Consider the following 57,671-nt stretch of genomic DNA (forward strand, 5'->3'; position numbering starts at 1 on the left):
GGCATCCGTGCGATGGCGCGCACAATCTGGAGAATAATGTATCCTTCATCCCACTGTCGGACCCGGATATTACCGTCGCTGAGCTCTCTGCAGTGGAAACCCTGCTGTGTTCGTCGCAGATCTCCAGTGGACGGATCACTGAGGCGTTCGAGCAGGGTTTCGCGGCTTATCTGGGCCGCAAACATGCCGTTGCGGTTTCGAGTGGTACCATTGGGCTCCTGCTTGCACTGAAGGCGCTCGGGATCGGAGCAGGGCACGAGGTCATCGCCTTACGCCTTTCGCGAAACAGCGCATGCCATCAGTCTTGCAGGCGCACGGGTGGTATTTGCCGACGTCGACTATTGGGCGGGAACATTGGTTCCCGCGAAGGTCGAGGAGAGCATTACGGCCAGCGCGCGGGCGACTGTCCCGGCCAATCCGAACGGTCATCCTGCGCCATGGGTAGAACTGCGGACGGTCGCACAGCGCCACCGGCTGCTGCTCTTGGAGGACTCTACCGAGGCGATCGGGTCGAGCTACAAGGGGGAGCTCGTCGGCCGATTTGGCGACCTGGCCGTGTTCGACTTTGCCCAGCCGGTAGCCCTAAGCTGCGGTGAAGGCGCAATGGTGGTGACGGATGACATCGATATTGCGGTTCGGTTGCGCCGCCATCGCGCCCACCGCCTGGACGAGCGATTCTCAGTTGTCGTCACGAGCACAGCACCTTACCAGGCTGGCATGAGCGATCTCACGGCTGCCTTGGGGCTTGCGCAGCTGAAGCGTCTCGATGAAATCTTGGAGCGGCGTCGGCTCATCGAGCAGCTCTATAACGCACATGTCCAGTCATTTGAGGGCATCAAGCCGCCTTATGTCGGTCCCGATGTGACGGATGTGAACTGGATGCTTTATCTCGTTCAATTAGGGACACGCTTCCCGCGATCCGGTCGGGACGCCATTATCGATGATCTGCGCGCCGCCAAGGTTCAATCCGCTGCTTACAGCCAACCGTTGCATTTGCAACGCCACTATTATGACCTCGGTTGTCGCCGTGGCGATTTCGCGGTTACGGAAAAGGTCGCCGATCGCGCTTTAGCGCTGCCGTTTCACACCCATCTCGCGAACAAGCAGATCGCGTTTATGTGGAGACCATGAAAGATGCCTCGATCAACGTGGGCGCAGGTGCGGCGATCTACTGAGATGATCGTTATGCACCACATGAAAGGAGGAGGACTGATTGAGCGCAATCGGAGCTTTGGGCGGGCGCGAGATGAGAAATCAACCGAGCGCATGTCATGCGATGCTCCGCGGGCAGATCGCGATCCGCGTAAATGCGGAGCACGCCGCATGCCGCTGTATCCTGTACTGTTCGGGATGCTGTGGGAGAAATGTTCCAGCCTCGCGCTCGCAGAAAACCTGCTCGATCGTCGCAAAGTGCCGTGCCCACGCCGTGGCTTAAGGCCTACGCGCCAAGATGCGCGAATCTGAGCACGCCATCCTCGGTTTCGGCTGGGCTGTCTCGAGTTAGTCAAACAGAGATTACTATGAACGTACAAGAAGTCATCATTCACGTCCGCTTCGCTCCGAACGGAAGAGTGGTCCAGATCAGCGAGCGCTCGGCAAAGCTCACGCCGAACCAATGGTTTGAAGTCCTCAATGCCCGCGCTAGCTCGGCATATCGCCCGCTCGCTCGTGGCCGTGGCATTTTCCGACTGAGCCGCACTACGATCGAAGCCTTCAAGCAGGAGACCGCGAGGCCGGGATGACCAAGCGATGATCGGGAACCCAACGCGCGATCAGATTGAGGTTTTTGCCGTCTGTCCGGCCGATGCCATCGAGCGGAGTGGCGCCAGGGGCTTTAGCCTGTCGCGTATCGATGACAGCGGCGAGAGCCGGCTGTTTTCCATTATTGTGGTGCGTACCTTCGGCAACGACTATTTTGGCTATGTCAACCGTTGTCCGCATGACGGCGTCTGGCTCAACATCGGCTCCGGCGAGTTTTTCTCGGCAGACCGCTCCTTTCTTAGATGCGGCCGGCACGGTGCAAGGTTCGAGATCGAGACCGGAGTGTGCATCGATGGTCCTTGCAATGGACAAGCGCTTGAGCCGGTAGCGCTCGCCGTGATCGAAGGTGACGTTTGCCTGTGCGGCGCCAAGCTGCTGGAGCAGGATCGGGTTTCCGAGTGCTTCGAGGACAGCGAGGAAACAATGGACATCACGATCCATCCCGATTAGCGGCGGATCATTTGGCTGTCGTTCAAGTTGTCTGAGGGATTCTATCAGAGAACAAAATCGTCGCTCCTGAGCGCTGGTGCAGATGGGTATTACGCTATCTTAGCTTGTCAGAGCATACGGCAATCCAGCGCATTGCTGCCAGACGCCCGGCGAGCTCCGCCGCAACAACAAAAGCTGCTCTTACGTCAACTCGCCAAATGGCCCTGGCAGGCGGGACACGGTTTTTGCTGCCGGCCGATAGAATATGTTCAAGAAAATGTCCTCGGCGGCTGGAAGTCCGCCGAGGACACCGTCTGGGCTGCGAGAATGGGGAGACCCAGACTGACAGGATCGTTTGGGAGGAACAATGACGATCCTGTGTCAGAAGCTTTTGACCGTCCGCTACGGCTGGCTTATTGCCTGGCCGCAAGTGCGATGCCAAACGCCTCAATGCGACCTCTCAACGTATAGTGCTCGGCTCCTCAGCAAGCGCCGCCGGTTTACGGACCCATGTATGAATCAACACGTGTTCGCTATTCGACATTAAGGCGGCAAGTGCGCCTTGACGGTATCGTGCACGGCCGTGGGCGCGACCCGGGACCGCTGTGTTGCCGCGGCCGATCAAGTCCATGCAAGGCTAAACAATAGCCTTGAACGCAGGTCGGCAATCACTCCTGACTGGTCTTTTGCGACAGGCGCTGTCTTGTTGAGGTAAACAGTAGCTCGGCAACGCTGGAGCGCATCATGCAGTGTTGGGCGAACGGATACGGTGGCTCGCGCCGATGATGCGGCTAGCCGATCACGCCAAGGCTGAGCAGGGCGTTGGATTTCACGAGCCGATCGCCCACCGCTGGAAAAGCGGCATAGGGCTGTCGAAGCTTGTTACGACATGATCATGAAACAGCCGGAACAGAGCGATCGCAACTGCGGCTTATCTGCGTGCGAACGGCTGAGGAAGATTGGAGAGCGTCAAACGCGAAGCTAACGATTGTTCTGTCCAAAACAGAAGAGAAACGACATTGTCGGAACTCCAGCATCAACGATGGGGAGCGCTTGGAAGAAGAAGAGAAAGTCGTAAAAACGCGGGGATTGTCATCTGGTGTGGAACTTGCTTTGGAGCAACCGGTCGATCGAGCAATGAAGGAGCGAAGAGATTGCGATGATAGGAGAAGATGTTGAAGCGAATCAGGAAGGTTGTGCCGGACATGAGTCGTCATCCGTCGCTGATCGTCAGCAATTAAAATTAGTGTCGCGTTAGCTCATTTCGCCTGCGTTCCCGGGCGCGCGTCGAAATCAGTAAAATCAATCAATCGATGCGGCGTTCAACAGCAAGAGACACTATGAGAGCGATGCGAGCCCGGGGCCATGTCTCTTTCGGATCACTCGCACTGATCACAGGATAATCACATGGATTCAGAAACCGAATTCGAGCTCCCCCAAATTTATAGGCATCATGTCTTTGCCTGCAACACGCAGCGTCCACCTACCCATCCGCACGGCAGTTGCGGCGCCTCTGGCGCGCAAGCACTGTGGGATCGAATGGGCAAGGCGATCGAAGCGCAAGGCCTTAACGATATCGGTTTCACGATGGCTGGCTGCCTCGGCTATTGTAACTCCGGTCCCTTGATGGTCGTATATCCTGACGGAATCTGGTACCGCGCGACTACGCCGGAGGACGTTGACGAAATCCTGGAATTCCATCTCAAGCAGGGCAAACGTGTCGACCGCCTCGTAATGGTGCTAAAGCGCGGCTAAACGCCTTGCTTCGCGCCGCTTGGCCGGGCAATCGAGCATGGACAGCTTCTCCGTCGATGAGCTGTCCCCTCGGCACGTCGGTCTGCTCAAGATGACCGGGCGGCCTTCAGGCGTCAGGGGCGTGCGAACAGCACGTCATGGAGCTTATCGTTAAGGCGCTCTTTGAGACGTTCGGTGAGATGGGGCCCAGATTAGAGCGCTGCTCGTGCCCGGGCCCTGAACCTTGAGCGTCAACTCCCTTGTCGATGGTCATTGTCCCGGCGCAACGCACCGCCTTGTATTTTCGGACCCGATCGGCAACTGGCGCAGTCGCAACGCCTGACAAAGCAAGAACGTGTTTCTTTGATAGCTGTCGGATCAATCTGTACGCGACACGGGGCAAGCCAAGGTGCGGATGGCGCTCACTTCTTCGCGAGACGACGCGTCTTTGACACGCCATCTCGCTCGCGGACGCACTGCGGTGCGGCTGAAGGACGCGCTCGACGGCTCGCCGCGTCCGCATTGATCAACCTGGTCTTCTTCTCTGGACCCTGTTCTGACGTCAGAACTTGTAAGCGATGCCGCCGCTGATGAGCCACGGGTCGATATTGGCGCGCCCGGAGACGGGAATCGCATTGTTTACGGTCGCAGAATAATCCGGTCGCAACCACAGCTTCTTCACGTCGAAGTTGAGGCCCCAATGACGGTCAAGCATGTAATCGAAGCCGAATTGGACTGCCGCGCCGAACCGGTTGTTGATGCGCAGATCGGTCACGGTAAGGCCGGCAAACGACGTATTGGCCGCCGACTGATTGAAGAATGCGGTGTAGTTGATGCCTGCGCCGATATAAGGCTTAAGTGGGCCGAAATCAGTAAAGTGATATTGCAGGGTCAGCGTCGGCGGCAATAGCCAGGCTTTGCCGATATCGAGTCCATTAAGCGGGCCAGTGCCGCCGATCTGATGGCGGGTCACGCCGAGAATGAGTTCGGCCGCGATGTTCTTTGTGAAGAAATAAGTGATGTCGAGCTCCGGTATGGCTTGATCGCTGATCGACAGCCCGGAGTTGGGAGAAGACAGCGAGGGCACCCCGCCGACGTGGACTGAACTGCCTGAGGTATCCGGCAGAACGCCGAGCACCCGCAGGCGGATCATCCATGGATTGAACGGTTCGATCGGAGGCGCCTTGTAGTAAACCGGCGCCGGACCGAGATCCGCAGCCTGTGCCGAGATGCTGGCCAACGAGATCGCGAGCGTGAGCAGCGAGGTCGTCGTCAGGATTGCTTTCTTTCTCATCGAATTCTCCATTCCAACAGTTGCGCGATAAGGCGCGCGAGAACTCTGTCACACGGGACGAGCGGCGGATGATTTGATGCGGATCAAAAAGGTGAGTGGCTCGCCGCAATTATACGGCTGAGTTGCATAAGAGGCACGGCCATCGAAGCGTCGTTGTCTTTGCTCTGATCGCTTGTTGGATTCATAGCCTGTGCTGAGGTTCAGTCTCTTCAGCAAATTGTTTGTTGGCTTGAGTCCCCGATCCAATCCAGTCCCGCTGGGCCATCCACGATCAAGGTGGCGATGCAGCGACCTCTCGCATTGGGGGACGCACACCCAAGGCGCAATATGGGTAGATCCGTGTACGGAGCAACCATGCCGGCCTTCTCAGCGAGGGCCAAATCGGCGACCGCGAAGCAAGCCGGAAGCAGGAAATGTGGTTCTTCGCATGGTGCGTCACATCAAAGCATTCTGTCCCAGCCTCACAATTGCGGGCAGCGTGTCTCGTTTGCGTCATGCGCACATCCCTCGAGATCAACTGGGGTCTTGCGGTCAAGCAGCGTCAGCACGAGCTCATGATCGAATCCAGCGCATCGTGATCCGTCGACGTCAATCAGAGGTCTGCGTATCAGGAGCGGATCACCTAACATCAACGCTAGTGCGCGTGGGGCGTCGGTCATGTTGGGATTGACTTCGCCTGATTTGATACGGGAAGCGGCTTGGTTGAACCAGGAAACAACCGGCGCATTGCCGAAGAAGCGGCGCAATTCTTCCGAAGTCCACGGCTCCGTCAAAATATCTTTGGCTATAATGTTGTGACCGGCAGCGTTGAGCGCTTGAATCTGGCGCGCATTGGTCGCGCAGCCGGGCTTTTGAAAAAAGATGACTGTCGCCATGTCACACCTATGTCGGAAGGCCGAACTGAACGATTGCCATGTGGCTGCTACGTTCTACGCCCATTCGATGGTCTTACCGATCATCTTCAATGTCGGTTGTCTGAGCGCTGCTGATATCCGCTGTCCAGTTAGTCTGGAGCGCAACCGACATTGTCGCACTGCTCAAGTCCCAGAGAGCCGGTTCACGAGAGGAACAGCAAGTTCCATTCCAAGTCCCATTCGAAGTCCCATTCCATGGCTGAAGAATTGGATAGCCCATGCAAACGGGCTTCTCGCGCCGGCGGTTGCCGCTCTTGTTCGTTTTCTGACAGCCGCGCTGACCGATAGGTTCCTAAACAGCTAGGGCGCACTCACGGCACCTGGCTTTTCAAATGTAATCAAAGACTTGGGGAGCGCTTATGAACGTTGGCACGGCGGTTGCTAATATCGGGCAGCAACACTGAGTGAGGGCTGAGTGCACGCCGACGCGTAAGACGAGCGATGTGCTCCTTCCCTTGAACCCGTGTGCCCCGTTTCTGAGAGAGAGACAAACTCGCGCATCAGAAGCGCGCAACGTTTGGCAAATCGGTTGATGGAGAGCAACATGTCTTCACTAAGGCAAATCGCGTTCTACGGCAAAGGTGGCATCGGCAAGTCGACCACTTCCCAGAACACGTTGGCGGCGCTGGCCGAGATGGGTCAGAAAATCCTGATTGTCGGGTGCGATCCTAAAGCGGACTCAACTCGCTTGATCCTGCACGCCAAGGCGCAGGACACGATTCTGAGCCTGGCGGCGAGCGCCGGCAGCGTGGAGGATCTTGAACTAGAGGACGTGATGAAGGTCGGCTACAAAGATATCCGCTGCGTGGAGTCCGGTGGTCCTGAGCCGGGCGTCGGCTGCGCCGGTCGTGGCGTCATTACTTCAATCAACTTCCTCGAGGAGAACGGAGCCTACGAGAACATTGACTACGTATCCTATGACGTGCTCGGTGACGTCGTTTGCGGTGGCTTTGCGATGCCAATCCGTGAAAACAAGGCGCAGGAGATCTACATCGTGATGTCCGGTGAAATGATGGCCATGTATGCCGCCAACAACATTTCCAAGGGTATCTTGAAATACGCCAACTCGGGCGGTGTGCGGCTGGGTGGCCTGGTCTGCAATGAACGGCAGACGGACAAGGAGCTGGAACTGGCGGAGGCGCTGGCCAAGAAGCTAGGCACTCAGCTGATCTACTTCGTGCCGCGCGACAATGTGGTGCAGCATGCCGAACTCCGCCGCATGACAGTGCTTGAGTATGCGCCGGATTCGAAACAGGCCGATCACTATCGCAATCTCGCTACCAAGGTTCACAACAATGGCGGCAAGGGCATCATTCCGACTCCGATCTCCATGGACGAGCTCGAGGACATGCTCATGGAGCATGGCATTATGAAGCCGGTCGACGAAACGATCATCGGCAAAACTGCTGCCGAACTCGCGGCCTCGTAAGGGTCGTGAGTCGCGGCCTTGTCAAGGCCTGCGACGGATGCCGGCCTCCCCCACCCCCCATCCGGGGAGGCCGGCATTCTGATCAGCGCCGCCGGCCGGACCAGGATGCGCCGGGGTAAACCTGGCCGCTATAGAGACCCATAAGATCATGTCCGAAGTACACCTCCTTCCGTTTATGGTTGCTCGTGAGCCTGATGCGAGCAGTCGCAACGGAATTGTAGTCTACCGCCTCCTCACCGGCGTACCTCCTGCGGATGCCGACATTGCCAGTGACAGTCATTTTGACCGCCACGCTTTGGCATCTATTCTGGCAGCTGCCACGATGGATGGTGGCGCTCTTCCGGAGAAGGCTGGCTTATCGGGCGATGAACTCGCGGCTTTGCTCGCGCAGCACTTTTCCTCACTTGAGATCGGACTCCCCGATGAGCTCCTGAGGTACAAATGTGACGAGAACGAAGAAATCGCAATGGTGCGCGATCTTCTGCTAAAGCACCGCTCGACGGAAGGAAATCTCGGCCGCTGGCTCGCTGCCATGGTCGCACGACGAGCGATCGAACCAGACCATCTATGGGAAGATCTCGGATTGCGCAATCGTGGCGAGCTCTCTCGGTTGCTCAGCCGTCATTACGCGCCGCTCGCCGCGCGCAATGTCAACAATATGCGTTGGAAGCGTTTCTTCTATCGTATGCTTTGCGAGGATGAAGGCCTCGCGATGTGTACAACACCAGTGTGCACGCAATGTAACGACTTCAACCTGTGTTTCGGCGAAGAAAGCGGTGAGAGCCGGATGGCGGAGCGCCGGCGCGACCTTCTGCTGCTGGCGGCCCGCCAGGAGGTCGCCGCTGACTGGCCCATCTGACTTGCCACAAATGTTCTCGTACGTTGCGGCACGAGAGCGCTCCCAGATTTGGCGAACTCCGGCAGGTTGGTTGTGCGGCCAAACGCCGTATCGATGCCAGCAACTGACGATGGATCCAAGACAGCCGGCTAGAATTGCTCCGTGATCAAGTCGCCACATCTCGGCGCGCTGCAATCGCGTTGGCTTTCGAGCGAGACTTGGGACGAGACTTGGGAATAGCAAAGTGTCCATCTCATGAGCCCGTCGCCTTCGATAATCCGATGGGGGACGAAGGTTAAGGACGGAGCGTAGATTTTCAATCGGTTGCCGAGGATAGCGCAGTGGCATGCGGGTTGCTGAAGGAGACGTGGTCAAAAGATGAGGAGCCAGCCTGCGTGATCGCCTCTACCAACGAACCCTCATGGTCCGATCAAGAACGCGCAAAGCCGACCGTGCTTAACGATACGACTCTAAGGGACGGGGAGCAGGCGCCCGGTGTTGCGTTCACCACAAAGGAAAAGCTGTCGATCGCGCAGGCGCTTGCGCGGGCCGGGGTCACGGAGATCGAGGCGGGAACGCCCGCGATGGGCAGTGAGGAAATCACAGCAATTCGCGCCATTGTCGAAGCAGATCTTCCGCTGACTACGATAGGCTGGTGCCGGATGAGGGAAGCGGACGTCGACGCGGCGATTGAATCCCAGGTGTCCATGATCAACATGTCGATCCCGACTTCCGATGTACAGATCGCGGCCAAGCTTGGCGGTCATAGCGGCCTGGCGCTGGAACGGGTGGGGCGATTGGTCGGCTATGCTCGTCGGAAGGGGCTTCAGGTTTCTGTTGGCGGCGAGGACGCTTCGCGCGCCAACGTCGAGTTTCTGATCCGGCTGATTGCAGTCGCAAAAGCCGCGGGCGCGCGTCGCTTTCGTATTGCAGATACGCTCGGTGTGCTCGATCCCGACGCAACCTACGCGCTGGTCAGGAAACTGCGTGTGACCACAGATTTGGAACTCGAATTTCACGGCCACGACGATCTCGGACTCGCAACCGCCAATACACTCTCCGCCATCAAAGCTGGCGCGAGCCACGCTTCGGTGACCGTCATCGGGCTAGGCGAGCGGGCCGGAAATGCGCCGCTTGAGGAAGTCGCGGTCGCACTCAAGCAGCTCTACGGGCGCGAGACCGGCATCATACTTCCAGAGCTCGAGAACGTTGCCGCACTGGTGGCAGCCGCGGCCGCGCGTGCCATTCCTCTGAATAAGGCCATCGTTGGAGAGCACGTATTTACGCACGAATCCGGTATTCATGTCGATGGCCTTTTGAAGGATCAGCGTACCTATCAGTCGCTTGATCCGGCTTTGCTTGGCCGCCGCAACCGCTTTGTGATCGGCAAGCATTCCGGACTTGCGGCGATTACGGCGTTGCTCGATGAACTCAAGCTTGCCGCCAGCGCCGATCAAGCAAGACAGATCCTGTCGCAAGTTCGCAAGCATGCGATCGATCACAAGCTGCCGGTCGAGCGCCAAACGGTGGCGGCGATCTGGCGCGACGTGTGCGGATGCCAAGCCATCCAAACCGGGTGAAGAGCCGTGCTTAGCATCGTTCGCGCCGACTGTTCGAGAGACCAGGTGTGTCGCAAGGAGGTTATCCGATGCCACTGATTGGCGCGAAAATGCCTCACTTCCGCGTGCCAGCTCGCCGGTCGCAAATCTGCGCTCCAGTTGTTGCGGGCTATTCCAGCATACGTGCTGTGATCTGCAATCCAGAAGCGAGCCGTCTGCGGACTGCCAAGCGACGTCTTGTCTTGAGGCTGCCGTCCGGCCCGACCACCGGTCGGACGAGCATCAGCACCGATTGCGGTTTGGCCGTTCATGCCCCTTCGTCATCCGGGCTGACGTCGCCGCCCGACCTGCAGATCTGGATAGCGAAGTTGAGCGCGTCGGTGTTCCAGGGGCGGGCATTGGCGATGCGCACCCGCTGTGCGAGGTAGAACCGCGGCAATAACATCAGGGGCTAAGCGTATCTTATTTGGCGCCCGAGAGCCGATCCAAAGGAGACTTTTCGATGATCAACTCATCCCCGGCAGCCCCTATCCTGAACCGGCTTAGCAACGCCTCGTCGGCAGAGGAGTTCTTTTCGCTGCTTGGCGTCGATTATGATCCGAAGATTGTAAATGTCGCGCGCCTTCACATCCTAAAGCGCATGGGACAATATTTCGCCAAAGAGCAATTTTCTGGCGCCACAGAGCCGGAAATCAGAGCTCGGTGCAAAGCGATGCTGGAGCAGGCTTATGCTGATTTCGTGGCATCGCCGCCGATTGATCAGCGCGTATTCAAGGTCTTGAAGGATGCCGTTGCAGGCCCTGGCAAGCCGACAGGCTTTGTTCCATTGAGCGAACTGAAGTGACCTCGCGTTCCACCGCAATGAGGTGTTCTCCAACGATTGCCGTGCTGTCTGAAGGCTCCTTCATCCAGATCATCTCTCTGCCAGCATGACCCGAGCGGCGCTGTCGCATTCCCGACCCATGTCCGGACCGGTCTCGTCCAAGGCCCTGAGCAAGCATTTAAGTGTCTGTCAAATCACTGCGTCCGCCTGATTTTTAGTGGTTTTTGCAAGTGGTACGACACTTGCTGTTGTCGTGCCTATCCCGTCATCGATGCTGACAGATGGCGGCCGTCCGAGATGAAAAAGGAAGGACTATGACGCTGCTTCTACCGCCTACCAAGCGATGCGGCATGATCTCGCGGCTCACGCTCGCGCCAGGTCCGTTCGATATAGCCTTTGATGCGAACGCAGCCAACGCGGACCGTGAGAGGGTGATCAATGGCTAAGTCGTCCGATGCGAAACAGCTGGAGAGGGCATGTACATAGTCGTCAGCGTCGAGCAGGTCCGCGGATGCGCGCAAAGGAGCATTCGACGCAACGCGGATAGCAACATGCGTCCGGCGGGGGCGCCAAGCTCGGCCGATGCAAGGTGCCGGGGCTGGAGGCTGGCCACGCAGTGGATGGTAGCTGCGCTGCTCGGATCGCGTTGGTGCTCGCAGCCGGTGCAGAGCGCTGGGCCGAAAGCGAGGCGCCGATACTGCAGAGCAGGCGGACGCAACAACTCTTCCGGGCACAGATGCCGCAGCGGCGTCGCCGGCACAATGGCGCTTGTCGAACCGAGCGCGCGAGGCACTACCGTCGAGGACATCTCTGGCTCTGGCCCGCCCGGAGCGTCTACGTCGATGACGAGTTTACTGCCTGGTCGGTTTGCACTGAGCGGGCCGGGCAGCCGAGCAGCCAGGCCACTTGCTGATCAGAACCGTTCCTCAGTCAACTGAATCTAGATACAAAGCTGTGGCGCGGGCGCGCGTATTCTTGAGGGGACTTTAAAGCATGAGCAATGTCACCAAAACAGCTGTGCCTGCGGCGGCCGGCCGGGCAGCAGCCAAGAAGGAACTGCCGGAGCACTTTAAGGCCTACAAGCATGTCTGGGTTTTCGTCGAGCTGGAGCGCGGCCAGGTGCATCCGGTTTCCTGGGAGCTCATGGGAGCGGGGCGCAGGCTTGCCGACAAGCTGAAGGTGAATCTCGCCGCGGTCGTTGTCGGCCCGGAAGGGCAGTCCACCCGTAACGCCGCACTTGAATCCTTTTGCTATGGGGCCGATCTGACCTATCTCGTGAGCGACAACGTTTTGGCGGATTACCGCAATGAATCCTATACCAAGGCGCTCACCGAACTCGTCAATACCTACAAGCCCGAGATCCTGCTGTTGGGCGCGACCACGCTGGGGCGCGATCTCGCGGGTTCGGTGGCGACCACTTTGTCAACGGGGCTCACTGCCGACTGCACCGCGCTCGATGTCGACGCCGATGGTTCTCTTGCGGCGACGCGTCCGACCTTTGGAGGCTCGTTGCTCTGCACGATCTATACCTTGAATTATCGTCCGCAGATGGCAACAGTGCGGCCGCGGGTCATGCCGATGCCTGAGCGCGTCGAACGTGATGCTGCCCGTATCATCGTCCATCCGCTCGGCCTTGTCGAAGACGATATTGTCACGAAAGTTCTGTCGTTTCTCCCAGATCGTGATTCCGAGACATCAAATCTGGCCTATGCCGACGTCGTGGTTGCGGGTGGCTTGGGACTGGGATCGCCTGAGAACTTCCGGCTGGTGCGCGAGCTTGCAACTCTTCTTGGCGCTGAATATGGCTGCTCGCGTCCTCTGGTGCAGAAGGGATGGGTTACGTCTGATCGGCAGATCGGTCAGACCGGCAAGACGATCCGGCCAAAGCTCTATATTGCGGCCGGTATTTCCGGCGCGATCCAGCACCGGGTGGGTGTCGAGGGAGCGGATCTGATCGTCGCCATCAATACTGACAAATGTGCTCCAATCTTCGACTTCGCCCATGTTGCGATCGTCAGTGATGCCATGCAATTGCTGCCGGCGCTGACGGCGGCATTTCGCGCTCGGCTCTTGCCGAATTCGCGCGCCCGAATCGCGGTCTAGAGGAGATGATGATGATTGAAGAGAGGTTCGATGCCATCGTGGTAGGAGCCGGTATGGCTGGTAACGCGGCGGCACTGTCCATGGCCAGGCAAGGCATGAAGGTGCTGCAGCTCGAGCGCGGCGAATATCCTGGATCGAAAAATGTGCAGGGCGCAATCCTCTACGCGGACATGATGGAAAAGCTAGTCCCCGAGTTTCGCGAAGAGGCGCCGCTCGAGCGTCATCTGGTTGAACAACGGTTCTGGATGATGGACGACCGCTCGCATGTCGGGATGCATTACCGCTCGGACGACTTCAACGAGGAGCGGCCGAATCGCTACACGATCATACGCGCGCAGTTTGACAAATGGTTCTCGTCAAAGGTGCGCGAAGCCGGCGCGACCGTGCTCTGCGAGACGACCGTGACGGAGCTCGTACGGGACGAGCGGGAAAGGATTGTCGGCGTTCGTACGGATCGCCGCGACGGCGAAATACATGCCGATGTCGTCGTGCTCGCTGAAGGGGTCAATGGTCTGCTTGGGACGCGCGCGGGCCTGCGCGCGCGGCCGACACCCGATAATGTTGCGCTCGCCGTCAAGGAAATGCACTTCTTGCCTCGTGAGACCATCGAAGCGCGTTTCAATCTTAGGGGCGATGAAGGCGTCGTGATCGAGGCGGCGGGCACCATTTCCCGCGGTATGACCGGAATGGGTTTCATCTATGCCAACAAAGAGTGTATTTCGCTGGGCATCGGTTGTCTTGTCGCCGATTTCCAGCGCACCGGCCAGACGCCCTACGGCTTGCTCGATCAATTCAAAAGGCATCCCTCTGTGTTGCCTCTGCTAGCAGGTTCCGAAGTCAAGGAATATTCGGCGCATCTCATCCCTGAAGGAGGCTACAAATCGATCCCACAGCTCTACGGGGAAGGCTGGGTGGTCGTTGGCGATGCGGCGCAACTTAACAATGCCGTTCATCGCGAGGGCTCCAATCTCGCGATGACCTCAGGTCGCATAGCGGCTGAAGCTATCGGCCTGGTGAAATCGCGCGGCGAGCCGATGACAGCGACAAATCTGTCGCTCTACAAGAGGATGTTGGATGAGTCCTTCGTCATCAAGGACCTCAAGAAGTACAAGGATTTGCCGCCGCTGATGCATACTCACTCACAAAACTTCTTTCTCACCTATCCGCAGCTCATCTCTAAGGCAATGCAAAACTTTGTGCGGGTCGATGGTACGCCCAAGGTTGAGAAGGAGAAGGCGACCTTGAAATCGTTTGTCAACGCGCGCTCATGGATGGGGCTGTTCGGTGATGCATGTCGTTTTGCGCGAGCCTGGCGCTAATTATCAACAGTGTGAGTTCCAAGTATGGAAGGACAAAGCATGGATGCCGAACCCTCGGTGCGCGTGGAAGACAAGCTGTATTACAACCGCTACCTTGTCGACATTGGTCGTCCTCACGTAAAGGTTCGCGCACACACGTCCCCATCGCCGCAGCTAGTTGCGCTTTTGAAAGCGTGCCCCGCGCGATGCTATGAGCTGAACGATGAGGGGCGGGTCGAGGTGACTGTCGACGGCTGTATCGAGTGCGGTACCTGCCGGGTGATCGCCGAGCCCACCGGCGATATCCAGTGGAGTTATCCGCGCGGCGGATATGGGGTGCTGTTCAAGTTTGGCTGAGGGTGGCTGAGGATGGAACGAAGCCGTGGTACGAACCGCCCCCAAGCGTCGGAATATTAGCATCTTTCGCACGCTCCGTCTCTGGCACGGTGCGAGCAATTTGAGCTAGACACGTATCAAGGTAAGAGGACCGGTGTGGCGATACGGAACGGCGCCACACCCTGTCGATCGGATGGCAGAGGAGGCATCAGCCCGTTGCCTGGGATGGGCTCCGCCGAACGGCTTCGATAGCAATCGCCACTGACTGGACGATAGCAGCAGAACGCACGGCAGTAAGGATCACTTCGGAGCTGACGCCCGCTGCTCGCAGTGTCTTCTCGTGGGCATCGATACAAGCACCGCATCCGCTTATGGCGGAGACAGCAAGTGACACCATAGCTCGAAATCAGACTTATCAACACCCGGACTGCCAATCACGTTCATACGCAGCCGTGGCGGCATTGTCTTGTATTCCGGATTAGAGGCGAGGTGAACGAAGCGGTAGTAGACATTGTTCATCGCCATCACAGCGGCCGCAGATTTCGCTGCCTCGATCGCCACAGGCGTCATCACCGCGACCGCGGCGGATTCCATTGCGGCAATTACGTCTGCATTGCGGGTGGCAATCGCGCTCGCCAGCAGCAGCCCGTATTGCCGCTGCGGCGAGAGTGTCTCATCGGCCATCAAGGACGTCAGATTGAGCCTGACGTCCTTGGCGAAATCGGGGATCTTTTCATTCAACTGTTCGATCGACAACATGCTGCCTCAAGCGACCTTCAGGACTTCGCCGCCGATTTCGCGGTTGCAGGGACAGAGCTCGTCGGTTTGGAGGGCGTCCAGCACGCGCAGTGTGTCCTTGGGGCTGCGCCCGACGTTGAGATTGGTCGCATAGACGTGCTGGATCGTGTTGGCGGGGTCAACAATATAGGTGTAGCGATACGCGACCCCTTCGGGGGAACGCACACCAAGGCCATCGACCAGGGTCCCCTTTGTGTCGGCAAACTGCCAGATTGGTAAATTTTGCAAATCGACATGTGAGCGTCGCCACGCAAGCTTGCAGAACTCGTTGTCAGTCGAGCCCCCCAGTACCACTGCATCGCGGTCGACGAATTCCTTGGAAAGCCGGGCAAACTCGGCGATTTCGGTCGGGCAGACGAAGGTGAAGTCCTTGGGATAGAAGAAGATGATCTTCCATTTTTCCGGGAAGCTGGCTTCGGTCAACGTCTCGAATGCACTCTGCCCATCTTCTTCCTGCGCCTGAAAGCCAGGCTTCACGCCTGTAATCTCGAACGGCGGCAATTGACTTCCAATTCCAAGCATACGATCCTCACACGTTTGTTTTCCGGGCATGGTGACCACGCTGGTGAAGCAAACGACATGCCATCAGTTCTCAAGAGCCGACTGTCCTGGTTGTTCCGCGCAGCGGCTTGGCTGCAGGGTTCGCCTCGCGCATTAAGGCCGCTCGAAACGGCAGGTTGATCACCAAGCTGCGAGGATTTGCCGCATCTGAAACAGGAATGAAAGCCAAACAGGCTCGCTGCGGTGGCAATGAAGATTTGAAATCTACGTAGCGTCAGGTTGGACGGCAGTCAGACCTCAGTCTCACCAATCTCGTCATTGATCGGCAGGTACTGCAAACCCGGCTGAGGGCCTGATATCGGCCTCGACTGAGTGGCGCCAAGTTGATTGCACTGCGACTTCGCGCCGGTTGAACGTCCACAATAGGAGCCTTGCATCAAAGCATCATGGTGTCTCGTAACGAGGGGCGGAGCCCGGAGCTAAGGCTATTTTCAGAGACGGCGAAGGAGCCCGACGGGCGATTTCGGAGCCGACGTATCCGGTGGTCGTACAGTCGTCATCAAGCGCTCCGGTAACACAGTGCCTAAATAGTCGCAGCTGGGATTGAAAGCCAAGCTGCGCGCTAGGCGCGTGGAGATATCGCGCCACCATCGCTGAACGATTTGGCGATCGCAAAATAGCAACTTGCCAATACCAGCCGAGAGAGTTCGCCAAGCGGCAAGACATCCAACTAGAACGGCTGTCAGAAGTGGTACGTCACGGGCGACTGGGTCGACGAATTCGGCGCGGGGGCGGCCGCCAGTTGTTTGCTGCCGGCAAAATGTGCTCATCGCGCGGAGAGCGACCAGGTCGCGAAGCGCGCGGAAAGCAATAGCTGCGGCCTTCGCAAGTCCATTTGTATTGAGCTTATAGAAAAAGCTGCGCTGCCGACTTGCTCGGAAATCGAGATTTCTTGCCCTGACGTAATGTTCCTTGCGACCAGGCTGGGTAGCGTGTGCGCCCGTCAGGTGTCGCCGGATGATGCCGCCGACACGTACGGCTCGCCGCGCGAGATCCTGGGCTAAATCGCCCTGTGGCACATCTACATCGTCTGACCGGTCGAAGACGGCCGGAATATGCTTCGGATTTATCTCATCAAGATCGTCGCTCATCGTCGTACTCCGATTGCTGTTCGTTTCCCGTATCGGCGCTTATCTGTCGAATACCTCCTGCTGAAGTGGAAGGCCCTACGAGCAACCGCTCGGGGAATGCGACCGGCACGGCGCGCGCGACCTCGGCGAATACGTCAATGCCATTGCCCAGCCGTAGCGCATCAAAGGAGCGACGCGGGATGCGGGCCAGAAGCGGTACGCCCGAACGGCCAGTTTCGAGAGCCAGGACCAAGGTAACCTCAGCATCGTCGAACGGCAGACAGTCTTTGATGCGTGCCGGAAAGACATTGAGGATGGAGCTGGCGCGCGGCGGCTCGCACGCGATGCTGACATCGCCGGCTGCGACGCGCAGCCGTAGCTGCGCGCCCGGCCTAAGCGGCGCTCCAGGGATCAGCAGGCGCGCGCCTTTGAGGCGGAGGATGATCAGCCCATAGCGCCCGTCATAGCCGCCGACCACGGTATCAAGGCAGACTGCCGCATCGCCGCGCGCGGCAAGAGCCGGGGCGCTCTGAACGACATTGAGTGGTCCGGCCGCAGTTACAACGCCATCTCTCATCATGACGAGATGATCGGAAAAGCGCTCTATATCAGCCATGTCATGGCTGACATAGATCATGGGTAATGGGAGCTCTTCCCGCATCCGCTCGAGAAACGGCAATATCTCGCATTTAGCGGAGCGGTCGAGCAAAATGAGCGGGTCGTCAAGCAAAAGTAGCCGAGGTTGTGCTAGCAGCGCGCTACCCAGGGCAAGGCGCTGTCGCTCGGCGTCAGAAAGATGCGATGGCGAACGCTCGAGCAGCGGGGTAAGGGCGAGCAATTCGACCACGCCATCAAAATCGATCAGTGTCGGTTTCGATTTCGATGCGTTGAACAGAAGAGTGCGCTTGACGGACAAATGAGAAAAAAGAATTGGTCGTTGGAATACATAAGCAACGGGACGCAGATGAGGCGGCCGAAACGTCGTCTGATCTTGCCAAATCTCACCATCGATTGCGCAAAATCCAGCCGGCAGACGTTGCACGCCAGCGATGCAGCGTGCGAGCGCGGTCTTACCGCAGCCAGGCGGGCCGAAAATAGCCGTAACGCCTTTGGCGGGTGCGCTGAATTGGGCCACAAGCGGGATGTTTGCGAGAGAGCCGTTGAAGGCGAATTCGATATAGCCAGGTTTTGCTTCTCTCACGTGCCCGCGCCTGTGATGCATCTTTCTACCAAGATCACGAGCAGAATCGTCGCGATCACCATGCCTCCGAGAATCCAGTCTGCTCTGCTCCAGCGCGGTGTCTCCGCCCCCAAGAGGCCATAACGCATGGCTGCGGCATTACAGATTGATGGTGTTAGGACAAGCGGCTTGTTGAGCATCTCCGAGCCATCGATGATCGTGGCAATCGGACGCTGCCCTGCGCGCTTGCCGATCACACAGGGAGAGCCGAATTCCAGCATCGTCGAATGCTCAGCTGACTTGGCCGGACCAAGGGTGTTGATTGCAAGCTGAAATGGCCCCGCTTGTGTCGTTGGGCGCAAAGGCTGTCGGCTCGCGCCAGAGCTCAAGATTGGCTCTGGGGCCGAAATCCGCTCCAATGACGCCACAGTTTTGGTAGCAGATGTGAAGGCTGCGCCGGTGGCCCCAATCGTGGCTTCTGCGTTCCCGGGTGCAAGCAGCATCAAAGTCAGATCGATCAAGATCAATCGGATAAGCCTCATTTTGGACTACGGGTCCGCTGCGACCGCTTTCTTCGCGGCAGCTCGTTGAACCTTGCCGAGCAATCCGCGTGCCGTTCCAAGGAAGTGGTGCGCGGCTGGCGTGACAAAGAGGCTTCGCATCGCTCTCCGCCCGGCGCCTTAGATGGTCGTATTCTTATGGTAGGGTTTTCGACGCTCGCGTCATCAACCGCACATGGAGGGCGGTGAGATGAAAGCTGCGCGAGATGCTATCGTCGCTGCGCTGGAGATGGTTCGTTGGCGAACATGCGACCGTCACTCGCTAATAACGCATAAGGCGACACGATCTAGCTAGTTTGTCAGACCTTACCGATCTGCCGGAGGAGAGAAGGTTGGTTCATTGGCAACCTGAGGAACTTGACTGGCTATCTAGAAGCTTTCGTGATCGTCTGGACGGACATCTCACGGATACGAGTCGTCGCTGGCAAGATCATTCAAATCCAGCCCGGTTCGTAGCCTCGCGCGATCGTCCCAATAACCCGAGGGCGAGGCGTCACGCGCGAACTCATGATCGATCTCCTGGTCACATCAGTACACAGGTGGACTCGGTGCGAACGATCAACGATGCCGCTGCGTGGAGCATTCTCTCATCAGGAGCAGCACGCCGCAACACCATCGCTCCATTGCGCATCAGCCCTGCATCAAGGTGTCGAGAGTACGACGTTGCATTCTCGGAGTAGACGGATTCGACCGGCAGGATCGTCTGCCATGATGCCGACGGAGGTTCGATCTTTGGTAACCCATCGATCGCACAACACGGAGAGTCAAAGAGCTGTCGACCAAATTGATGGACGTCCAACCAGCGGCACTTAGCGTCCGCTGTGGCGAAGCGAAGAGGAGATCGCCGCGTCATTGCATGTGGTGGCGGTAGGAGCCAATCGGTTGACTTTCGATGGCATCTTCGTGCTGCGCTGGCAGTTGTTTAGAGCCGGAGTTCAAGTCTTTCCGCATGCTGCGACCGTTTCCGACCAGCTGTGCGTTGAACAGTCACAGACCTTGGCGCGAAAACGACGTCAAGATCGAAAAGAGCCGGCACGCGCATCGCGTCAGCTGGCATGGCCCCTGCATATGACAGGCGGCCGAGCAGGGAACGGACATTGATCAGGTCGCCGCGGTTGGCGCAAGCTTTGTCATTTTCGTGGGATGAAATGGCTATCTGGAGCTCTTGTAGTTTTGCGATGCTGGTCTAGCCGGAATCTGCTGCCGGGCAGATCCTGGCCGACGAGATCGCGCGTCCGTTGCTGGTTCAGTCCGATTATGAGCGAGCGCTGACGAATCGGCGATCGCTATGACCAACTCACCGTCAGTGTACCCGAAGTACCTGCGAAAGGGTAGCGGCTTAGAGGTTTGGGCTGCAGCTCTAACTCGACCACACGATCCTGACTTCGTCGCGGCCGTCACCGCGCTGTATTCTCGATAATCACAGGTAGTTTCGCGATCGTGACGCCCTATTTGTCTAAAGAGGGCCTTGGGGTGACGTCGGTGCGTGCGGGTAGTATCGGATAATCGATCTTCGGCAACTGCCCGGTAAGCGAATTTAGAAAGGCGACAATTTCGTCAGTTTCTTTGTCACTCAGCTTTATGCCGAGTTGAACCTCACTCATTACGTCAACCGCCTGTTTGAGGCTCCAGACCTGACCGGAATGGAAGTAGGGAGACCGCAATGCGACGTTGCGCAGTGGCGCGGAGCGGAAAACATACTCATCACTAGGATTCTTAGTGACGGAAAACCGTCCCTTATCGTCTCTCGGAAGCACGTTTGCGTCGGGCCGTTCAATCACGCCAAACGGGAAGTAATCCTGTCCACCGACGTTAATTCCGTTGTGGCAGGAGGAGCATCCCTTTTCGATAAATAGCTTTAGGCCGGCTTTCTGCTTGTCACTGAGAGCATATCCATCGCCCTCAAGGTACTGATCGAAGGGGGCGGTGGGTGTGATCAAGGTCGCCTCGAAAGCCTCGATGGCCTTGGCAGAATTTTCAAAGGTAACGGGCGCCGCGTCGTTGGGGAACGCCTTACTGAACATAACGACATATTCCGTCATTGAATTTAACGTGCTGAGCACGCGATCGGGCGTCGCATTCATTTCGACGCCAGCCTGGATAGGGCCCGCGGCCTGCGCCTTGAGGTCTGCCGCGCGCCCGTCCCAGAACTGCGCCACGTTGAAGACCGCGTTGTAGACAGTTGGCGCGCGGCGTGAACCCTGCTGCCAGCGATGACCGATCGAAGTCGGACCGGCATCTACCCCGCCCATCCCAACGTTATGACACGTGTTGCAGCTAATGACCCCGCTCGCCGAGAGCCTCGGATCGAAGAACAGGGACTTGCCAAGGGTGACCTTTTCGTGGGTGATCGGGTTGTCCTTCACCGCTGGAACCATTGAAGGGATCGGCTTGAAAAGTCGCCTGGCGGCGCTCATTAGATCATCATTGGCATCTGCTGTTGACGAAGCCAGAATGGCAATGGCCACGACAAACAGCTTGCCTACCATATAAAGCTCGCCTGCCGCTGGTTTCCTCATATTAAGCCTCGTTCGTCGTAGATCACGCAATCGCGAGCATAGGGCGGTGCGGGCGCTTCAGTCCGTCCGCAGAAAGATCCGCAGCAATCGACGACGAATGATATCTTCCGCGTTGCGGCTAGGCTCACCCAAACCCAGCTCACGCGCCGAGTAGCAACTGCCGTGCCAGCGGGGCTCAAGGTCGAAGCCGCTGAGCTGGCGCCGAGCAATTGCACACCAGCAATAGGCAGCAGGCAGCTTGAGCCTACGGAATCCGCCGTCAGTCAGAGCCGCGGCCGTCACAATCCAGAACAAGCTATTCTGACCACCGGTCCAAAGTCTTGTGCAACTCGGAACACTATCGTGCCAAACTCTCTGCAGGCTCTGAGATCGTTAGCGCGGACGGCGAACAAGCGAGCAGCATTGGCGGCAACTTCTCCCCGATCACCCCAGGGCGCCTGCAACCCGACACTAGGCCGATCGACCAACACCGGCGACGTTTCATACGCCCGGGGCAGTCAGCAAAGCGTGCAGCTGGCGCGAGTTCGTCCACAATGCGGATGGGCCCGTCTCAGGGCGTATTCACACTTGCTGGACTCAAAATGCTTGAATCGATCGTAGCGTCAGGTTGTAGGCCTTGCGAAGCAGAACTTTCGCATCAGGGAACGCCACATTGGGAGCTAGCATCGCGAATGTCACAGGGCCGGAACGTGTTGCGCGCGGCAAGACGATGATTCCGGAGACCGCTATGATTACGGCGCCCCCGCAACGGCCGCTGCCGAGCTGTCGCCTAGCTCCCGGTAAACAGATGATGCTCGTTGAGCAAAGAACCATAGTGAACGATAAGCGGCTTAAGAGAGGTTTGGTGAATCAAAAACGACGAATTGGGTGGACTTACAATGCGCACCGCTGGGCAACCGCCCTTGCTGCAATCGCGGCCATGTGGTGTACAGGACACGCTCGCGCGCGAGATCAGCGGGCCGAAGAGGTCCTCACGTCGTGCAGACCAGACGTAATGCGCTTCTGTGAGCGCTTCACAGGACGTAGGGATGTAGACGCAGCCATGTTTTGTCTTAGGGACAATTTCAAAAGCTTGGGCGTCGAATGTCGCCGCGCGATACCAACCGCGGCAGATAGAAGCGGCGGACGAAAACGACGTCTCAATAGAGTTCCGATCGTCCTCCATCGAGAATGATCCGTCCGGGCAGAAGTCACCGAAATTGACGCACGGTGACTAGGCTGATTAGCGCTAGACTGTGACCCGTCTGCTGTTTCGAAGTTCTATCGGGCTGGAATCGTCATCCAGTCGAGCCGGACGCATCCACCAGCGGCAATGAGCGTCGCGAACCGATTGACCTCGTTCGGCGATCGACCTGCCCACCGCGCGCGCTACGAGGTTATGGTTCGCTTTGAGGTTCGATGTGCTACTGCGGCGGTTGCGCGCTATCTGCGCTGCAGCCCGTTCGGCGGACAAGACAACCGTGAAGTTGCCATCGGCTGGCTGCAAATGATCCGACGGACGAATCTGCTTCAGCGTCGGAGGTCGTTAGGCTGCACATCGTTCAGGAGTCCGTATTCCTCCATCAAGCTATGGCGTTGTTGTCGCAGCCTAGCAGTTCCCACAGGTGACTAGATCGACTATGACTGGCAAAAGATCGCGAATGCTCGCGTTGGGGCAGGCATTCGATCGCGGTCTTCCAGATATTCTCACATTGGGATGCGGTTGGGCTCGAGGGGGCGAATCGAGGAGAGTGCTGAGGTTAACCCCCAATTTGGTTCGCGAATGAACTGCTCGATGCCATTGCGGCGTTTTCGATGGACGCTTCAGAGGAGCCGTTGGGCCGGGGCGTGGTGCTGGTGGTCGAATTCACATTAGGGTTCAAAACCAAAGGAAACGTCGTCGACAAGAGCCGCTCAAAGGCAGACAGCTGTTCAAGCAGGCGCTTCTCAACAGCCTCGCGTTCCGCGCCAGATACGTCCCTTTTAAGTAACCGCCGGCAGCGCCAGATCTCGTTCCGCAGCCACCTGATCTTACTTAACCTATCATCGATCGAAGTCATTGCAGATGTGGTTCACTTTGGCATTCGAGCTTAAGCACGCGGATCTTCATGAGTAGCGGTGGCTCCGCATTCATGCCGAATGATTCCGTCTGAGGACTTGCGACTGCTCACCCGTTTCTGCGCAGATGTGGCGAGCGGTTCGATTTGTGCAAGGCCCCTGTTAATCGATATCACCTTACACCGCACGTCTGACGAGAAATCGCGGCAGATCCACGAGTGTTCTCCGCGCCCTGATAGCGTATCTTGCATAATTCCTGCGCTCTACAGTTTCGTGCCCATCAGATACGAAAGATGGAGAGATGCTAAGTCACGTCCGGCATTAGGTAGCTTGAGCATGAGCTGGCAAACTTGGGCGCATCTCGCCATGCTCTATGGCACCAAAACTTACAGGCGTCCGGCGGCTTTTGATTGCCCAGGCTGGGTGCGGCTAAACTGTAGGCCAGTAGCGCGAGACCCGAATTTAAGCACGTCGTTCTCTGGCCGTGCGAGCGGTATAAAGAGTGGCGCCTTCATTGCAGTGACCTCCTCTCTAATGGTTGGACAGTCCCGCGCTGCCACCGGGCATTGGCTATCGTCTTTCCCAATGGATGAATTTATGAGTGAGGCGCCCTCATCCTCAGCATGAGAAATAGTATGACGGAAATGTCTTCCTCTATTGGGAGGGCGGGTGGGCCTGACCGCGGTTCCGGCGCTCGCGAATCGATCAAACAAAGCGCATGAGCCAAGGGTGGGGTCTCAGCTATCGACGGCAAATGTCGGCTAGACGCGGTATCTCGCTAAATAAGCACTCCACCGGGAATCATTGTCATCGACATCCGCCGTATACAATCCGCCTCCGCTCCAGGAGGCCGATTTATAGCTTGAATCTAACGTTGCGAGAGGTTGTAGACTTGCGCCGATGGGTCAAGACAAAGCGCAGGATAGGGCAGGCGTCGACGGCTCATTGGCAAATCGGGATCGAGGGAGACGGCTTGCTGATTGCCATCTTGGTGCTTGCAGGCAATAGCCAGGAAGGGCAGTCGCACCATCGCCACGGGAACTCTGGGCGGGCAGTTGGCAAGTGCTGGCAAGTGGAGTCGCCATATGGCTGGACCGATGGAATGATGCGGGCAGCAAAATGTGGTTTGCCATAACTGCGATCATTTAATCGCGCAAACGAGGCGCCCTGAATGAAGAATCCGGCGCCCACAGGCAGATGCTCCAAGACCGTAGATGATAAATGTCTAGCCAGAGGCGATGACCGGTCGCATATAGCCGAAGGGCGCTGCGATGAAAGCTCGGAAGGTCCTATGTCCGTTCAAACTAGTCTCACGACGGCGCTAAACGAAATCGATCGTGCTGGCGGCATTGTTGAATTCTCAACTGCAGTGGTCAGGCGCGACAAGCAACTGTGCAAGGCGGACCTGCCGGTGTTTCTGCAACAAGCAGCCGTTGAGTTTCAATCCAGATTTCTACCGAGTTTCGAGGAAAGCATCTGTGCAGAGAAATCGTGGGGCTATGCCACGACATGCAATGCGGTGAGCCGAAGGGCTGGAGGTCAGGCGGGGCGGGATACTTGCGAGAGAATAGCTTCTCGCGTGTCGCAGCTGGACCATGCTCTGATGAGAAAGATCGGTATAGGGCGCTTTCCGTATTTGTGGCATCATTTGGCAGGCACGCCAGGAGAGCGGACTGTCGCCATGGGGCGGTCCGAATAGCCAAATTTTGTTGCGAGGAAAGCATATCGCTTCAAGAATTGAACAATCTCAGCCTGGCAGGGCTGATAAACGGCTTTAGCAAGTGGCCGGAAGGGAGTGACTTTCGACAGGCCGCGGTTGCAATCGCGGGTGAGGTCATCCGCCGAGCGGGCCGCCCCCATCAGCTCTCGGAATTTAGACAGCAAGGGTTGGTGAGCCTGGTAAACGGATTTAGCAAATGGCCAGAAGAGGCGACCTTGCGCCAAGCCGCGGCCACGCTTGCACTGGAAATCTTGCGGCGCCCCCGGCGGCTCGCCGATTTCGCTCAGCAGGGGTTGGCCATCCTTGTAAACGGTTTTAGCAAGTGGCCTGAGGAGTTGCCCTGTGGTCAAGTCACCGTCGCGGTTGCAACCGAAGTGCTTGGACGTGCGATGCGGTTCCACGAGTTTGGCGAGCAGGATCTGGCGAATTTGGTGAATGGCTTCAGCAAATGGCCAGGGGAGAATGCGTCTCGTCAGGCAACAGTCGCGATCGCAAGTGAGCTCCTGCGCCGCGCCGTCCAGCTTCCGCATTTTACCCAGCAAGGATTGGCGAACCTGGTGAACGGGTTGTGCAAATGGCCTGAAGATGGGACTTGCCGTAAGGCTGCGGTTGCGATCGCCGGTGAAGTATTTTGCCGTGCTGCACAGCTCCCCGATCTGACTCAGCAGGGGCTGTCAAACCTCGTGAACGGTTTTAGTAAGTGGCCGGAAGAGGTCGTGTCTCGCCGAGCCGCGGTTGCACTCGCTCGCGAGGTCCTGCGCCGCGCCGCTCAGCTCTGCGAGTTCTCACAGCAGGGACTTGCGAACCTAGTGAGCGGCTTCACTAACTGGCCGGACGAGCTCCGTGTGGTCAAGTGACCATCGTGCTCGCAGACGAGGTCCTTCGCCGCGCCGATCGGAGGACGGGGCTCTCGGATTTCACTACCCAGGATCTCAGGGGCCTGCTGATTGGCTTCCACAGATCGCCACCAGAAAGTGCCGCTCGCCGGGCCACGATCACGATCGTCAATGAGGTCCTTGGGCGGGGTATCAGGCTCTTTAATTTTACCAAGCTGGAAGCGGAGAGTTTGCTGAGTGGGTTTAGCAAGTGGCCGCAACACGCCGTCGGGCAAGGGAGGGTAACTGAGATCATCAGGGAGCTGCAACTCGTGTCGGAGACCGGGTAGGCGCGCGAGAGGATAAGCGATGTTAGCAGATGAGGCGATCGAGCAAAGAAAGCGCCAGGCTAGTGGTGTTCGATACGCATGGGGCGATGTCACGACATGACAACCCGGAACAATGAGAGGGGTCATAGGTCTATCGGCGACGCCCAGATTGTACAGAATTGAGCGACTAATCAGAAGGACGTAGATTCGTGAGTCACGCTGAAAACGACGTCGTCGAGCATATGCTCTCATCATTGACGATCAGCTTGTTTCAGAATCGTATCGCGCCATCCGACGAACAGGTGATGTATCATTTCGGGCTGGCCTGCGAAAGAGCGGGGTTGATCGCGACGGAAGAGGTCGCAATACGGATATTGAAACGCGTGTCGCGCGAGATCAACCAAGCGCAGTCGGTGCTTGAGTTCGTTGGTCGCGGCGAGGGTTGGCTACACTGAGCGCAACGTAAGGAAATTCGATCCCGATAGTGATGTGCGGTGTCTGTTTGACTCGGAAGGGATCCGCGAGCGGAATTACCGCTTGCCTGCCGCAAGCCGCGAACGCGCCAGTCGAGCTTGAGGATCATGGCCGCGATCATTAGTAGCTGGAGGCTAATCATTCAGGTCAGCTTTGCTGATTGGGTACGCGCCTTGGCTTCGGTGAGCAGCTAGCACGTTAAGCGCAACATCAGTTAGCTTCGGCTCAGCGATTAAAACCAACGTTTCGCAGGCATGGTGACGTAGCGCGCCGGTCACGTCGTCGTTCCGTCAGCATCACGCAGCCGGCGTGCGCTGCTCGGACACCAATTTTGCCGAGCAGGAAACCTATTTGGTCCGTCGGACTTTTTGCGGAGTGCTGCGCCTGAGCGTCGAGAGACATCGAAGGAATGTTGGGCGCCGCATTGATCATCGCTTCGGGGCCGTCAGCTTGTCGACAGCTAGATCTCGTAGGCTAAATGTCCCCAATCGCTGGCAAGGCCGGCTCGATGTGCTTAGGCATGGCAGGAGAGGGAAATGAATTCCAGTATCAACCCGATCCGCGCGCGAGGCCCGTTGAGATTGGTCCTCGGTCGCCATCGGGCGCAGAGTAATCGCACCAAGCCGTGCGTGGCTACCGCTTCGTGATGTGCGTCAGCCGATGAAGCGCATCCATAGCGGCGCTCTACCGGCTTCATGATATGCTGCCCCGGTGCATTCGCTTCCTTTAGCTCCGACGAGACAACATTTATGAATGCAGAACAGCTTGGCGCTGGGACTGCTTCCGATTGGGAGAGCTCCGAACTAGGGTCTCCGGTCTCATCGCAATGGGACGAAGTGTTGACGGATGCGCAGGCGTCTGCGGACTTGCCGGACCAGGTCTTGACGGATTGGGCTGCCGAAGACGCGCACGGGCATCATGAGGATCCGCAGCAGGCGGTAAGTCGAATGAGGGCCTGGAGGGACACGGGCGATCTCAATGAGCCACTGGATCTGTCGTCCCTGTCCCTGATCAACTTGGCGGCCCCGATCCCGGCCGGCTTGCGCCGCCTGAATGTCGACAACAATGAGCTGAACAGCCTTCCCGAAGTTCTTCCGGCCAGTTTGCAGCGGCTCTATGCGAACAATAATCGGCTGACCGGCCTGCCCGCGCTTCCGCCTAGTCTGCGGCGGCTCTATGCCGTTAGCAACGGGCTGTCCAGCCTGCCCGCAGAGCTGCCGCCTGGATTGCGGCGCCTGAATGTCGACAACAATCAGTTAACCAGCTTGCCCGATCGCCTTCCAGCGACGCTTCAGGAGTTGGACGTCGCGGGCAATCGGCTGACTCGTCTGCCCGAGCTTCCAGCCGGGCTCGAGCGCCTGAATGTCGACTATAACCAGCTGACCGATCTGCCCGAGCCTCTTCCGGCCGGGCTTGAATGGCTTAGCGCCAGCCATAATCGGCTGACCAGTCTGCCCGAGACGTTTCCGGCCGGCCTGCTATGGCTTGCCGCCAGCAACAACCAGCTAACCAACGTGCCCGCGACTGTGCTGACACAGCTCAGCCGGGACGCGAGTGTTGATCTGGAGAACAATCCCCTGTCCGACGCGGTGCAGACCGGCCTGGCGACCGCCATGCATGCCGGAGACTACGCCGGCCCGCAGGTGTTCTTCTCGATCACCGCAGGCGCGGTGCAAGTTGAGCCGCGGTCGCTGCAGGAGGTGGTCGCGCACTGGCTCGAGGGCGAGTCGACAGCAATAACCGCTTGGCAGGCCTTCGCCGAAGAGCCGGGTGCCCTAGATTATACACGCTTTCTCGACAGACTCCGCGGCACCGTGAACTATGGTAGCGACGCGTTCCGGCACGCGGTCGCCGAAGATCTGCGGCAGGCAGCCATCAGGCCGAATCTACGCGAGCAGTATTTCGAACTGGCCTCCGGAGCGAGCGCGAGCTGCGAAGATCGCATCACTTTGACCTGGAACGGCATGCAGAGCGCACGCCTGAACGCGGATGTCGAGGACGGCGCCTATGACGGACGTCTTGGCGAACTGGTCCAGCACGGCCGCGTTATGTTTCGCTTGGAGGCCCTGGACCGAGTCGCGCGCGAGACCGTCAACTCGCTTCGTCGTGCCGACCCGGACGCGGACGTCGATGAGATCGAGGTCTACCTTGCCTACCAGACCCAACTGCGTGATGCGCTGGAGCTGCGGCACATCGCTCCTGACATGCGCTTCATGAACGTCTCTCACGTTACTGGGGATGATGTCGCCAGGGCCGAGACGGCAGTGCGGAACCAGGAAGCGACGGAATTTCCGCAGTTCCTGGCGACCCGATGGCAGCCTTGGGAAAGTGTGTTAAGGCGCATCGCGCCCGAAGACTATGCCGAGATGCAGGAACGGCTCGTCGACGCCATGGGCGAGCCGTTTCAAGCCCGCTTGGATCGGCGGCTGGCGGAGGGTGGGCTGACAGGAGACGCCGATGCCGAGCGGGTGCTCGGCGCCCAGATACGCAACGAGATCGCGCGCGAGATCAAAGGCGCCGTCATGAACCAGGTCCTCGGGAAGCTCGGCTTCGAGCTATGAGGTCCTCCGCTGGAAAGATCATCCGCGCATCTCGGCCCCCCGGCAAAGCCCAAGGGGGTAGTTGCCGGTCGCGCGATTGGGTGCGGATGAGCTCAAGGAAAAGTACGCTTGATTTGCACCCAATCCAGGCGGAAATTCGCACAGTGCGTTTCATTATCGCCAAAGCCCTTGGGCGGTCGTACAAACGACTGCTCATAAGCTGGACGAATGGATGGCGAGTAGTTCCAGCCTCAATTTGCCTTTGTGCAACGCAGGCTCTCGATGTTCGTCCCGCGGGATCGATAGGATCTTCGCAGCATCAAACTCGATTCTAGATCGCGGAACATCGTGTAGTTCCGTCGTATCCACTGATGCAACTCGGTGGACCAGTCCTTCTCGTCCCGCAGATATCCGGTGAAAGAAAAGCCAAGTCGGTCTATATATCGCTTGAGAAACAGCGGCAGCGCAGAAATCTGGAGCACCCGCTCGCCATCCATGACTTCAGGTAATCCGCCGCGCAGCGCAAATTCATTGTGGACGGTGACCAGCGACGCTGACGGAATCTGCCGCCGCAGTATGTCATAACCGCGAAAGGAAATGCGGTCAGCGCCGGCGATGAATAGAATGATAGGAGCGACACAACGGCGCGCCGTCTCCTTCATGAAGCCGATCTCCTCGCACATCTTGAAGAATTCGTCGAAGGCATGGAAGCCGAGATCGATCACCTTGGGTACCCGATCAGGGACGATAAGCGGGTCCATCAGCTGCATCTTGCCGTAAGTGTCCGTCACATCCGCGGTCTCGGTGATCGTCGGCAGGTAATCGAGCAGTGATGGCTCTTTTAGATTGACATCGAACGACAGGGCGGTGCCGTCTTTGAGCAGCAAGAACTCACTCAGGACGCGCGCGACGAGGGTTTTTCCGACCTGCGGGCTAGGAGAGCAGACGATGTAGATAGGGGTCGCTAACATAGCCAGCAGATCAATCTCGTTTCGTATGTGGGCCTGCTCTTGGCCCGCAAGAATATGTGACTACTTCTCGCCACTCCGCGTCGCGGACTTAGCGCCGGCCAATTCCGTCAAGTTGATGCGATCAAATTCGCTCCAGACATTTGCCAGCCAGTGTCGGACATAGCCGCGTAGCACGAAGGAGTTGTTCGCGGGTTCATCGTTGCGGCCCTTGTTTGCCACGAAATCTACGAACGGGACGGATGCGACTTCGACCTGCTCATAGGCCATCTCGTTAAGTTTCGGGATGGTCAACTCGGTCGCCTGTTTGATGCGGTGAAAGTAGGAATTATAGGTCGACTGGTCCCACTGGAAGAACTGAGTGTCATTGATGAAATTCTTGACCAGATAGTACTTTGCGCCGCTCATGAAGGTGGCGGTCTCCGCGATCTCGTCGAGTGAAGCGATAGACGATCCTAGGATGTGGAACACGGCAAAGGTAATCTGGCCGGACCGCGCCGAATCCAGAAATCCGATGTCGCGCAAGGAGGCCAGTGCTGAGGACAGCAATCCGGCGCGAGCGTCGATGACGGTGACGGATAGCCCGGAGTTCAGGGTATCGAAAATCTTCATCTGGTCCGCGGTCGTCGTCATGTCGACGATCTCGGTAATCGCAGGATAAAAGCGCTTCAACGTCCCCCGCGGAGATTCCGTATCGAAGGCGCGTGTTTGCACGTTGTTGACGCTGAAGTAGTCCAGCAGCGTTCGTGATACGGTCGTCTTGCCGACTCCTCCCTTGTCTGCGCCCACCACAATCACAACTGGCTTCACCATAAAATTCTCCTGAGACACTCGCTCTTGCCGCGCGCGAAGTGCGCAATCGGCGCGTCTCTGCTTTGGGTGAGAACATGGCAGAAAGAAGGGTAATTGAATTTTCGATGACAGAGCTCCTCAGGTTGACGAACGTTTTCAACATCGAGCGAGGTTGCGTCGTCTGATTGACGCGGCGACGCACGTTGAGAGCAGCAAGTAATCGCTCCTGCTCGTGATCTGCGTCAGGGTTGTGAGTAGCCGAAAGGTCGATCACCGAAGACTCGCACAGCGAGTTCGTACCAACCTATTTTCGAAACTGACGAGCCGCATTCTAAAACGTCATCACGCGTCTGGAGACATTGAATCGGGCCAACCCTGTCGAACGAGCTAGATCCGCGACTTTTCTCCAGGCCAATGTAGCACCATCCTGTTCACATCGAGGTTGAAAGCTGACGCAGCGTAAGATTCACGTCCTTCATGCCAATCCAACGATCGGTAGGTAGATCGCTATCGCGACGATCACTAGATTCACCGTTGAGTCGCTTGAATCCGCGACGGCGCAAATCGCAATCCTGCATCTGTTCGCGTCGAAGCGGGATTATCTTGTCGCGGACAAGGTAGGCAGGGAAGCCGGGCGCCGGCCCGACAGCGCGGTCCGACAACATCGCGCGCGGCGGCAACCGCATCTATCCAGCCAAGGCGGACTTGCAGAAGATCGGGCGTCGAATTGCGGCTTCCAGACGCGATCGTCGAAATTCGGCACGTTCGAACGCAAACGAGAAGCTGGAGCCAGCTGGCACAATGGATATTTACGGCGATGTGGCGCCGACTGAAGTTTCGACAGGATTGCTGTCAACATTCCATTCTACACCGTGAATGGCCTGGTGATATTTCTCATAGTCACGAGGCGAGAGTCGGCGAGCAGCTCTTTGGAGTACACCGCGCCGAAGTAGTCGAGGACGAAAGTTCCGGAATAGCGTAGACTTTCGGTTGCGCGGATTAGGTTATCGAGAATTGAGGCCACTTGGCCAATGCGGTCGCGGTGGCGCGCACGGATAACGTTCACGGCGTTCATCGAGTGAACCGCCTCGTCGGCAATCACTTCCCTCAGCCAGTGATGAAACGTGGTGTTGCCAAGGGCGTCATAGAAGGGCTTCTCTGCTGCATAGGCACGGCAGGTGCACATCTCATCAAATGCAATCATAACCATTAGGGAGAATTCGTCCTTCAGGTGTTCACCGATTGGACCAAAATCGTGCGACCGAGCGTCTAATCTCTCCCGAATATCCTTTTCGGATCCATTCGCGACGAGTTCAATGATGCGGATGAAGCCATCGGTGTGGCGCTCCTCGTCGATCGCCCAGGCGTTGAAGAATGCCGCAGCTTCATCGCTAACGATGAGGTTTCGGTCGGCTAACTCTTGTTTCAAGTGCCGGGCGTCATATTCCGTGTACAGGTCAGGCCACAATTTATCCCAACGGGCACGCATAACCGACGGCTTATCGTTGAACATCGCTGGCGTAAGAGAATTCAATAGTTCCTTTGGATTCCAGTTCCGCCGAACCGGCGTGATCATCTGAATGCCCCTAATCGCGGTGCGAGCGCTCTAGCGTGCCATTGGTAACAGAGCGCTTGTAAAGCAGTCTGCTGCAAACAACACGTGCCGTCACCCATCTGTTTTGGCGAGTTGATTCTAGGTCGGAGACGTCAGCCTTGGCCGAAGCGTCACCCGAGAGGGCCAGCAACTGCTCGGGGCCAGGGCCGCAAATCGAAAGCCCGACTCTCGTTCGGAGGCGAAAGATGATGCACTTGACGCTGAGAGTGCCGCCTCGGCGGGGCTGTCATGCTGATAGGTACTATTAGTGTCTCCAGATCCAGCGACGCCGCTGGTTCGAGCTAGGGATCGGTCAGTCTGGACCGCGCAGAGTGAGCCCTGTCGTGTGGCATGGGACCGAGGTTCGGACTGGCACCAAGGGACGTCGATCTGCGTCGGCGTCGATTCCAAACCTTGGCCTCGTCGCGGGGATTGATAACGTTGGCCTCCGCTTGCGACGTCACATTGGAAGCCAACCAGTAACAAAGGTTGCTTGATTGATGTGCAAGCCGAGACGTGCCCTCTCTCCTGTTCTTCATCTATACTCTTGCCTGGCTGAAACTGTATGCCGAGCAAACGCGGAGCGGCGGCACCCTTGGCCGGCAATGCGGAGGCGCGTTCGATGGAGGATCATCTCCTGCGAAAGTTCATCGGCTGTCAGGCCGGCAAGAATCTGCCAACCATTCACGCCTTTCGCCCTTGCCGCTAACGGATCGAAAACTGTTATGCAGCAAGTTCTCGCCGAGGACCGCAGGGGAAATAACCGCACATGACCGGACTTGCCGTTATGGAGAACGTGCGACGCTATCGCGCGATAGCGTCTCTGTGCCGGCAGGCCGCCGCATTTCGGCCAATACAAGGCGGCTCATTGCTGGCGCAAGCTGTAGAGTGGGAGGAGCGCGCGGTTGCGGAGCTCGAGAGATATTTTAACTGCTCGCCTGCATGTCTTCGTTGAAGTGACCGGACGATCCAAAGATCCGCTACCCAAGAATAGGTAAACTCAAGATACAGAATGTTGGCCAGGTGACCTGGTTACGAAGTCGTGTGAAAGATCGGCTGCCTACTGGCGTCTAATTGAGGGTAGAGGCCTGCTCCGTCCAAGCGAGAGCGTGTCGGGCTCACGCCATTTAGCCAAGAGACAGCGCTCGGCTCCCCCGATTATACACGATAAAGTTGTGCTCCTCGCGACAACATGGTTCGAAACCAAATGCGACTTGTAATCTCTGCACGTGATCATTATCCGGCTGTCTGTCGGCCAGCCGACTGACAAGGATAGGCATCCGCGATTTACGGTTGTCGGCTGTGAGATATCGATCTGTCTAATGCGTACTGGTCGCCAGGTTGCAACTCCTGATTGGAGTTTCCGATGCCCGTCTTGCCTTCAAGTTCAGCCGACAACTCGAGATTGTTGCGCAACATCGTATTTGTGGGCTCGATCGCGAGGCCTTGACGATATAGCACTTGCGCCTCCTCGTGGCGCCCCTGTTGATCGAGCACTACGCCTTTGGCATTCAATGCGCGCAGGTCGCCGGGTGTTGCCAATAGTACCGCATTGAGCACCTGAAGTGCCTCATCTGAGGAATTGTGCGCCAATAAGGCCCGTGCAAGAGAAATTGCCGCATTGACGTTTTCCGGTTGTTGGTCCAACGTTGCGCGTAGACTCTGCTCATCAGCATCAACGAGAGCGCGCGAGATGCGCTCACGCATGGCGGGGTCAAACTCTTTGGCGCCTGCTCGGTCTGAGGTGGACCGCTGCTGGCGTGAAAGATCGGACAGGCTCGCGCAACCGGTGAGCATCCCAATAGTGAGCATCGCAGGCAGAGCCGACCATTGGCCTGGACTGACGAAGCACAAGCGCCGCCGACGTTTGGTTCCATTTGAATTCATAGCCTGCTCACGATGATCTGCCGTGCAGTCTCAACTCGCAGCGCTCAGGAGACTGCCCGGGGAAGGGCTCTTGTCCTTGGCAGCTGCCAGCTTCACGGATCCGATCGGTTGGACCGTGAAATCCGCGGCGAGGTCTTGATAAGAAAGGACAGGCAGGTCGATTCCGTTACGCGTGAGAAACCCGCGAACGAAACGCCGGATGTCCATCGAACCTAGAATAACTGGCTGGCTTTGGCTGCGCGCGATGCTCGAATGGATCTGGCGAAATTGGGAGAGCAGCATCTCGCTTTGCCGGTCCTCCAAGACAAGATATGGGCCGACGGCGGTCTCGCGCACGGCACCCCGCACGATGTCCTCAGTCTCACGCTCGACGATAAAGGCAGCTACAACGCGATGTGCGTTGGCATAGCGGTGACAGATCTGCCGCTTCAGAACAGAGCGCACATATTCGGTGAGCAGTGTAGGATTTTGCTCCCGTTCGCTCCATTCCGCAAGCGCCTCCAGAACCAAACGGGTGTTCCGGATCGGGATACCCTCGTCCAGCAAACGACGCAGGACATCTGCGATTCGAGGGATCGGTGTCGTGCGCAGCACCTCCTTCACCAGATCGGCATATTCCTGCTCCATCCGGCCAAGCAACTGGCGCGTTTCCTGAATGCCAACCAGGCGCTGCGCATAGCGCGTCAACGTGGACCGGATGCGCAAGGCGATGATTTCGCTCGGTCCGTGATGCCCTATGCCGGCCGCTTTGAGAGCAGCCGCATGGCCCTGTTCGATCCAGATCCGATTCGTGTCTGGATCCTGCCAGAAGGGTATGCCGCTCAATTCGATGTTCGCTACGTCGTCATCAAGCAAGAGCTTTGTCGGGTCAATAGCGCCCTCTTCTACGGGCACGCCCTCGACGGCCACACTGAATTGCGATCGGGCAAGGTGATTTGCGCTTTGGGCGGGAATGCGTGGAATTGTGATGCCCAGATCAGCTGAGACCAGTGCCGAAACCCGTGCGACGCACCGCTCGAGTTCCGCCACGTCCATTGCCTTCATCAGGTTCGGCGCTAGCAACAGGGTAATCGGAAGTGCCTCGGCAGGCAGGCTTTGCTTCTGACCCTGCGTGGAAGCGGGAGCTGAACCGGAGGGATTGACGCCGGCCTTGGGAGCGGTCTTGTTCTCTGGCTCGCCAACCTTGACAAAGCTGGCGGCGGAAAAGAGCGCGGCCAGTATGACAAAGGGGGGCAAAGGGAAGCCAGGAACAAGCCCCATCACAAGCAGGACGCAGGCGGCCAGCCGGAGCGCTTGTGTGCTGGCCGTAAGCTGGTTGACGATATCGGCGCCCAGATTAAGTCTTGAAGGACCGTTGACACGAGTGACAATGGTTGCGGCTGTAATTGACAGAAGCAGGGCTGGGATCTGCGAAATGAGCGCATCACCGATCGTCAGGATAGTGTATTGATGCATCGCCTCTTCAAGGGACATGCCCCTGGAGAGCGAGCCGATCGTGATGCCACCTAGCATATTGATACAGATGACTATGAGTCCGGCGATGGCGTCGCCCTTCACGAATTTCATGGCGCCGTCCATCGCGCCGTGAAGCTGGCTTTCCCGCTCCAGCACGCCGCGCCGGCTGCGGGCTTCGTGCTGGTCGATATGGCCGTTGCGCAGCTCGGCGTCGATCGCCATCTGCTTGCCCGGCAGCGCATCAAGCGTGAAGCGCGCCGACACCTCTGCCACTCGTTCGGCGCCCTTGGCCAGAACCATGAATTGCACCATGGTTACGATCAGGAATATGACAATGCCGACGGCGATGTTGCCAGATATGACGAAATCGCCGAACGTATGGATGATGCTGCCGGCGTCGCCCTCGGCCAGGATCAGCCGCGTCGTTGCAACGGTAAGAGCGAGACGAAAAACAGTGGAGATCAGGATGACGCCCGGCAGGGATGAAAAGTCGAGCGGCGTGTTGAGATACAGGGCGACCATCAGCAACAGTATGGCAAAGCCAAGATTGAAGCCGATCAGCATATCGATCACGACGATCGGGATCGGCATGATCATCATTCCGATCGCCAGAAGAAGCATCAGCGCGACCATCAAATCCGGGTGGGCGGGCGCGCGCGTGATGAGATTTCGTAGAACGTTGGCCATGAGAAGCCTTATTGTTGTTTGGCTGGAGCTGTGTTGCCGCGCAACGAAACATAGCGCTTGAAGACGGCCTGCGCTTCGGCCATGCGGCCGGCGTGACGCAGGGCGTGGCTGCGCATCAGCATCAATGGCAGAGACGAAGAGGGTTGGCCATCTAGGTTGTCAAGCCGATCCAATACCGACAGTGCTTCGTCACCGCGACGCTCCGAGATGAGAGCATAGGCCAGGATCCGCAGCAGGCCAATGTCTCGAGAGTGTTCGTGAGCAACAAGCCGCAACAGAGCCAGGCTCTTTGCGCTCTGCCCGCACGAAAGATAGATATAAGAAAGCACGCAGAGCAAATCTCGCTCCGGCCCAGAGACCAGCTCGAGAGCATCGGCTTTGGAAACGTTTGGCCGCTGTGTAGATGCGACGTGTTGCAATTTGTCTGGCTCGGCCATTGCTAGCCTTTGATCAAGCCGTTGTGGCTCTGCCGGAGCAAGATTAACCGCTGCAGCTCCAGCTGCAGAAGGGCCGCTCCTTCGCGTGCCACCAAATCCTCTGGCGCGGCAGATAGCGTATTGGCTAAACGCTCCAAAAGAGGGCCGTGTTGCTCGGGACGCAGAACGTGCGAATGACGTAGCCGCGGCGTCACGAAAGAGAGCAGGCTATGCGCGAGATTAGGCCCGTTAAGCCAAGCGAGTTCCGAGCCTGGCTCGATCTGACCTGGTTGGGCGCGGGCCTCGTCGAGATTGACGCGTGAAATCGCGTTGATCGAACCGAGCTCGAGCGCGCTGTCGATCGTGCCCTCAACCAAGCGATCGGGCGCGTCGTTATGCTGGGAAATTGCGCCGTGGTTCTTGTCATCATTGCCACGCGTCCGATCGATCCCGATGGACTTGGCTCGAGAATTGCCCGGCGTGATGCTAGATGCATGATGATCAACGTTTGGTCCCTGAAAAGAGGCGCCAGGCTCGACGGAATTCGGGGGCAGCCTAGTCATGGCACTTTGCTTCCTTACCTGCGGCCTGAAACGCTAATAGGACAGAGCGGAGAGCCGGCCATTCCGGCTCAGCAGAACACGCCCTTCCTCAATTCCGTTGACGGTCCATCCATTGCTCAACAGCGCGCCAACAAAATACTTTTGGCCAGCAACGACGATGTAAGGATCGCTGCCGCGCCACACAGCCTGGATCCCGATTGCGGAAGGTGTCTTCTCATCCTTGATGGCGACTGCATTGACGAGCGTATAAGCGCCGTTGCTATTGCGATCAAAGCGTTGCTGGATGTCTTGCCAAGTGGTGAGTGCAGCGGGCGTAATGCTGCCGTCGGCCGTGACAACGCCGGCCCCAGAACCGATTTTGATGCCGACAAGGCCCGCTCTGTCAACTTCCTCTTGCAGCAGCCCCGCAGCTGCATCGGTGGCCAGAGCATCAGGAGCGCTGAGCGCCAGCTTGGGTGCAACATCGGCGGCAGGAGGCGACGAACTTGGCACCGCAGCGGTGTCGGTCTGGACAAAACTGGTCGACAATGTGCCAGCCGCGGCAAAGCTGATCACGACCAGGGCGAGTCCGGCGAGCGATACACGCCGGCGATCGATAGAGCCAGCTTTTTCGAGACCCTCGATAGACCACCGGATCGACATTTCGCCGGCATGAAGGACAGCAGGAAGAGGGACAACGATGGGCGCGTTTGGCAAAACAGTCTCGTGTCCCTGGACACGAACGTCGCCCGCCAGTGCCTCGATCTCGATCGAGTTGGAATGCGGGGTGACACGAAGATGGTGTGGTTCGAGGCCCTGTTCGACAAAGATTAAATCAGCATCGAGGCTGCTTCCGATCAGACACGATCCGCCCCCTACTTTTCCCGTCAGCCCAGAATAGCATCCCAGCAGCACTTCGAAACGCGGGCAGTGTGGTTCATTCACGGTCGCTCTCCTGAACTGCGAACGGGACCGTACGGCAAAACCGTACGGCCCGTTGCGACTTCACGGACTAAGCAGCCCGGGAAAGTGAGCGACGCACGTCGCCCCACCTCATCCCTTACTGCACCCGCTCATCGGCTGCTTTCTTGACGGTCGAAAGCTCGGTCGAGACGACGCGAAGCTCCACATCCCTCTCGGCAGCCTTGGTGCTCGTGGCGGTCAGAGCGGCGATTTGCCGTTGGAATGCAGCCTCTCCAGCAACTTCAGCACCGGCGGAAGCGGCTCCAGTTGCAGCGGTGCCAGCTGCACCACCTGCAATCGAGGTACCAGACGCACCAACGCCCTTAGTCATAGTAATTCTCCTGTGTGCTCGAATTTCGCCGCAACGTGCGGCTCCTATTTTCCTGACGCCGCAACATGCGACGTCAGGAATCCTCTTCTGTTTCGGCCATAACGTCGTCGAAATGACCCATTGCACTATTTGCAAGCTGTAGAGCAGCGGCTCCCAGAGCGACGTTGAAGGCTTGCTGCATGGCGGCTTCTCGCGAGGTGCCGCCCGCAGTGGACGCGCCGCCGTTTACGGGACTGTTCGCATCTGGCGATCGGCCGTGATCATCGCGCTCGTCAGGTTTGTGAGATCCTTTTTTGCCGCTGCTTTTGCCGCCAGCCGCATGGAGGTCGGCATCAACGTGCCCAGTCGCGCTGGAGCTTGTAACGCGCATCGGGTTCTCCTATCTCAATTCAATCGTGCCAATGGACCAGTCTCCGCCCACCAATGTGCAAACGTTAGCTTTCGAGAAGCTGACGAGTTCTACAAAATGTAATGGGCCGATGCTGGATCTGCGAAAGCTGCAGATCAGATGGTATGTACCGGGACAAACGTTCGTTTGTGGAACTCGATCGGGTCGGATCGCTGCTCATCAAGTCGAAAGCTTCAGCAGGCGGATGTTGACGCGACTATTAATAGCTCGCGTTTGCTGCAATCCCGGGCTGGCGTCACTTTCGATGCCCGCGGGGTCTTTCGACAACTTGCTTGCAGCCGGGCGCAGCGGGACGGAGCTTGACCTGGTTTGGAGCGGGGCCGAAAGCGAGATTGACGGCGATTCGGTGGTCAAGGACGATCCATCGGTCCTGGAGGGCTCATGAAGGATCCGTCAATCGGGGCCCGCCTTCATGCAGAGCGAACAGCAGCTTGCGGCTCGAGAAGCGGTCCTTCCCCTGGCGCTCTGCGATCAGCATGTTCCTGATCTTTGCGCAAGCCGGCAGGTTCCGCCGCTCTGACCGGCTCTGTCGCGCGGTTTTAATGCATCGACCTTCTTGCCGGGCTGCGTATGCAGCCGATTGACCTTCGTAGCGGCAGGCTGGATTTGAGGTCGGCCTCGCGCGATCGATCGCGACCCACATAAATCGTGCGCAGCGAAGAGCGAGCAAGTTCCTCGGATCCGGCGGACGGTATCGAGGATGGTAGAGTTTGCGCGGCCGACTGCTCGGCAGGGAGACCCGACCGCGCGTAAGCCGCACAAGCTCGACTGGCGTTGTCAGCCTGATCCTGACAGATAGTGCGATCCGGCTAGGCGTTGGCGCCTGCAGCTTGCATGCGTTCGGACTCGATGCGAGCCTTCAAGTTGTTCAGGTAGTCCTCCGCGTAGGACTGGGCTACCGAAACCGGAAGATTGACCCCCGCCGTGGCTGCTTCTTGAATTGCCTGCTTCACCAAGCCTTCTCGCATTGCCAATTTGACCTCAGGGCCGCCGATGCAGCCTACCGCCTGTGCCGCAAGGCTCAGGCCAGCTTCTTCGAGCGCTTGCTTTATGTTGCCACCGCTGATCGCAGTGTGAAGAAGATTTGCAGCTTGCGCTTCGGCTTCGAGCACCATTGACGCCAGATCGGCCAATTCGCCCAAGCCTGGAATGAAGCTAAGTACACCGACTGCTGTCGCGGCCCAGTCGAGTACCTTCGAGCCAACCTTGAGCACGTCATTGATTGCGTGCATGAAGGCGCCACCGTTTTTTTTGGGAGACTTGATGTCGGGTTGGTCTGCCACGCCCATCGACATGTCCGCGACCGCGTCCTTCTCAGCGGCCGTTCGGGCGGCATGCGTTTTCACCTGCTGAACGGTGCGGTTCGCACCGGACATGTTGCTGAAGAACTGGTTGAAGTCACTCTTGCTGATGTTGCCGGAATCGACCGTATGGCCGCCGCCGAAGTCGAAGAACTTGTGGTGGGTTTTGTAGCCCGTAATCGCGTTGTTCATTAACCCGAACAGCACAGGGTCGGACAGCAGCTGGGATGCCGCCTTTCGCACCTCGGGCGCGAGGCTCTTGTCATCGGCCATGCTCGCCAGCTTTTCCCGCGTCAGGTCGCCCTTCCCGAAAAAGGCGCTTTGGTTCTTGCTGATCGTGTCGAGCGTATCGAGCTCGGCTTTCGTGAGATTCACCGATGATGAAGCAACCTGCAGGAAGTCCTCTTTGTGGACCTTGTCTATCGAGCCGCCATACAACTGCTTCCATTCATCCGGATGGTCGAGGAAGTATTGAGCGGCCGCGAGAACCTGCGGCGGGCATTTGCCCGTCTTAGCTTCGCCGTCGACGATCTGCTTGAAATCCGAAAGGCTTAGGTTCTTGGGCAGGTTATCGGAATAGCGATAGAGCTCGCGCAATGCATCGGTCAGCATCATAACCGATGGCTCGCCATTGCCGCTGCCGTCGGAGGGGATGTAGTTTTGCGTATAGTTCTTTGCCCGCTGCTCCTGGAACTCAGCAACTTGCGGGTGGTGATCGGAGAAGCCGGAGAGATCACCCGCTTTGATTTTACCGCCGCAGCGGCCGTCGCCTTGCGAACCTATTGCGTAGAAGAGCTCGGGGTCTCGCTGGAGTGCCTCGATCGCCGCCTTTAGATCCGGCGGTGTGGAGGGATCGTTGGCCAAATCTCCCAGAGATTTCCAATCCAGCGGGCATTTGTCCTTGTGTCGGATCAGCACCGACACAATCTGCAGCTCGGCCTCAGTCGGGGTGCCGCTGTTCCACGTAATTCTGGAGCTTTGTACGGGGGCTTCTGCAATCTTTGGGGCGTTCGCCGCGGAGGAGGCTTCCTCAGAGGACGGCTCGGGGGTCTCCTGACATGCGTCCAGTGCGGCCTTGATCTCCGGCGGGATGATGTTCCGCACCTCTTGCGTGAGTTCCTGCGTCAGTTGCTTGGCCGAGTCCTCGGTCGCCGGACCTTGCGGTGGGGAATGCTCGTCAGTCGTGCCCTTCAACGACAAACTGACCAGCACCGCCTCGAAGCTTGAAAAGTCACGCGCCTGCGAGGGCCCAGAAGCCAGCCCCGACAAAGCCAAATTCGAGCTGGTGGTTAGCGGCAGATTGTTGACTGACATCATACGTCCTCTGATTTGAGATCGCACCACAAGCTGGCTATGTGGCGCAGCCTGAGATCGCGGCGAACAACGAGCAAGAGATGTCGATAGGCTTCAATGGCTCCTACCGCTTGCTTCCGATTGCACAACGCTCCCAGCGCTCGGTTTGGCTACAATCTATAGGCATATCGCCGTCTAGATATTCACGCCGTATGGTAGGAGCGATTAGCTTTCGAGAAGCTGACGGCGCTCAAAGGATTTCACAATGAGTTGAGAAATGACGTCGCTCAAGGCGGCGACGGGTCCTCAATTCGGCATCGGCTTGCTTCGGTGCTCGATCGCTCGCCTCTGCGACAGCCAGGTCAACGAGTCTGCCGCTCTTCGCAGGATTCGCGTGCGCTGATTCATGCAACACATCGCGGGTTCCGCAACATCTCTCGGCAACTCACCAGCGCTCAGCCAGCTCGCGCCTGCGTGTCAAACAAATTATTGGCGTCTGCCCGATCGGGGCGATGCAGCATGATCGGATCAGATTGCTGGGGTGGCCGCACGAATCAATCCATCGCCCAAAAAGTTGAGCGGTGCATGGTACTCTGGACGCCTCGAATCTCAGATGCACTCTGCATCTGTCAATGTCATTGTGCTTGGTCACCTGGCGGGTGTTCGCCCGAACCTGCGGGCCCAAGGGCGGCGTCCAGCGACGGTTCGAGACGAATGAACCCTTCTGCTCGCCATTGCGCCGTGTGAGGCACACCCAGGATGGTGAACGTTGTAGTCCGGACATTTATGCTCGGCATGACGTCACGGCCTCTCAGCATCTCGATCTGAGCAGGCGTAGCTGTTTGGCCGATGAAGACCCAGTTGTCGCTGGCGAGATATCCGTTCGCCATGACGAAATCGCCAAGTTCCGGCGGCGCGACGCGCGCGGGCAGCGGGGACCGCTCCTGAGACCGTCTGGCGTGAGGCGACCCCGCGTGCATGAGTCCAGGCTCAAGATCTTGCCAAACAGGGTCGTTGCCGAAATCAGAGGAGACCACGCGATCTTGAGCGGCCGCCTGTTGGGAATTGGACTGCTCGCCGCCGGTCAATGCCGGCCCGACATGCGACGGTCGGCCTCCAAGCTCCTGCCAAATCAGGTCCTGGCTGTATCCAGGCATTTCATGCAATGCCATCAGTTCACGCTCAAACTCACTTCGATCGGCGGGCGATGAGGCCGAGCGGGGCGGTGGGCTCTTGTCTGCTCCGCCTAGCGCATGAACTCCATCCTGTTCCTCCTTTTGTACGACAATGCGGCTCTCAACCGATGCGGCGAAGTTCATGACGGACTTCGTAGAGCTTTTCAAAAGCTCGCATGAAACGCTAAGGCTGCAAAGCAGGTCACGGATACTGCTTGCCCTTTTCGGCTCGAGCATACGTTGTGCGGGCCCGGACCTTTGTTGCCTGTCTTGCGGCATCCCGCTGGACAGCCGCCCTCTCATCATGACAGCTGCAGCTTTCGAAAAGCTGACCGAGGGCATAAGTAGAAATTACATCTCCTCCCAACCCATCTGTTATTATCCGTTCATTTCTTACCAGTATCAGGTGCGTGATCCATGCCGTCTTGATGTGAAAGCTCGGGTGAAGGAGCGTCGTTGGGGCGTCCTTCGCGAACGACCACGCTGGAAGATCCGCGAAACAGCATCAAGACCGACTCATGCGGTGGCTTTTCGGCTCCGTTCCGGTTTCGTCGCGCCTGTGCCTCCGTCACCAGTCCTTTGAGTGTTTGCTCCACAAGCGCGATAAAGCGAGGCGGACCGGACGCGAAGACGAGGCCATCTCCCGGCACGGCTCTCACGATGTAGCGCTCGTCCGAGATGTTGAGTGCGTCGAGCGCCGCCTTGAACGCGTCAAAGCTGATCGGATTCAGTATCAGAAGGCGGCTTTGCGCCTCATGCGCGTCAGATACGTAGAGCACCAGCCCATCGTAGTACCATTGAAGATTGTAGAGACTGATCAACCGTTCGAGAAACTCCCGCGGCGGGAGATCCGGCATTCGCCCGCGAATTCGTCCCTTCACCCCGGTGCTGATATTGACTCTGATATTGAGGTTGTTACCGAACTCCTGCAGCGCGGTCGCGAGGTCCTGATCCAGCACTGTGTAACTATACGGCGTCGACGGCAGCGCCAGCGGGGCGCCGAGCGCCTTGATGGCGCCCAAGCACATGAAAACAGCAAGATAGAGAACTTTCTTCAAGATATGCAGCCTTGTAGACGGGATGAGCATTCCAGCGATTTTCTTCTAATTGAAACCAAGCACCGGAATTCGTCCCAAAATTTGGAGGCCGACGCTTCGCCCGAAATTGGAAGCCAACCGTGATTATTAGATGACAGATGCTCGTCAGCTTTTGGTCAGTTTGGGTCTCTAGGGTGCCAGCCCATTCATGCGAGCGAATGGCTAATCTCACCACGGGACAGAAATGATTTCTCCCATGTTGCTTGGAATTGCGTCGGTCTCCGCCAACCCCGTCGAGTGTGCCTCCAGCGGCTCTTCGCTGGCGCACGCTCAGTTTCACGAGAGTCTCGCGCAGGCCGCCTTGAAACAGGGGGGCGACTCTTTTGTGACCGAGCGCGCGCCAGTTTCATCGGTGCCGGAAGTGCAGCGCGCAGTCACGCCGGCGAGCCCGCTTGGCGATCGCGTCCTTCAGAGCATTTCTGCTATCCACCAGGGCAAACCATTTCCTGGAGACGCAGTTTCGCCGACGCTCGTCGGCGATCTTGATCCTGCGAAGAGTTTCCAGCTTGGGCCGGCCGCGCAACCGCTCCTGCGGTCGCAGCAAGTCGAGGTGCATCCGGCGGGCAAGCCGGAAGGTGCGGATCATTTCGATTCGGCGCTGACTAATTTGCGCGATGTTTACAACGGTGTCGTCCAGGTTTCGCTCATCTCCAAGGGTACAGGTGCCGTCAGTTCATCTCTGAATAAACTTCTATCAGCAGGCTGAGCGGGCCGTTGGCTGTCTTGACGAAAGGTAGGATCGGTAACGGTCGGCCCGCGAGCAAGCGGCTTCATGCTCTTGTTCTGCTGCTACTTTTACCGACCCTCACCGGTTGCAAAACGGACCTGTATACCAAAGTGCAGGAGCGTGACGCCAACGAGATGCTTGGGCTGCTGCTGAGCAGGGGCGTAGATGCCATCCGGGTCGTCGGTAAGGATGGGACGAGCACCATTCAGGTCGAAGAAAAGCAGCTCGCCTATTCCATCGAGTTGCTAAATGACCAGGGCTTGCCGCGCCAGCCCTTCAAGAGCCTTGGTGAGGTGTTCAAGGGGTCGGGGCTCGTTGCCTCTCCGGTCGAGGAACGGGCCCGCTACGTCTATGCCCTAAGTGAAGAATTGTCGCGTACGATCAACGATATTGATGGGGTTCTCTCCGCCCGTGTTCATGTTGTTCTGCCGAAGAATGATCTTCTGCGGCAGGACGCAACCCCGTCCTCGGCGTCGGTTTTCATTCGGCACGCCTCCAGCGCGAAGCTCTCAGCCTTGCTGCCGCAAATCAAGATGCTCGTCGCCAATAGCATCGAAGGTCTATCATACGACAAGGTGGCGGTCGTGTTCGTGCCCGTCGAGCGGACTCAGCATGAGGTCTCGCTTACGTCAGCGGCAGCGTCAAACGAGTCAACCAGGTTCGTCGCGGCTCCCATTGCGATCGGCGCAGGAGGTGCGCTCGCCGTATTAGGCATCGTATCTTGCCTACTGCTGAGCGCACGCGGGGGGCAACTTCGCCAATCCTGGCGTAAGCTGATGAATCTCGGCAGTGGTGCCAGCAAGCCAGCGGTCAAGTCCGCTGGCAAAAAGCTCTCCGATGCGAAATAGGCGGGCATTGAGGTCCGTATCGATGGTATCCCCCGACCAAAATCATTCACAAAACGCGCATTCCAATCGCCTGCGCGAGCTTGCCGCCTTGATCCATCCCAGCCGTTTGGCCGGCCATCTTGATGGGCTCCTGTCGGAGGCCACAGTGCTGCAGTTGCAGAAGACTCCGAGGCTGCAGCAAAGACTGGCCGAATTGCTGCTAAGCGAGCTGGCCTCGAACGGAACTGACTGGGGCAGGGACGTTCTGCTCGGGCATGATCCGCGTCGGGCGGCCTTGCTCGCTGGCAGTATCTGGCATGCCCGTTCGGTGCTGAAGCTTGTGTCAAAGCATGACGTGGCGATTCTGATCGAAAATATTGGTGCGGAAGCACATGCTTTCGCAATCCGACACTTATCTGCTGCGGTCGCGACCACATCGATTGTCGATCCGCATAAACTGTCGAGCCAGATTGAACATGACGGACATGCCTGCCTTGGTGCCTGGCTCAAGGACGCATCAGAGCTTGACCGTTTGCGCGTCCTTTTCCGTTTACGTGTTGGGACCGCCGCCGAATCCCCAGCAGCCGAACACCACAGCGCAGCGGGTCGTTTGCTGTCTTTGGTGGTAGCCCACTTGGCCAGCGAGGCGCCAGCGGCATGACGGCCGATGAGATAGCCCAGCCAGATAGCCCGCGGATACGACCGCTTGGTCCACTCATACCAGCCGCGGAACTCGGTATCTGGTGCGATGCGGTGCAGACGCGTGCGCTAGCCGACCGATATCTGCGGCAGGTTCGCAGCTGGGCAAGCAAAGTCTATCAGCAAGAGCGGGAGCACGGCCACAGCGAGGGTCTTAGGTCAGGATCGGACGAAATGGCACAGCTGATCGCCCGAGCTGCTTCCGATGTGGCCCGGCGAAAAGCCGTTCTGCAGCAGGAGTTGCCACAGCTCGTCCTTGAGATATTGACCGACTTGTTGGGCTCCTTTGATCCCGGCGAGATGCTGGTAAGAACCGTTCGTCACGCCGTCGAGCAAAGATATGGCAGCGCGGAAGTACGCCTTCACGTGTCTCCTGTGAACGTTGATGCACTAAGACATGAATTCGAGGCGTTCGACGGGACGGATGGTCGGCCGAAAGTCAGAATTGATCCGGACCCGGCTATGGGGCCTGACCAGTGCGTTCTGTGGAGCGAGTTCGGCAATGTGGATTTAGGACTTGCCGCACAGCTCCGCAAATTACGTCTCAGCCTTGATCCGTCCTCTCAGGAAGACGAAACGTGACGATGCAACGATCAGGCCCTGGTCAAGCGGCCAGAGAAGGAGATCTGCATGCGGCGCTGGCATCTGTAAGATCCGCAGCAAAGGATGTCGATACGCGTGCTGTGCGGGGACGGATCACGCGGGCGATCGGCACGTTACTTCATGCCGTATTACCAGGGGCCCGTGTCGGAGAACTTTGCCTGTTGCAGGATCACGCATCCGGATGGGCGCTCGAGGCCGAAGTCATCGGTTTGTTGCCGGATGGAGTTCTGCTGACGCCTATCGGCGATATGGTGGGCCTGTCACACCGCGCGGAAGTGGTCCCGACCGGGCGCATGCAGGAAGTGTCAGTCGGGCCCGGCCTGCTCGGTCGCGTGATCGACAGCTTCGGCCGTCCACTCGACGGCAAGGGGCCAATAAAGACGGTCCACACTTGTCCGCTCCGCGGCAGGGCACCCAACCCGATGAAACGGCGTAGCATCGAGCAGCCATTTCCGCTCGGCGTTCGCGTGTTGGATGGGCTTCTGACGTGTGGCGAAGGTCAGAGGATCGGAATCTATGGAGATGCTGGGTGCGGTAAGTCGACGCTGATGTCGCAAATTGTAAAAGGGGCGGCCGCTGATGTCACCGTAGTTGCACTCATAGGAGAGCGCGGCCGCGAGGTGCGTGAATTCATTGAACGTCATATTGGAGATGCCATTGCACGCACGATCGTTGTCGTTGAGACATCCGATCGATCCGCAATGGAGCGGGCGCAGTGCGCTCATATGGCGACCGCACTCGCGGAGTATTTTCGGGATCAAGGACTGCAGGTCGTGCTAATGATGGATTCGCTGACGCGCTTTAGCCGCGCGATGCGCGAAATCGGCCTCGCCGCGGGAGAACCTCCGACCCGACGCGGCTTTCCTCCTTCCGTTTTTGCGCTGCTGCCCGGGCTGTTGGAACGTGCCGGTATGGGAGAGCGGGGCTCCATCACGGCATTCTATACAGTGCTTGTCGAAGGTGACGGCACGGGCGATCCGATTGCCGAAGAGTCGCGCGGCATTCTTGATGGTCATATCATTCTTTCGCGCGCGCTGGCTTCGCGCGAGCATTTTCCCGCCATCGATGTGCTGTCGAGCCGAAGTCGTGTCATGGATGCGGTCGCCTCCGCGCCACATCGCAAGGCGGCCTCCGTCTTCCGCGATCTGCTCTCGCGCTACAATGAAGCCGAGTTTCTGATCAAGGTCGGTGAATACAAGCCCGGCAGCGACCCACTGACTGATCGGGCAATCGATTCAATCGAGGAACTGCGCGCATTCTTGCGCCAGGGACAGGATGAGCCGTCCAGCTTTGAGGAGACCGTTTCATGGATGTCGCGTCTCACGGCCTGAATCCCGTGCAAGCGTCGAAATTACGGCTGGTGAAAGACATGAGGGAGCGAAGCGCGCTTCGTGAATTGTCGAACATGGAAGCCAAACGCCGAATTGCAGCCGACGCGCTGCAGCGGGCGTCTGAGGGGCTTGAAGCCGCGCAGAAGCATCGCTCCAAGGTCGAAGCTGAACTTTATCGGGAACTGGCGCAGCTCGAGACAACGTCCGTGGCCGAGCTCGATCGACGGTGTCAACTCGTCATTGGGCGACTGGCAGCAGAGTTCGAATCGGCGCGTCAGGCGCTTGAGCAGGCACGCATCGCGCATGAGGAGGCACAGCGGGCGGTGAGTGAGGCGCGGGCAGTATGGGCCGGGCGTTCGGCGGCGAGCCAGAAATGGCAAGAGATTGAGGGCAATGTCCAGCGCGCGACCGCCGTCCGTTCGGAGTCTGCGGCCGAAATCGACGCCGACGATGAGGTTTTGCTCCGATATCAGGGTGGTTCGCGCAGCCAGACGATCGGCGTGGCGTTCTAGTGGCTGGTTCTATTATGACGTCGCGAACTTCGCCTGTGCAACCTGTCGGTAAGCGCCGTGGCTGAACCCGCACTATTTCGGCCTGCGGTGAAGCTGGCGCATGAGGTGGTCTCGTGGGCCAACGAGATTGCCGCACGGCGTACCATCTTGCAGAGCCGCCTTGGCGACAAGCCACTATCCATCCGTGTGAGCCGGCTTGTCTGGCAGGTGGAGCCATATGACATGTCGATGCTCGACTGCGTATTTCGCGCCGGCGGCGAGACAGCTGTTTTGTCCTTGCCTCGCCTTCTCGTCGAGACACTGATTTCAACGGTCCAGCAAGGCCTTACGTTACCTTCCGACCCGACGCGCTCGTTCGTTCTCGAGCTCGCACTGGAACCCTGGATCGTTGGATTAGAGAACGTGCTTGCATCGAATGTGCAGCTGATCCGCATCGAAGACGCAACGGCCAAAGACCCCTATCTGGAGCTCGATGTTGCCATCGGAGCGCTGGCGGGAAAGGCCCGCCTGTTCTTGTTCGCGCCGCTTGACGGTCTGATTCCTTCTGCGTTTTGCTTGTTAGGCGAGTTGATTGGCCAATTACCGCGAGAGCAAGGCAAGCTTTCGTCGGAATTGCCGGTCGTGATTACGACAGAGATCGGCTCGCTGCGGGCGCCTGTCAGGCTACTTCGCCAAGCACAGCCCGGCGACGCACTGCTGCCCGACGTCATTCCCTTTGCCCATAGCCAGCTGATCCTCACGGCGGACAAGTTGTGGGCGCCGGCGCAGGCCGTGGACGACAGACTTGTCCTTCGCGGGCCATTCCGCCTGCAGCCCCATCCTCTAAGGTATGTAGATATGACGATACGCCTCCAAACGGAACAAGCAATCCCGCCCTCGGAAGCCGATATCGACAGTGTTGAGATCACGCTTGTGTTCGAATGCGGCCGCTGGCCTATCCCGCTGGGTACGTTGAGAAGCATCAACGAGGGACACGTGTTCGAACTTGGGCGGTCCCTGGACGGTGCGGTCGATATTGTAGCCAACGGTCAATTGATCGGCCGGGGCGACATCGTGCGCATCGGTGAGGCGCTTGGAATCCGGTTGCGTAGCAGGTTGGCAGTCAATGGTTGATATTCAACCGAGCATCCTTGCGCTTCTTGGGGCGACGGTCGGCCTTGGCCTGCTGGCGTTCGCAGTCGTCACGACGACCGCCTTCATAAAGGTTTCTGTCGTTCTGTTCCTGGTTCGCAACGCGCTCGGGACTCAGTCCATACCACCGAATATCGTTCTGTATGGCGCTGCATTGATTCTTACCGTGTTCATAGGCGCTCCAGTGTTCGAGCAGACCTACAACCGCGTGACCGATCCGCAACTTCGCTACCAAACCGCCGACGATTGGTTGACCGCCGCCAAGGAGGGCAGCGAGCCGCTGCGCGCCCACCTCAAAAAGTTCACTACTGAGGAGCAGCGCACGTTCTTCCTGTCATCGACGGAACATATCTGGTCGGACGAGATGCGCAGCAACGCAACAGCCGATGATTTGGCAATTCTCGTGCCGTCGTTTTTGATCTCGGAACTTAAGCGTGCATTTGAGATCGGCTTCCTTCTCTACCTTCCGTTCATCACGATCGACCTGATCGTGACGACGATTCTGATGGCCATGGGCATGTCAATGGTGTCACCAACAATGATATCCGTTCCTTTCAAGCTCTTTCTGTTCGTCACAATCGACGGCTGGTCGCGGCTCATGCACGGATTGGTGTTAAGCTACGCAACCCCCGGAGGTTGAGATGGACGAAGCCAGCATCCTCACCCACCTGAGCCGATCACTTGTCCTGTTCATGATCTGGGTTCTGCCGCCGCTCCTGGCAGCCCTCGTGGCCGGACTGGGTATCGGCATCGTGCAGGCAGCAACCCAGCTCCAGGATCAAACCTTGCCGCTGACAGTGAAACTCCTCGTCGTCGTCGTTGTGCTTGTTCTGTTTGCCCCGGTGCTGAGCGCGCCACTGATCGAGCAAGCGCAGCACATCTTCACCGAGTTCCCGGCGCTCACAGCGAGGTACTAGTGCGGGAACGCAAGGCGGACCAAGCCTACAGCTATGGCGTCGCGCTTGTCTGTCCTCATTCTGAACCATGGAAGAGGCGAGTTTCGTCAGCTTACCGAAAGCTCGCCTCGTTAGCATGGGACAGATCGATATCCGGACTGTCTTGTTCGGCTCGATCGGCCTTCGGAGGAGGAATGACCTTATCTGAAATTGTCATCCGCTCAATTCGAGTCTGGCTCACGATGAAATGACCTGCTGTGAGGCCTGGCCCTCGATGCATAACCTGGCGAGTTGTTAACTAGGTGGATAGGCATGCCGATTTGATCTCAAGTGGGCGCTGGGTTTTGACGATCTGATGGATCAAGCCGCGATGAAGTGCCGGCCGAGACCGATCGCCGCGAACTGTTGAACTGATGCAAGCTCCGAAGCTCCAGGTCATCAGAACCGCCCTGCGGTCGGTGACAGCCGAAGGAGCTTGGCTTGCTGGCCTGGTAGCCGCGCTATTCGGCGGGTTTTATCATCGAAATGGTCATACCTTATTGGTGGACAGCCGTGGCTGCGGAGAGTTGAAGCGGGAGTCCCTAGTGCTTGGGTATGTCGATCTGCAACCGCTAGGACACGAGGTCGATGACCAGTAGAGCTCTTGACGAATTGCATCTTGGCGAGGCGCACGGGCGATTAGATTGACTTGAAGCGAGCGGTGAGCCGAGCTCAAATGGATGCGTTGTCACCCACCGAGACGCAAGGTCTGGTTCAGACCGCCGTCGAATTCGTCGTTGCGGCTGGACTTGGCGCGGCCCGGGCGCTTGGCATTATGCTGGTTCATCCGGTATTCACGCGGCCGCACATTGGCGGGATGATCCGCGCAAGCGCGACGGTTGTGATTGGATTGCCTTGCTTGATGCAAATCAAGAGCGGCTTGCAGACGCTAGATCCCGGCACCCGTATGATTGCGGTCGCGCTCCTCGGTGTGAAGGAGATATTTATCGGCCTATTGTTCGGCTTTCTGCTCAGCATACCACTTTGGAGCATCCAAGCCGTTGGTGACATCATTGATACCCAGCGCGGCATCTCCAGTCAGGTAGACGATCCCGCGACACGCAGCCAAACCTCCGCAATGGGACTCTTTCTCGGAACTGCGGCGGTTACGATCTTCGTCGTATCGGGAGGCCTGCAGACAATGGTCAGATGCCTTTACGGGAGTTATCTGATCTGGCCCGTGTATCGACTGCTACCCCCCCTGACCCAGCAGGGGGCAATGGAATTTATCAAGCTTCTCGACCATATCATGCATGCGACGCTCGTGGTCGCCGGGCCCGTGCTGGCTCTGCTGGTTCTGATTGACGTATCCCTCATGCTGCTTGGGCGCTTTGCGCCGCAAATCAAGCTGAACGATCTCTCTCCGACCATCAAGAATGCCGCCTTTGGCATCATCATGGTGAGCTACACCGTCTTCCTGATCGAATATATGGGAGCCGAGATCGTTCAGTTCGACGGTGTGCTGGAGTGGCTCGAGAAGTTCTTGAAATGAATGACACGAGTGAAGAGAAAAAGCTTCCACCGAGTCACAAGAAGCTGAGGGACGCGCGTAAGAAAGGGCAGAGCCCGCGCAGCGCCGACTTTGTGACCGCGGCAAGTCTTTGCGCTGGTTTCGGCTGCCTGTGCTTCAGGGCAGGCGCGATCGAAGACGGATGGCGCGAAGCGGTGCGCCTCATCGACAAGCTGCAGGGCCAGCCATTCAACAGTGCGGTCCGGCAGGCATTGGTCGGATTGATGGACCTTTCTATGGCAGCCGTAGCCCCAATCCTGGGTGCGGCGTTGGTTGCGGCCATCTTGGCCGGCGTCTTGGCCAACGGCGGGCTGACGATTTCCGTCGAGCCGCTGAAACCTAGCTTTGAGAAATTGGATCCAGTCAAAGGGTTGAAGCGGATTGTCTCCCAGCGCTCGCTTGTGGAGCTTGGAAAGTCCCTCGTCAAAGTCTCGGTTCTTGGTGCCACGTTCGTCTTCACTGTGCTCTCAGGTTGGAGGGCATTGGTCTATTTGCCGGTGTGCGATTTAAGCTGCCTTGGTTTTGTCTTTAACGAGCTGAAAGTACTGATAGCGATTGCTGCCGGCGCCTTTCTGATTGGTGGGCTCGCCGATCTGCTCATTCAGCGTTGGTTATTCCTGCGCGACATGCGCATGACGCAGAGCGAGGCCAAGCGCGAGTTCAAGGAACAGGATGGTAATCCGCACATCAAGGGTGAACACCGCAGGCTCCGTCGCGAGTCGGCGAACGAGTCTCCGCTCGGCATCCACCGGGCAACATTGATATTGACTGGACCGGCGACGGTGATTGGGCTGCGCTACGTGCGGGGCGAGACAGGCGTCCCGGTCCTGGTGTGCCGCGGTGAAGGCGAGGTGGCGTCACAGTTACTGGCGCAGGCGCGGGCCCAGCGTCTGAGTATTGTCGAGGATCATGGGTTGGCGCGTCAGCTGATCAGTAAAGGTGCGATGGGCAAGGCCGTTCCCATGGTTTGTTTCGAGAGGGTCGCAAAGGCGGTTTTTGCCGCCGGCCTTGTGTAGCGTCGACGCGCTCGGACCTTCGGTCAAAACCCCTATTGTCGCAGAACTTGGTAAAAGCTCCGCGAACCAAAAACAACGGCCGAGCACAGACCGGAGCCCGTGAGCTCGTCGGCCAATCGCAAAACTGATATGGAAACCAGAGTGCCGAGCGTCATTGGTCTTGGCCGGATATTATTGGGTTTCGGGCGCACCCTTGTTTTGGGCTCCATCCTCCAAATTGCTGCGATTGCCGGTCGCCGCGGGCCCACGCGCTGTGATGGGAAGCACTGCACGATCACCGCTGGTCGGCATGACGGCGCTATTGCCTAGCAGGTCGCCGGGATCATTGACCATGACTGCGAGGTTATTGCGGACTGAGCAGCCAAGCGTTGGATCGAAAGAATTGTCGCCTATAGAAGGGCCGGTGACAGCGAACGGCGGACAGGCGGCAGGATGTGCTTCGTAGGTAATTGCCTCGACCCGGATCCCGAAATGTGCGGGTAGATCGACGGGAGAGGCGGACAGGCGGATATTGTAGGGAGCAATGCCCATCGAGCGAGCCTCATGGGCAACTTGCGCTACGAGCCGCGGTGAGCCGGCTATGTCGAGTTGGAGTGCATCGCGCCGGCCGTGGCTGGCATTCGCAATGAAATCCCGCAGGCCGTACCTATCGTTGCGACGAAGATTTTGAAGCAGCAGGACACTGGTCTTCCGCTCCACTCTGACCGTTTGTCCGGCCGGTCCGGAAGAAATCGCAGTACTGTTTGCACATCCGCCAAGGGCAGCCGCAACTGCGATCAAAAGACATAGGTGTCGTCGCAAGGTCATTGGCAGTCCTCATTCAATGATAAAGCCGGCACCGATGGTTGCACCCGATCTGGCCGTGGCCGGCGCCGCCTCGCGGCCCTTCGATGAACCAGCCAGCGTATTCGTCAGGGTGCGCCCTGCGTCCGAAGGCGGCCCGATGCGATCAGTTGGAGCGCTCATCTTGCCTGGGCCAGATCCCGGCCGGACGATGTAGGGAGTGACAATGATGACCAGTTCGGTCTCCTGCTTCTGAAATGAAGAGGAGCGAAACAGCACGCCAAGGATCGGAACATCTCCTAACCAAGGAAAAGTGCCGATGTCGGTACTGAAATTGCGCCTGATGAGCCCCCCAATGGCGAAGCTTTGACCGCTGGCAAGCTCGACGACAGTACTGGCACGACGCGTGGAGAGACCGGGCACCGATATTCCGTTGACGCTGACCTCGCCTTCTTTCGACAGTTCGCTGACTTCAGGCTTCACATGGATATTAATCTGATTATTGCTGAGGATGGTCGGGACGAACTCCAGGCTGATTCCGAATTGTCTGAATTGGACCGAGACTTGTCGGTTGTCCTGCATCACCGGAATTGGAAATTCGCCACCTGCCAGAAAACTTGCGGATTCCCCGGACATGGCGGTCAGGTTCGGTTCAGCCAGGATCGAGGCGAGGTGCTCGCTGGCGAGTGCGTCGAGAACAGCGCTCAGGTTGGTATTGCCCGCGCTGTACCCGATGCCGATCGTGCCGCCGCCGCGGGCCGGCCCGGAACCGCCACTTTTTCCGGTGACAAGGAAAGCGCCGTTCGGACCGGAAGCCGTGAAGTTGATATTGAGGTCCTTAACGGCATTGCGGGAGACTTCTGCCACCCGCACACTCAGATTCACCTGCAGCGAACCTGCCACCTGGATCTTGTTGACGACCAGCGCACCAGGACCGAGAAACTGCTCGGTCACCTTTCTGGCCGTCTCGACGATATCGGCGTTGGGAGCCGTACCGCCAAGGATTGCGCCGCGTGGGGTATAGCTGACCTGGATCGGATAATCGCCGATCTCAGCCTTCAGCGTGGCACGCAGGTCCTCGATCGGCTGGGTGACAACGACGCGCAGCTCGGCGAGAGCCTCGCCGTTCTCGTTCAAGGCGAACAGGCTGGTTCGTCCGGATTTTTTGCCGAATACGAATATCGTGCTGCTCGATGGCGCCTGGTAATCGGCGATCGCCGGGTCGGCAACAAAAATGCTCGCTGCCGGCGCGTTCAGATGAACCGTCTTGCCCTGTGAGGAGGTGAGGTTGAGCGTGCCGGTGGTGCTGCCAGGCGCCGCACGTGGCGGCTCTCCTTTGCCGTCCCGTTTTGTCTCGGCTGCGCCAGCAAGTGGAAATAGCAGAGCAAGTCCGCAGAGAACGTAGCACAAGCGCGGCAGAACGGCAGAGCGTTGCGAGATGATGGCCATCGGCGGCAGACTGGCGCCGGCAGCATTCTTGACGACCTTCAAGGGAGTGTTGCTTTCAAGTTAGATTGCTAGGCAGCCGATGCTGCGCCGACGAGTTCAAGGGTGTAGCCGACCCCGCGCGCGGTCTTGATCCTGAGCGTCGCACCGGCCTGGTTCAAATGCGCGCGTAAGCGATAGATCCCGACTTCCAGCGCATTGGTCGAGACCTCGTCGTCAAACGCATACAAGCTATCTTCCAGCGATGTGCGCGGCACGGTCCGGCCGGCACGGTTGAGCAGATGTTCGAGAATGCAGACTTCGCGCCGCGCAATTCTCAGTATCCGGCCGCCAACCGAGACTTGCCTTGCGATCGGGTCGAAATGCAGATTGCCGAATGTCACCACCGGCGCCGTCATTTGCGTCGACCGTCGCAGAATGGCTCGCATGCGGGCGATGAGTTCGTCGATCGACACGGGCTTGGGCAGGAAATCATCTGCACCTGCATTGAAAGTTGCAATTCGGCGGCTGAGATCATTGAGACTACTCATCATCATCGCCGGCATTGATCGTCCCTCGCGCCGCAACTGCTTCAGCCAATCCAGTCCGTCTCCGTCGGGCAAGACAGACTCGAGCAGGACCATGTGGTAGTTCGCGCATTCCAGCGCGGCCGACGCCTCATCCAGTGTGCGCGTCACATCAACGGCGAAGCCGCAATCCAAGAGCGCTTCCTTCACGTCGCGGCCAAAGTCCGCATGATGATCAACCAGGAGAATTCGCATTCATTGCCTCTCGTCCATCCTCGGCAGGACTTGAGCGTGTCACGGTTGACCATGAGGTTCGGTGGATCCGAGAGGCGGCCGCTTTGACGTGAATTCGAGAAGTCGGAAATGCCAGGGTGGAGCATAGAGGCAGGCGATCAATGTCTGCCGGTCTGTCGTTATCGGATAGGCGACCTGCCGCGCATCGCGTCCGCCGGCGACACCGTTCAAAAGATCCTGTATGTCGGCAAGAGCTCTGCGATTTCCAACAAGGTTGAAAGCCCTGGCAGCGCGCTGATGCATCTGTGGGCCGAGCCCGCCTGCAGAAACGATTGCGCCAAGCTGCACGAGCGAAACGAAGTCGCAGGCGAGAGCGGCTGAATTGGCCGAACAGACTAGCGAAGCGGACATTTGGAAACTCCCCATTTCGTCTTAATCCGCGGTCAGTCCCTGCTGGGCGTTGAGCCCGTCGTGTCGTCAAGCCACGACAATGCAAGTGTTCCCGCGCTTTTTAAGACGGTTCACGCGATCTGCATCTGGCCGATTGCTGGAAAGGCCGAGACGCATGACAAAGGATCAGTAGGTCTATCGGCCTGATAGATATCCTCTCGCTGGTCGGTGATTGCCAAGCGAGATGCCAAGCGTCCCGAAGTTCGGACGCGCCGAAGTTCTCTCACGCCGCCGCGGCGCGAATGCTGCGAAAGAAGAACGGATCGAGTCCGTCGTCATCGCGCATCGCCCGAAGTACTTACGTAGGCACCGTGTCGTCTCACTGGATGAACGGCGAATGAATGATTTGATCTCCAACTCGGTACGTGACCGGCATGAGCAAAATTGCGACTGCCCCCGTGCTTCTCGCTCGCTGGGTCCTGTCCTGGCTACACGTGAGGCTCTTCGTCCTATGCTGTGCGCAGAGGCGATGCACGATGTGCGCTCCGAAGAGAAGCCATTGAGGAGCGTTAAGGTGCGGAGCCACTGAGCATTGAGTTTTTGAGACGATCGCATTTCTTGCTACCTGTCGGGAAGAGGTTCACGCGAGCGGATTCTGTCGCGAGATTGTCGGAAATCCTACAATCTGACGCTAGGTGAGATTCAAGTGCCTTCGATGCTTGTGGCGGTGCCATCAAACTCGAAAGTCTTGTGAGATAATGGTGACACCGTTAGGGCTGGTCCATCGACCCTCGCATGGCGGTCCGTCTGGCGCTGTCCAGGTCGTGACCAGTTCGCCGTCCGATCAAGTGTGGCGTCAGAGCCATGGATGTGCAGGAAGAGCCAGTCGTTCGTGCCAGGCTTTGAGCAAAGCCATTGCGTCACGATCGGACGATCGACGGATCCGCCACATGCGTGGCAATTTTGCGGGATGACCGGGGCGGGTATGCG

At 58.1% G+C, this 57,671-nt stretch carries 51 protein-coding genes and 2 pseudogenes; 27 read left to right on the forward strand and 26 right to left on the reverse strand.

The window, feature by feature from the left end; genetic code table 11:
- The first annotated feature begins 26 nt into the window (after positions 1-26).
- The 4 genes and pseudogenes from H8A92_RS04110 to H8A92_RS04125 all read left to right on the forward strand — a co-directional run bounded on the left by H8A92_RS04110 (position 27) and on the right by H8A92_RS04125 (position 3,945).
- Positions 27-1,175 (forward strand): annotated as a pseudogene (locus H8A92_RS04110) (DegT/DnrJ/EryC1/StrS family aminotransferase).
- 345 nt (positions 1,176-1,520) lie between these two features.
- On the forward strand, positions 1,521-1,742 hold the full coding sequence (locus tag H8A92_RS04115) for a hypothetical protein (protein ID WP_229194582.1): 222 nt from the start codon (positions 1,521-1,523) through the stop codon (positions 1,740-1,742).
- 7 nt (positions 1,743-1,749) lie between these two features.
- The gene (locus H8A92_RS04120; protein ID WP_229194583.1) at positions 1,750-2,211 is read left to right on the forward strand and encodes a Rieske (2Fe-2S) protein; all 462 of its coding nucleotides are present in this window, start codon (positions 1,750-1,752) and stop codon (positions 2,209-2,211) included.
- Between the two features lie 1,386 nt (positions 2,212-3,597).
- Positions 3,598-3,945, forward strand: a complete 348-nt coding sequence (locus tag H8A92_RS04125) for a (2Fe-2S) ferredoxin domain-containing protein (RefSeq protein WP_229194584.1) — start codon at positions 3,598-3,600, stop codon at positions 3,943-3,945.
- 541 nt (positions 3,946-4,486) lie between these two features.
- Here H8A92_RS04125 and H8A92_RS04130 read toward each other — a convergent pair.
- Positions 4,487-5,218: an OmpW/AlkL family protein gene (locus tag H8A92_RS04130; protein ID WP_229194585.1), complete on the reverse strand. Its 732-nt coding sequence runs from the start codon at positions 5,216-5,218 to the stop codon at positions 4,487-4,489.
- Positions 5,219-5,679: 461 nt separating this feature from the next.
- Positions 5,680-6,093, reverse strand: a complete 414-nt coding sequence (locus H8A92_RS04135) for an ArsC/Spx/MgsR family protein (protein ID WP_229194586.1) — start codon at positions 6,091-6,093, stop codon at positions 5,680-5,682.
- A gap of 583 nt (positions 6,094-6,676) precedes the next feature.
- Here H8A92_RS04135 and nifH point away from each other — a divergent pair.
- The 3 genes from nifH to nifV all read left to right on the forward strand — a co-directional run bounded on the left by nifH (position 6,677) and on the right by nifV (position 9,979).
- Positions 6,677-7,561 carry a nitrogenase iron protein gene (nifH, locus tag H8A92_RS04140; RefSeq protein WP_229157553.1) on the forward strand — a complete coding sequence of 295 codons (885 nt, stop codon included), beginning with the start codon at positions 6,677-6,679 and terminating at the stop codon, positions 7,559-7,561.
- 148 nt (positions 7,562-7,709) lie between these two features.
- Positions 7,710-8,420, forward strand: coding sequence for a nitrogen fixation protein NifQ (locus H8A92_RS04145; RefSeq protein WP_229194587.1), 711 nt, complete (start codon positions 7,710-7,712; stop codon positions 8,418-8,420).
- Positions 8,421-8,794: 374 nt separating this feature from the next.
- Entirely contained in the window at positions 8,795-9,979 is a 1,185-nt protein-coding gene (gene nifV, locus H8A92_RS04150; protein ID WP_420831290.1) for a homocitrate synthase, read from the forward strand.
- Positions 9,980-10,265: 286 nt separating this feature from the next.
- On the opposite strand, the gene H8A92_RS04155 is transcribed toward nifV, so the two are convergent.
- Positions 10,266-10,403, reverse strand: a complete 138-nt coding sequence (locus tag H8A92_RS04155) for a hypothetical protein (protein ID WP_229194588.1) — start codon at positions 10,401-10,403, stop codon at positions 10,266-10,268.
- A 57-nt stretch (positions 10,404-10,460) separates the two neighbouring features.
- Between H8A92_RS04155 and nifW the strand changes: the two genes are divergently transcribed.
- The 4 genes from nifW to H8A92_RS04175 all read left to right on the forward strand — a co-directional run bounded on the left by nifW (position 10,461) and on the right by H8A92_RS04175 (position 14,539).
- Positions 10,461-10,802 (forward strand): nitrogenase stabilizing/protective protein NifW, encoded by a 342-nt coding sequence (nifW, locus tag H8A92_RS04160; RefSeq protein ID WP_229194589.1) that lies wholly within the window; start codon positions 10,461-10,463, stop codon positions 10,800-10,802.
- 972 nt (positions 10,803-11,774) lie between these two features.
- Positions 11,775-12,884 carry an electron transfer flavoprotein subunit alpha/FixB family protein gene (locus tag H8A92_RS04165; RefSeq protein WP_229194590.1) on the forward strand — a complete coding sequence of 370 codons (1,110 nt, stop codon included), beginning with the start codon at positions 11,775-11,777 and terminating at the stop codon, positions 12,882-12,884.
- A gap of 11 nt (positions 12,885-12,895) precedes the next feature.
- A complete protein-coding gene (locus tag H8A92_RS04170) occupies positions 12,896-14,203 on the forward strand; it encodes an FAD-dependent oxidoreductase (protein WP_229194591.1) in 1,308 nt (435 codons plus the stop codon).
- A gap of 39 nt (positions 14,204-14,242) precedes the next feature.
- The gene (locus H8A92_RS04175; protein WP_157348532.1) at positions 14,243-14,539 is read left to right on the forward strand and encodes a ferredoxin family protein; all 297 of its coding nucleotides are present in this window, start codon (positions 14,243-14,245) and stop codon (positions 14,537-14,539) included.
- A gap of 187 nt (positions 14,540-14,726) precedes the next feature.
- Here H8A92_RS04175 and ahpD read toward each other — a convergent pair.
- The 6 genes and pseudogenes from ahpD to H8A92_RS04205 all read right to left on the reverse strand — a co-directional run bounded on the left by ahpD (position 14,727) and on the right by H8A92_RS04205 (position 21,206).
- Positions 14,727-15,277: pseudogene (gene ahpD, locus H8A92_RS04180) on the reverse strand (alkylhydroperoxidase, AhpD family).
- Positions 15,278-15,283: 6 nt separating this feature from the next.
- A complete protein-coding gene (locus H8A92_RS04185; RefSeq protein WP_229194592.1) occupies positions 15,284-15,838 on the reverse strand; it encodes a peroxiredoxin in 555 nt (184 codons plus the stop codon).
- Positions 15,839-16,308: 470 nt separating this feature from the next.
- Positions 16,309-16,968 (reverse strand): DUF2478 domain-containing protein, encoded by a 660-nt coding sequence (locus H8A92_RS04190; RefSeq protein WP_229194593.1) that lies wholly within the window; start codon positions 16,966-16,968, stop codon positions 16,309-16,311.
- Positions 16,952-18,148 carry a molybdenum ABC transporter ATP-binding protein gene (gene modC / locus H8A92_RS04195; RefSeq protein ID WP_229194594.1) on the reverse strand — a complete coding sequence of 399 codons (1,197 nt, stop codon included), beginning with the start codon at positions 18,146-18,148 and terminating at the stop codon, positions 16,952-16,954. The genes H8A92_RS04190 and modC overlap by 17 nt, the downstream gene beginning before the upstream one ends.
- Positions 18,145-18,654 carry a hypothetical protein gene (locus tag H8A92_RS04200; protein WP_229194595.1) on the reverse strand — a complete coding sequence of 170 codons (510 nt, stop codon included), beginning with the start codon at positions 18,652-18,654 and terminating at the stop codon, positions 18,145-18,147. The genes modC and H8A92_RS04200 overlap by 4 nt, the downstream gene beginning before the upstream one ends.
- A 1,481-nt stretch (positions 18,655-20,135) precedes the next feature.
- Entirely contained in the window at positions 20,136-21,206 is a 1,071-nt protein-coding gene (locus tag H8A92_RS04205; RefSeq protein ID WP_229194596.1) for a cytochrome-c peroxidase, read from the reverse strand.
- A gap of 1,794 nt (positions 21,207-23,000) precedes the next feature.
- On the opposite strand from H8A92_RS04205, the gene H8A92_RS04210 reads away from it, so the two are divergent.
- The 4 genes from H8A92_RS04210 to H8A92_RS04225 all read left to right on the forward strand — a co-directional run bounded on the left by H8A92_RS04210 (position 23,001) and on the right by H8A92_RS04225 (position 29,142).
- Positions 23,001-23,279 (forward strand): hypothetical protein, encoded by a 279-nt coding sequence (locus tag H8A92_RS04210; protein WP_229194597.1) that lies wholly within the window; start codon positions 23,001-23,003, stop codon positions 23,277-23,279.
- A 1,701-nt stretch (positions 23,280-24,980) separates the two neighbouring features.
- Positions 24,981-25,820 carry a hypothetical protein gene (locus H8A92_RS04215; RefSeq protein ID WP_229194598.1) on the forward strand — a complete coding sequence of 280 codons (840 nt, stop codon included), beginning with the start codon at positions 24,981-24,983 and terminating at the stop codon, positions 25,818-25,820.
- Positions 25,821-26,316: 496 nt separating this feature from the next.
- Complete coding sequence (locus H8A92_RS04220) at positions 26,317-26,562, forward strand: hypothetical protein (protein WP_229194599.1); 246 nt, start codon at positions 26,317-26,319, stop codon at positions 26,560-26,562.
- Between the two features lie 768 nt (positions 26,563-27,330).
- Positions 27,331-29,142, forward strand: a complete 1,812-nt coding sequence (locus H8A92_RS04225) for an NEL-type E3 ubiquitin ligase domain-containing protein (protein ID WP_420831289.1) — start codon at positions 27,331-27,333, stop codon at positions 29,140-29,142.
- A gap of 230 nt (positions 29,143-29,372) precedes the next feature.
- Here the strand turns inward: H8A92_RS04225 and H8A92_RS04230 are convergent, their stop codons facing one another.
- The 3 genes from H8A92_RS04230 to H8A92_RS04240 form a co-directional block, all read right to left on the reverse strand.
- Positions 29,373-30,092: a hypothetical protein gene (locus H8A92_RS04230; protein ID WP_229194600.1), complete on the reverse strand. Its 720-nt coding sequence runs from the start codon at positions 30,090-30,092 to the stop codon at positions 29,373-29,375.
- A gap of 60 nt (positions 30,093-30,152) precedes the next feature.
- A complete protein-coding gene (locus tag H8A92_RS04235) occupies positions 30,153-30,902 on the reverse strand; it encodes a P-loop NTPase family protein (RefSeq protein WP_229157581.1) in 750 nt (249 codons plus the stop codon).
- 844 nt (positions 30,903-31,746) lie between these two features.
- Positions 31,747-32,457: a hypothetical protein gene (locus tag H8A92_RS04240; RefSeq protein ID WP_229194601.1), complete on the reverse strand. Its 711-nt coding sequence runs from the start codon at positions 32,455-32,457 to the stop codon at positions 31,747-31,749.
- A gap of 787 nt (positions 32,458-33,244) precedes the next feature.
- Between H8A92_RS04240 and H8A92_RS04245 the strand changes: the two genes are divergently transcribed.
- Positions 33,245-33,430 carry a hypothetical protein gene (locus H8A92_RS04245; protein WP_076828248.1) on the forward strand — a complete coding sequence of 62 codons (186 nt, stop codon included), beginning with the start codon at positions 33,245-33,247 and terminating at the stop codon, positions 33,428-33,430.
- Positions 33,431-33,762: 332 nt separating this feature from the next.
- Here the strand turns inward: H8A92_RS04245 and H8A92_RS04250 are convergent, their stop codons facing one another.
- From H8A92_RS04250 to H8A92_RS04295, 10 genes are all read right to left on the reverse strand, one after another.
- Entirely contained in the window at positions 33,763-34,362 is a 600-nt protein-coding gene (locus tag H8A92_RS04250) for a tetratricopeptide repeat protein (protein WP_229194602.1), read from the reverse strand.
- Between the two features lie 30 nt (positions 34,363-34,392).
- Positions 34,393-36,504 carry a type III secretion system export apparatus subunit SctV gene (gene sctV / locus H8A92_RS04255; protein WP_229194603.1) on the reverse strand — a complete coding sequence of 704 codons (2,112 nt, stop codon included), beginning with the start codon at positions 36,502-36,504 and terminating at the stop codon, positions 34,393-34,395.
- Between the two features lie 8 nt (positions 36,505-36,512).
- The gene (gene sctY, locus H8A92_RS04260) at positions 36,513-36,941 is read right to left on the reverse strand and encodes a type III secretion apparatus assembly chaperone SctY (RefSeq protein ID WP_229194604.1); all 429 of its coding nucleotides are present in this window, start codon (positions 36,939-36,941) and stop codon (positions 36,513-36,515) included.
- Positions 36,942-36,943: 2 nt separating this feature from the next.
- Positions 36,944-37,483, reverse strand: a complete 540-nt coding sequence (locus H8A92_RS04265; protein WP_229194605.1) for a hypothetical protein — start codon at positions 37,481-37,483, stop codon at positions 36,944-36,946.
- A 33-nt stretch (positions 37,484-37,516) separates the two neighbouring features.
- Positions 37,517-38,407, reverse strand: coding sequence for an FHA domain-containing protein (locus H8A92_RS04270; RefSeq protein WP_229194606.1), 891 nt, complete (start codon positions 38,405-38,407; stop codon positions 37,517-37,519).
- 115 nt (positions 38,408-38,522) lie between these two features.
- Positions 38,523-38,756 (reverse strand): nodulation protein NopA, encoded by a 234-nt coding sequence (locus tag H8A92_RS04275; RefSeq protein ID WP_229157596.1) that lies wholly within the window; start codon positions 38,754-38,756, stop codon positions 38,523-38,525.
- 73 nt (positions 38,757-38,829) lie between these two features.
- Positions 38,830-39,126: a hypothetical protein gene (locus H8A92_RS04280; protein WP_229194607.1), complete on the reverse strand. Its 297-nt coding sequence runs from the start codon at positions 39,124-39,126 to the stop codon at positions 38,830-38,832.
- 848 nt (positions 39,127-39,974) lie between these two features.
- Positions 39,975-41,780 carry an HrpF/NolX family T3SS translocon protein gene (locus H8A92_RS04285; RefSeq protein ID WP_229194608.1) on the reverse strand — a complete coding sequence of 602 codons (1,806 nt, stop codon included), beginning with the start codon at positions 41,778-41,780 and terminating at the stop codon, positions 39,975-39,977.
- A 614-nt stretch (positions 41,781-42,394) separates the two neighbouring features.
- On the reverse strand, positions 42,395-43,078 hold the full coding sequence (locus H8A92_RS04290; protein WP_229194609.1) for a hypothetical protein: 684 nt from the start codon (positions 43,076-43,078) through the stop codon (positions 42,395-42,397).
- 242 nt (positions 43,079-43,320) lie between these two features.
- Complete coding sequence (locus H8A92_RS04295) at positions 43,321-43,962, reverse strand: secretin N-terminal domain-containing protein (protein ID WP_274613222.1); 642 nt, start codon at positions 43,960-43,962, stop codon at positions 43,321-43,323.
- Between the two features lie 253 nt (positions 43,963-44,215).
- On the opposite strand from H8A92_RS04295, the gene H8A92_RS04300 reads away from it, so the two are divergent.
- From H8A92_RS04300 to H8A92_RS04350, 11 genes are all read left to right on the forward strand, one after another.
- Positions 44,216-44,737 carry a nodulation protein NolB gene (locus H8A92_RS04300; protein ID WP_229194611.1) on the forward strand — a complete coding sequence of 174 codons (522 nt, stop codon included), beginning with the start codon at positions 44,216-44,218 and terminating at the stop codon, positions 44,735-44,737.
- Positions 44,738-44,769: 32 nt separating this feature from the next.
- The gene (gene sctJ / locus H8A92_RS04305; RefSeq protein WP_420831291.1) at positions 44,770-45,606 is read left to right on the forward strand and encodes a type III secretion system inner membrane ring lipoprotein SctJ; all 837 of its coding nucleotides are present in this window, start codon (positions 44,770-44,772) and stop codon (positions 45,604-45,606) included.
- Positions 45,607-45,628: 22 nt separating this feature from the next.
- Entirely contained in the window at positions 45,629-46,246 is a 618-nt protein-coding gene (locus tag H8A92_RS04310; protein WP_229194612.1) for a nodulation protein NolU, read from the forward strand.
- Positions 46,243-46,866, forward strand: a complete 624-nt coding sequence (gene sctL / locus H8A92_RS04315; RefSeq protein WP_229194613.1) for a type III secretion system stator protein SctL — start codon at positions 46,243-46,245, stop codon at positions 46,864-46,866. Before H8A92_RS04310 ends, sctL begins: the two co-directional genes overlap by 4 nt.
- Positions 46,867-46,868: 2 nt before the next feature.
- A complete protein-coding gene (sctN, locus tag H8A92_RS04320; RefSeq protein WP_229157641.1) occupies positions 46,869-48,218 on the forward strand; it encodes a type III secretion system ATPase SctN in 1,350 nt (449 codons plus the stop codon).
- Complete coding sequence (locus H8A92_RS04325) at positions 48,194-48,730, forward strand: hypothetical protein (protein WP_229194614.1); 537 nt, start codon at positions 48,194-48,196, stop codon at positions 48,728-48,730. The genes sctN and H8A92_RS04325 overlap by 25 nt, the downstream gene beginning before the upstream one ends.
- A 57-nt stretch (positions 48,731-48,787) precedes the next feature.
- Positions 48,788-49,843, forward strand: coding sequence for a type III secretion system cytoplasmic ring protein SctQ (gene sctQ, locus H8A92_RS04330; RefSeq protein WP_229194615.1), 1,056 nt, complete (start codon positions 48,788-48,790; stop codon positions 49,841-49,843).
- The gene (sctR, locus tag H8A92_RS04335; RefSeq protein ID WP_229194616.1) at positions 49,836-50,501 is read left to right on the forward strand and encodes a type III secretion system export apparatus subunit SctR; all 666 of its coding nucleotides are present in this window, start codon (positions 49,836-49,838) and stop codon (positions 50,499-50,501) included. Before sctQ ends, sctR begins: the two co-directional genes overlap by 8 nt.
- Before the next feature lies 1 nt (position 50,502).
- Entirely contained in the window at positions 50,503-50,778 is a 276-nt protein-coding gene (locus H8A92_RS04340) for an EscS/YscS/HrcS family type III secretion system export apparatus protein (protein ID WP_229194617.1), read from the forward strand.
- Between the two features lie 694 nt (positions 50,779-51,472).
- Positions 51,473-52,288 carry a type III secretion system export apparatus subunit SctT gene (gene sctT, locus H8A92_RS04345; RefSeq protein WP_229194618.1) on the forward strand — a complete coding sequence of 272 codons (816 nt, stop codon included), beginning with the start codon at positions 51,473-51,475 and terminating at the stop codon, positions 52,286-52,288.
- Positions 52,285-53,322, forward strand: a complete 1,038-nt coding sequence (locus H8A92_RS04350; protein WP_229194619.1) for an EscU/YscU/HrcU family type III secretion system export apparatus switch protein — start codon at positions 52,285-52,287, stop codon at positions 53,320-53,322. Before sctT ends, H8A92_RS04350 begins: the two co-directional genes overlap by 4 nt.
- Positions 53,323-53,493: 171 nt before the next feature.
- On the opposite strand, the gene H8A92_RS04355 is transcribed toward H8A92_RS04350, so the two are convergent.
- Genes H8A92_RS04355 through H8A92_RS04370 form a run of 4 tightly spaced genes read right to left on the reverse strand, consistent with a single transcriptional unit; the run spans position 53,494 to position 56,702 of the window.
- Positions 53,494-54,129, reverse strand: coding sequence for a CpaD family pilus assembly lipoprotein (locus H8A92_RS04355; protein ID WP_229194620.1), 636 nt, complete (start codon positions 54,127-54,129; stop codon positions 53,494-53,496).
- A gap of 9 nt (positions 54,130-54,138) precedes the next feature.
- On the reverse strand, positions 54,139-55,596 hold the full coding sequence (locus H8A92_RS04360) for a type II and III secretion system protein family protein (RefSeq protein ID WP_229194621.1): 1,458 nt from the start codon (positions 55,594-55,596) through the stop codon (positions 54,139-54,141).
- A 26-nt stretch (positions 55,597-55,622) separates the two neighbouring features.
- A complete protein-coding gene (locus tag H8A92_RS04365) occupies positions 55,623-56,312 on the reverse strand; it encodes a response regulator (protein WP_229194622.1) in 690 nt (229 codons plus the stop codon).
- A 39-nt stretch (positions 56,313-56,351) separates the two neighbouring features.
- Positions 56,352-56,702 carry a hypothetical protein gene (locus H8A92_RS04370; RefSeq protein WP_229194623.1) on the reverse strand — a complete coding sequence of 117 codons (351 nt, stop codon included), beginning with the start codon at positions 56,700-56,702 and terminating at the stop codon, positions 56,352-56,354.
- Positions 56,703-57,671 lie beyond the last annotated feature (969 nt).

This window comes from Bradyrhizobium acaciae, assembly GCF_020889785.1.
GTDB lineage: Bacteria > Pseudomonadota > Alphaproteobacteria > Rhizobiales > Xanthobacteraceae > Bradyrhizobium > Bradyrhizobium acaciae.

Coding starts and splice junctions, on each gene's coding strand:
- H8A92_RS04165 (WP_229194590.1), top strand. CDS start 11,775: ATGAGCAATGTCACCAAAACAGCTGTGCCTGCGGCGGCCGGCCGGGCA.
- H8A92_RS04225 (WP_420831289.1), top strand. CDS start 27,331: ATGAATGCAGAACAGCTTGGCGCTGGGACTGCTTCCGATTGGGAGAGC.
- H8A92_RS04300 (WP_229194611.1), top strand. CDS start 44,216: ATGATTTCTCCCATGTTGCTTGGAATTGCGTCGGTCTCCGCCAACCCC.
- H8A92_RS04135 (WP_229194586.1), bottom strand. CDS start 6,093: ATGGCGACAGTCATCTTTTTTCAAAAGCCCGGCTGCGCGACCAATGCG.
- H8A92_RS04245 (WP_076828248.1), top strand. CDS start 33,245: ATGACCGGACTTGCCGTTATGGAGAACGTGCGACGCTATCGCGCGATA.
- H8A92_RS04250 (WP_229194602.1), bottom strand. CDS start 34,362: ATGAATTCAAATGGAACCAAACGTCGGCGGCGCTTGTGCTTCGTCAGT.
- sctR (WP_229194616.1), top strand. CDS start 49,836: ATGGTTGATATTCAACCGAGCATCCTTGCGCTTCTTGGGGCGACGGTC.
- H8A92_RS04310 (WP_229194612.1), top strand. CDS start 45,629: ATGGTATCCCCCGACCAAAATCATTCACAAAACGCGCATTCCAATCGC.
- H8A92_RS04365 (WP_229194622.1), bottom strand. CDS start 56,312: ATGCGAATTCTCCTGGTTGATCATCATGCGGACTTTGGCCGCGACGTG.
- H8A92_RS04190 (WP_229194593.1), bottom strand. CDS start 16,968: ATGAGCGACGATCTTGATGAGATAAATCCGAAGCATATTCCGGCCGTC.
- H8A92_RS04370 (WP_229194623.1), bottom strand. CDS start 56,702: ATGTCCGCTTCGCTAGTCTGTTCGGCCAATTCAGCCGCTCTCGCCTGC.
- nifW (WP_229194589.1), top strand. CDS start 10,461: ATGATCAACTCATCCCCGGCAGCCCCTATCCTGAACCGGCTTAGCAAC.
- H8A92_RS04130 (WP_229194585.1), bottom strand. CDS start 5,218: ATGAGAAAGAAAGCAATCCTGACGACGACCTCGCTGCTCACGCTCGCG.
- H8A92_RS04170 (WP_229194591.1), top strand. CDS start 12,896: ATGATTGAAGAGAGGTTCGATGCCATCGTGGTAGGAGCCGGTATGGCT.
- H8A92_RS04115 (WP_229194582.1), top strand. CDS start 1,521: ATGAACGTACAAGAAGTCATCATTCACGTCCGCTTCGCTCCGAACGGA.
- H8A92_RS04175 (WP_157348532.1), top strand. CDS start 14,243: ATGGATGCCGAACCCTCGGTGCGCGTGGAAGACAAGCTGTATTACAAC.
- H8A92_RS04240 (WP_229194601.1), bottom strand. CDS start 32,457: ATGATCACGCCGGTTCGGCGGAACTGGAATCCAAAGGAACTATTGAAT.
- H8A92_RS04325 (WP_229194614.1), top strand. CDS start 48,194: ATGGATGTCGCGTCTCACGGCCTGAATCCCGTGCAAGCGTCGAAATTA.
- H8A92_RS04120 (WP_229194583.1), top strand. CDS start 1,750: ATGATCGGGAACCCAACGCGCGATCAGATTGAGGTTTTTGCCGTCTGT.
- sctT (WP_229194618.1), top strand. CDS start 51,473: ATGGATGCGTTGTCACCCACCGAGACGCAAGGTCTGGTTCAGACCGCC.
- H8A92_RS04275 (WP_229157596.1), bottom strand. CDS start 38,756: ATGACTAAGGGCGTTGGTGCGTCTGGTACCTCGATTGCAGGTGGTGCA.
- H8A92_RS04290 (WP_229194609.1), bottom strand. CDS start 43,078: ATGAACTTCGCCGCATCGGTTGAGAGCCGCATTGTCGTACAAAAGGAG.
- H8A92_RS04230 (WP_229194600.1), bottom strand. CDS start 30,092: ATGTTAGCGACCCCTATCTACATCGTCTGCTCTCCTAGCCCGCAGGTC.
- H8A92_RS04340 (WP_229194617.1), top strand. CDS start 50,503: ATGGACGAAGCCAGCATCCTCACCCACCTGAGCCGATCACTTGTCCTG.
- H8A92_RS04295 (WP_274613222.1), bottom strand. CDS start 43,962: ATGTGCTTGGGCGCCATCAAGGCGCTCGGCGCCCCGCTGGCGCTGCCG.
- H8A92_RS04265 (WP_229194605.1), bottom strand. CDS start 37,483: ATGACTAGGCTGCCCCCGAATTCCGTCGAGCCTGGCGCCTCTTTTCAG.
- H8A92_RS04355 (WP_229194620.1), bottom strand. CDS start 54,129: ATGACCTTGCGACGACACCTATGTCTTTTGATCGCAGTTGCGGCTGCC.
- H8A92_RS04155 (WP_229194588.1), bottom strand. CDS start 10,403: ATGTTATTGCCGCGGTTCTACCTCGCACAGCGGGTGCGCATCGCCAAT.
- sctY (WP_229194604.1), bottom strand. CDS start 36,941: ATGGCCGAGCCAGACAAATTGCAACACGTCGCATCTACACAGCGGCCA.
- H8A92_RS04205 (WP_229194596.1), bottom strand. CDS start 21,206: ATGAGGAAACCAGCGGCAGGCGAGCTTTATATGGTAGGCAAGCTGTTT.
- sctN (WP_229157641.1), top strand. CDS start 46,869: ATGCAACGATCAGGCCCTGGTCAAGCGGCCAGAGAAGGAGATCTGCAT.
- sctV (WP_229194603.1), bottom strand. CDS start 36,504: ATGGCCAACGTTCTACGAAATCTCATCACGCGCGCGCCCGCCCACCCG.
- H8A92_RS04185 (WP_229194592.1), bottom strand. CDS start 15,838: ATGCTTGGAATTGGAAGTCAATTGCCGCCGTTCGAGATTACAGGCGTG.
- nifH (WP_229157553.1), top strand. CDS start 6,677: ATGTCTTCACTAAGGCAAATCGCGTTCTACGGCAAAGGTGGCATCGGC.
- sctL (WP_229194613.1), top strand. CDS start 46,243: ATGACGGCCGATGAGATAGCCCAGCCAGATAGCCCGCGGATACGACCG.
- H8A92_RS04350 (WP_229194619.1), top strand. CDS start 52,285: ATGAATGACACGAGTGAAGAGAAAAAGCTTCCACCGAGTCACAAGAAG.
- H8A92_RS04125 (WP_229194584.1), top strand. CDS start 3,598: ATGGATTCAGAAACCGAATTCGAGCTCCCCCAAATTTATAGGCATCAT.
- H8A92_RS04280 (WP_229194607.1), bottom strand. CDS start 39,126: ATGCGCGTTACAAGCTCCAGCGCGACTGGGCACGTTGATGCCGACCTC.
- H8A92_RS04285 (WP_229194608.1), bottom strand. CDS start 41,780: ATGTCAGTCAACAATCTGCCGCTAACCACCAGCTCGAATTTGGCTTTG.
- H8A92_RS04210 (WP_229194597.1), top strand. CDS start 23,001: ATGGACGCTTCAGAGGAGCCGTTGGGCCGGGGCGTGGTGCTGGTGGTC.
- H8A92_RS04145 (WP_229194587.1), top strand. CDS start 7,710: ATGTCCGAAGTACACCTCCTTCCGTTTATGGTTGCTCGTGAGCCTGAT.
- H8A92_RS04235 (WP_229157581.1), bottom strand. CDS start 30,902: ATGGTGAAGCCAGTTGTGATTGTGGTGGGCGCAGACAAGGGAGGAGTC.